This is a genomic window from Noviherbaspirillum album, assembly GCF_035916955.1.
Taxonomy (GTDB): Bacteria; Pseudomonadota; Gammaproteobacteria; order Burkholderiales; family Burkholderiaceae_D; genus Noviherbaspirillum; species Noviherbaspirillum album.
The window spans coordinates 57,672-115,342 of sequence record NZ_JAWIIV010000011.1 but is presented as its reverse complement, the minus strand read 5'-3'; the positions used below and the strand labels follow the sequence as shown (position 1 = coordinate 115,342).

Annotated in this window: 55 protein-coding genes (1 of these 55 only partly in view); 12 read left to right on the top strand and 43 right to left on the bottom strand. The window is 53.2% G+C overall.

Annotation, left to right across the window (positions count from 1 at the left end):
* Window positions 1–129: 129 nt before the first annotated feature.
* The 5 genes from RY831_RS14905 to RY831_RS14890 form a co-directional block, all read right to left on the bottom strand.
* Window positions 130–2,121, bottom strand: coding sequence for a methyl-accepting chemotaxis protein (locus tag RY831_RS14905; protein WP_437126276.1), 1,992 nt, complete (start codon window positions 2,119–2,121; stop codon window positions 130–132).
* Window positions 2,122–2,481: 360 nt separating this feature from the next.
* Entirely contained in the window at window positions 2,482–2,760 is a 279-nt protein-coding gene (locus tag RY831_RS33410; RefSeq protein WP_437126273.1) for a hypothetical protein, read from the bottom strand.
* A gap of 241 nt (window positions 2,761–3,001) precedes the next feature.
* Window positions 3,002–3,499 carry a hypothetical protein gene (locus tag RY831_RS14900; protein ID WP_326507156.1) on the bottom strand — a complete coding sequence of 166 codons (498 nt, stop codon included), beginning with the start codon at window positions 3,497–3,499 and terminating at the stop codon, window positions 3,002–3,004.
* Between the two features lie 191 nt (window positions 3,500–3,690).
* The gene (locus RY831_RS14895; RefSeq protein ID WP_326507155.1) at window positions 3,691–5,499 is read right to left on the bottom strand and encodes a phosphoadenosine phosphosulfate sulfotransferase; all 1,809 of its coding nucleotides are present in this window, start codon (window positions 5,497–5,499) and stop codon (window positions 3,691–3,693) included.
* A 248-nt stretch (window positions 5,500–5,747) separates the two neighbouring features.
* Window positions 5,748–6,500 carry a hypothetical protein gene (locus tag RY831_RS14890; RefSeq protein WP_326507154.1) on the bottom strand — a complete coding sequence of 251 codons (753 nt, stop codon included), beginning with the start codon at window positions 6,498–6,500 and terminating at the stop codon, window positions 5,748–5,750.
* Window positions 6,501–6,796: 296 nt separating this feature from the next.
* Here RY831_RS14890 and RY831_RS14885 point away from each other — a divergent pair, with 296 nt between their 5' ends.
* The 7 genes from RY831_RS14885 (at window position 6,797) to RY831_RS14855 (ending at window position 12,788) form a co-directional block, all read left to right on the top strand.
* Window positions 6,797–8,476 carry a PRTRC system ParB family protein gene (locus RY831_RS14885; RefSeq protein WP_326507153.1) on the top strand — a complete coding sequence of 560 codons (1,680 nt, stop codon included), beginning with the start codon at window positions 6,797–6,799 and terminating at the stop codon, window positions 8,474–8,476.
* 58 nt (window positions 8,477–8,534) lie between these two features.
* The gene (locus RY831_RS14880; protein WP_326507152.1) at window positions 8,535–9,005 is read left to right on the top strand and encodes a PRTRC system protein E; all 471 of its coding nucleotides are present in this window, start codon (window positions 8,535–8,537) and stop codon (window positions 9,003–9,005) included.
* A 12-nt stretch (window positions 9,006–9,017) separates the two neighbouring features.
* Window positions 9,018–9,227 (top strand): PRTRC system protein C, encoded by a 210-nt coding sequence (locus tag RY831_RS14875; RefSeq protein ID WP_326507151.1) that lies wholly within the window; start codon window positions 9,018–9,020, stop codon window positions 9,225–9,227.
* A 113-nt stretch (window positions 9,228–9,340) separates the two neighbouring features.
* Window positions 9,341–10,435, top strand: coding sequence for a PRTRC system protein F (locus RY831_RS14870; RefSeq protein WP_326507150.1), 1,095 nt, complete (start codon window positions 9,341–9,343; stop codon window positions 10,433–10,435).
* 231 nt (window positions 10,436–10,666) lie between these two features.
* A complete protein-coding gene (locus RY831_RS14865) occupies window positions 10,667–11,374 on the top strand; it encodes a PRTRC system protein B (RefSeq protein ID WP_326507149.1) in 708 nt (235 codons plus the stop codon).
* A 17-nt stretch (window positions 11,375–11,391) separates the two neighbouring features.
* On the top strand, window positions 11,392–11,991 hold the full coding sequence (locus RY831_RS14860) for a PRTRC system protein A (protein ID WP_326507148.1): 600 nt from the start codon (window positions 11,392–11,394) through the stop codon (window positions 11,989–11,991).
* On the top strand, window positions 11,988–12,788 hold the full coding sequence (locus RY831_RS14855) for a PRTRC system ThiF family protein (RefSeq protein WP_326507147.1): 801 nt from the start codon (window positions 11,988–11,990) through the stop codon (window positions 12,786–12,788). The genes RY831_RS14860 and RY831_RS14855 overlap by 4 nt, the downstream gene beginning before the upstream one ends.
* Window positions 12,789–12,935: 147 nt before the next feature.
* On the opposite strand, the gene RY831_RS14850 is transcribed toward RY831_RS14855, so the two are convergent.
* The 12 genes from RY831_RS14850 to RY831_RS14795 all read right to left on the bottom strand — a co-directional run bounded on the left by RY831_RS14850 (window position 12,936) and on the right by RY831_RS14795 (window position 23,502).
* On the bottom strand, window positions 12,936–14,252 hold the full coding sequence (locus RY831_RS14850; protein ID WP_326507146.1) for a hypothetical protein: 1,317 nt from the start codon (window positions 14,250–14,252) through the stop codon (window positions 12,936–12,938).
* Between the two features lie 283 nt (window positions 14,253–14,535).
* Window positions 14,536–15,770, bottom strand: a protein-coding gene (locus RY831_RS14845; protein ID WP_326507247.1) for an IS3 family transposase whose coding sequence is annotated in 2 segments (ribosomal slippage) — window positions 14,536–15,437 and window positions 15,437–15,770 — 1,236 coding nt in all. Because the reading frame shifts where the segments join, the coding sequence is not laid out codon by codon here.
* 1,227 nt (window positions 15,771–16,997) lie between these two features.
* On the bottom strand, window positions 16,998–17,243 hold the full coding sequence (locus RY831_RS14840; protein WP_326507145.1) for a hypothetical protein: 246 nt from the start codon (window positions 17,241–17,243) through the stop codon (window positions 16,998–17,000).
* Between the two features lie 232 nt (window positions 17,244–17,475).
* The gene (locus tag RY831_RS14835) at window positions 17,476–17,874 is read right to left on the bottom strand and encodes a hypothetical protein (protein WP_326507144.1); all 399 of its coding nucleotides are present in this window, start codon (window positions 17,872–17,874) and stop codon (window positions 17,476–17,478) included.
* A gap of 997 nt (window positions 17,875–18,871) precedes the next feature.
* Window positions 18,872–19,285 carry a hypothetical protein gene (locus RY831_RS14830; protein WP_326507143.1) on the bottom strand — a complete coding sequence of 138 codons (414 nt, stop codon included), beginning with the start codon at window positions 19,283–19,285 and terminating at the stop codon, window positions 18,872–18,874.
* 122 nt (window positions 19,286–19,407) lie between these two features.
* Window positions 19,408–19,950: a hypothetical protein gene (locus RY831_RS14825; protein WP_326507142.1), complete on the bottom strand. Its 543-nt coding sequence runs from the start codon at window positions 19,948–19,950 to the stop codon at window positions 19,408–19,410.
* Window positions 19,940–20,374, bottom strand: coding sequence for a hypothetical protein (locus tag RY831_RS14820; RefSeq protein ID WP_326507141.1), 435 nt, complete (start codon window positions 20,372–20,374; stop codon window positions 19,940–19,942). The genes RY831_RS14825 and RY831_RS14820 overlap by 11 nt, the downstream gene beginning before the upstream one ends.
* Before the next feature lie 189 nt (window positions 20,375–20,563).
* On the bottom strand, window positions 20,564–20,974 hold the full coding sequence (locus tag RY831_RS14815) for a hypothetical protein (protein ID WP_326507140.1): 411 nt from the start codon (window positions 20,972–20,974) through the stop codon (window positions 20,564–20,566).
* Window positions 20,975–21,045: 71 nt separating this feature from the next.
* Window positions 21,046–21,366 (bottom strand): hypothetical protein, encoded by a 321-nt coding sequence (locus RY831_RS14810; RefSeq protein WP_326507139.1) that lies wholly within the window; start codon window positions 21,364–21,366, stop codon window positions 21,046–21,048.
* 149 nt (window positions 21,367–21,515) lie between these two features.
* Window positions 21,516–21,758 (bottom strand): hypothetical protein, encoded by a 243-nt coding sequence (locus RY831_RS14805; RefSeq protein WP_326507138.1) that lies wholly within the window; start codon window positions 21,756–21,758, stop codon window positions 21,516–21,518.
* Between the two features lie 171 nt (window positions 21,759–21,929).
* Window positions 21,930–23,288, bottom strand: coding sequence for a phosphoadenosine phosphosulfate reductase domain-containing protein (locus tag RY831_RS14800; protein ID WP_326507137.1), 1,359 nt, complete (start codon window positions 23,286–23,288; stop codon window positions 21,930–21,932).
* Window positions 23,275–23,502 carry a hypothetical protein gene (locus RY831_RS14795; protein WP_326507136.1) on the bottom strand — a complete coding sequence of 76 codons (228 nt, stop codon included), beginning with the start codon at window positions 23,500–23,502 and terminating at the stop codon, window positions 23,275–23,277. The genes RY831_RS14800 and RY831_RS14795 overlap by 14 nt, the downstream gene beginning before the upstream one ends.
* Window positions 23,503–23,841: 339 nt before the next feature.
* Here RY831_RS14795 and RY831_RS14790 point away from each other — a divergent pair, with 339 nt between their 5' ends.
* A complete protein-coding gene (locus tag RY831_RS14790) occupies window positions 23,842–24,030 on the top strand; it encodes a hypothetical protein (protein ID WP_326507135.1) in 189 nt (62 codons plus the stop codon).
* A 570-nt stretch (window positions 24,031–24,600) separates the two neighbouring features.
* Here RY831_RS14790 and RY831_RS14785 read toward each other — a convergent pair.
* The 24 genes from RY831_RS14785 to RY831_RS14675 all read right to left on the bottom strand — a co-directional run bounded on the left by RY831_RS14785 (window position 24,601) and on the right by RY831_RS14675 (window position 48,812).
* Window positions 24,601–26,358: a DUF4942 domain-containing protein gene (locus RY831_RS14785; RefSeq protein ID WP_326507134.1), complete on the bottom strand. Its 1,758-nt coding sequence runs from the start codon at window positions 26,356–26,358 to the stop codon at window positions 24,601–24,603.
* 226 nt (window positions 26,359–26,584) lie between these two features.
* A complete protein-coding gene (locus RY831_RS14780) occupies window positions 26,585–27,085 on the bottom strand; it encodes a hypothetical protein (RefSeq protein ID WP_326507133.1) in 501 nt (166 codons plus the stop codon).
* A gap of 92 nt (window positions 27,086–27,177) precedes the next feature.
* Window positions 27,178–27,495 (bottom strand): hypothetical protein, encoded by a 318-nt coding sequence (locus RY831_RS14775; protein ID WP_326507132.1) that lies wholly within the window; start codon window positions 27,493–27,495, stop codon window positions 27,178–27,180.
* Window positions 27,496–27,776: 281 nt separating this feature from the next.
* Window positions 27,777–28,025, bottom strand: coding sequence for a hypothetical protein (locus RY831_RS14770; protein ID WP_326507131.1), 249 nt, complete (start codon window positions 28,023–28,025; stop codon window positions 27,777–27,779).
* A gap of 260 nt (window positions 28,026–28,285) precedes the next feature.
* Window positions 28,286–28,489: a hypothetical protein gene (locus RY831_RS14765; protein ID WP_326507130.1), complete on the bottom strand. Its 204-nt coding sequence runs from the start codon at window positions 28,487–28,489 to the stop codon at window positions 28,286–28,288.
* Window positions 28,490–28,496: 7 nt separating this feature from the next.
* A complete protein-coding gene (locus tag RY831_RS14760) occupies window positions 28,497–30,473 on the bottom strand; it encodes a tail fiber domain-containing protein (RefSeq protein WP_326507129.1) in 1,977 nt (658 codons plus the stop codon).
* A gap of 47 nt (window positions 30,474–30,520) precedes the next feature.
* Window positions 30,521–31,036 carry a hypothetical protein gene (locus tag RY831_RS14755; RefSeq protein ID WP_326507128.1) on the bottom strand — a complete coding sequence of 172 codons (516 nt, stop codon included), beginning with the start codon at window positions 31,034–31,036 and terminating at the stop codon, window positions 30,521–30,523.
* On the bottom strand, window positions 31,033–31,476 hold the full coding sequence (locus tag RY831_RS33245) for a bacteriohemerythrin (RefSeq protein WP_367576094.1): 444 nt from the start codon (window positions 31,474–31,476) through the stop codon (window positions 31,033–31,035). Before RY831_RS33245 ends, RY831_RS14755 begins: the two co-directional genes overlap by 4 nt.
* Window positions 31,477–31,546: 70 nt before the next feature.
* Window positions 31,547–32,206, bottom strand: coding sequence for a hypothetical protein (locus RY831_RS14750; RefSeq protein ID WP_326507127.1), 660 nt, complete (start codon window positions 32,204–32,206; stop codon window positions 31,547–31,549).
* A 158-nt stretch (window positions 32,207–32,364) separates the two neighbouring features.
* On the bottom strand, window positions 32,365–32,994 hold the full coding sequence (locus RY831_RS14745; RefSeq protein WP_326507126.1) for a hypothetical protein: 630 nt from the start codon (window positions 32,992–32,994) through the stop codon (window positions 32,365–32,367).
* A gap of 90 nt (window positions 32,995–33,084) precedes the next feature.
* Complete coding sequence (locus RY831_RS14740; RefSeq protein WP_326507125.1) at window positions 33,085–33,666, bottom strand: hypothetical protein; 582 nt, start codon at window positions 33,664–33,666, stop codon at window positions 33,085–33,087.
* A 106-nt stretch (window positions 33,667–33,772) separates the two neighbouring features.
* On the bottom strand, window positions 33,773–34,303 hold the full coding sequence (locus RY831_RS14735) for a hypothetical protein (RefSeq protein ID WP_326507124.1): 531 nt from the start codon (window positions 34,301–34,303) through the stop codon (window positions 33,773–33,775).
* 798 nt (window positions 34,304–35,101) lie between these two features.
* Window positions 35,102–35,923, bottom strand: a complete 822-nt coding sequence (locus RY831_RS14730) for a peptidyl-prolyl cis-trans isomerase (RefSeq protein WP_326507123.1) — start codon at window positions 35,921–35,923, stop codon at window positions 35,102–35,104.
* Between the two features lie 12 nt (window positions 35,924–35,935).
* Window positions 35,936–36,526 (bottom strand): hypothetical protein, encoded by a 591-nt coding sequence (locus tag RY831_RS14725; protein ID WP_326507122.1) that lies wholly within the window; start codon window positions 36,524–36,526, stop codon window positions 35,936–35,938.
* An 11-nt stretch (window positions 36,527–36,537) separates the two neighbouring features.
* A complete protein-coding gene (locus RY831_RS14720) occupies window positions 36,538–37,413 on the bottom strand; it encodes a hypothetical protein (protein ID WP_326507121.1) in 876 nt (291 codons plus the stop codon).
* A 14-nt stretch (window positions 37,414–37,427) separates the two neighbouring features.
* On the bottom strand, window positions 37,428–38,678 hold the full coding sequence (locus RY831_RS14715; protein ID WP_326507120.1) for a type II secretion system F family protein: 1,251 nt from the start codon (window positions 38,676–38,678) through the stop codon (window positions 37,428–37,430).
* A gap of 1 nt (window position 38,679) precedes the next feature.
* On the bottom strand, window positions 38,680–40,332 hold the full coding sequence (locus tag RY831_RS14710; protein ID WP_326507119.1) for a GspE/PulE family protein: 1,653 nt from the start codon (window positions 40,330–40,332) through the stop codon (window positions 38,680–38,682).
* Window positions 40,333–40,401: 69 nt separating this feature from the next.
* Window positions 40,402–41,241, bottom strand: a complete 840-nt coding sequence (locus RY831_RS14705) for a hypothetical protein (RefSeq protein ID WP_326507118.1) — start codon at window positions 41,239–41,241, stop codon at window positions 40,402–40,404.
* A complete protein-coding gene (locus tag RY831_RS14700; RefSeq protein WP_326507117.1) occupies window positions 41,238–42,824 on the bottom strand; it encodes a type II secretion system protein GspD in 1,587 nt (528 codons plus the stop codon). The genes RY831_RS14705 and RY831_RS14700 overlap by 4 nt, the downstream gene beginning before the upstream one ends.
* A 328-nt stretch (window positions 42,825–43,152) precedes the next feature.
* Entirely contained in the window at window positions 43,153–43,563 is a 411-nt protein-coding gene (locus tag RY831_RS14695; RefSeq protein ID WP_326507116.1) for a hypothetical protein, read from the bottom strand.
* Window positions 43,564–43,654: 91 nt separating this feature from the next.
* Window positions 43,655–44,038: a hypothetical protein gene (locus tag RY831_RS14690; protein ID WP_326507115.1), complete on the bottom strand. Its 384-nt coding sequence runs from the start codon at window positions 44,036–44,038 to the stop codon at window positions 43,655–43,657.
* A gap of 767 nt (window positions 44,039–44,805) precedes the next feature.
* On the bottom strand, window positions 44,806–45,114 hold the full coding sequence (locus tag RY831_RS14685) for a hypothetical protein (RefSeq protein WP_326507114.1): 309 nt from the start codon (window positions 45,112–45,114) through the stop codon (window positions 44,806–44,808).
* 12 nt (window positions 45,115–45,126) lie between these two features.
* Window positions 45,127–46,866 carry a UvrD-helicase domain-containing protein gene (locus RY831_RS14680; protein ID WP_326507113.1) on the bottom strand — a complete coding sequence of 580 codons (1,740 nt, stop codon included), beginning with the start codon at window positions 46,864–46,866 and terminating at the stop codon, window positions 45,127–45,129.
* A 1,358-nt stretch (window positions 46,867–48,224) separates the two neighbouring features.
* A complete protein-coding gene (locus RY831_RS14675; protein ID WP_326507112.1) occupies window positions 48,225–48,812 on the bottom strand; it encodes a hypothetical protein in 588 nt (195 codons plus the stop codon).
* A 377-nt stretch (window positions 48,813–49,189) separates the two neighbouring features.
* Here RY831_RS14675 and RY831_RS14670 point away from each other — a divergent pair, with 377 nt between their 5' ends.
* The 4 genes from RY831_RS14670 to RY831_RS14655 all read left to right on the top strand — a co-directional run bounded on the left by RY831_RS14670 (window position 49,190) and on the right by RY831_RS14655 (window position 52,443).
* On the top strand, window positions 49,190–50,209 hold the full coding sequence (locus tag RY831_RS14670) for a ParM/StbA family protein (protein ID WP_326507111.1): 1,020 nt from the start codon (window positions 49,190–49,192) through the stop codon (window positions 50,207–50,209).
* Window positions 50,202–50,771 (top strand): hypothetical protein, encoded by a 570-nt coding sequence (locus RY831_RS14665; protein ID WP_326507110.1) that lies wholly within the window; start codon window positions 50,202–50,204, stop codon window positions 50,769–50,771. The genes RY831_RS14670 and RY831_RS14665 overlap by 8 nt, the downstream gene beginning before the upstream one ends.
* Window positions 50,768–51,190 carry an RDD family protein gene (locus RY831_RS14660; RefSeq protein WP_326507109.1) on the top strand — a complete coding sequence of 141 codons (423 nt, stop codon included), beginning with the start codon at window positions 50,768–50,770 and terminating at the stop codon, window positions 51,188–51,190. Before RY831_RS14665 ends, RY831_RS14660 begins: the two co-directional genes overlap by 4 nt.
* Before the next feature lie 287 nt (window positions 51,191–51,477).
* Window positions 51,478–52,443, top strand: a complete 966-nt coding sequence (locus tag RY831_RS14655; protein ID WP_326507108.1) for a YqaJ viral recombinase family nuclease — start codon at window positions 51,478–51,480, stop codon at window positions 52,441–52,443.
* A 109-nt stretch (window positions 52,444–52,552) separates the two neighbouring features.
* Here the strand turns inward: RY831_RS14655 and RY831_RS14650 are convergent, their stop codons facing one another.
* Both RY831_RS14650 and RY831_RS14645 read right to left on the bottom strand, forming a co-directional pair.
* Window positions 52,553–54,475, bottom strand: coding sequence for an ATP-binding response regulator (locus RY831_RS14650; RefSeq protein ID WP_326507107.1), 1,923 nt, complete (start codon window positions 54,473–54,475; stop codon window positions 52,553–52,555).
* Window positions 54,476–54,636: 161 nt separating this feature from the next.
* On the bottom strand, window positions 54,637–57,671 hold the 3' portion of the coding sequence (locus RY831_RS14645; RefSeq protein WP_326507106.1) for an EAL domain-containing protein. It continues 1,420 nt past the right edge of the window; 3,035 of the gene's 4,455 nt are visible here — the last part of the coding sequence; the start codon falls outside the window, past its right edge — the gene reads right to left on this strand; the stop codon is at window positions 54,637–54,639.

Genomic DNA, 57,671 nt, shown 5'->3' with positions numbered 1-57,671 from the left:
CTAGAGATGACTTCGCTTGTATTCTGGTCGGCATGAAAAAGCCCGCCGGTGCTGCTTCAGCGGGCTTGTGTATCGATGGATCTCACGGCGGCTGTCAGCCCGCCGGATCATCATGCAAGTAGGGCCTGCTTAGAACTCCTCCCAGCTATCAGCATCAGAAGTCGGCTTTGCCTGCCTTGGAGACGAGACACGCGCCCTGCTCACAGTTAACGGTGCATTACGAGGTGCCGGGATAGTATGGCGTTCCGGAGCTGCTGGAACCAGGAATACTTGAGCCTGAATTCCTTGTGCAACGACGGACTCATCCAGCTTGAACACACCTACGATTCGCTCAAGATTGACTGTCTGATCCTGAAGTGACTTGGCCGCTGCAGCAGCTTCCTCCACCAGGGCGGCATTCTGTTGGGTTACTGTGTCCATCTGGGTGATGGCAAGATTGACTTGCCCTATTCCGTCGCTCTGCTCATTGCTTGCCGTGGCAATCTCGCTCATGATGGATGTTACGCGCTTGACTGAATCGACGATTTCACCCATTGTCATGCCGGCCTCGTCCACCAGCACGCTACCAGCTTCAACCTTGCTCACCGAATCGTCGATGAGTGCTTTGATCTCCTTGGCGGCCGTCGCACTACGTTGCGCCAGGCTTCTCACCTCAGAGGCCACTACAGCGAAGCCGCGGCCCTGCTCTCCTGCGCGGGCCGCTTCCACTGCCGCATTGAGCGCAAGAATATTGGTCTGGAATGCGATGCCGTCGATGACACCGATGATGTCGACAATCTTGCGCGAGCCTTCCCTGATGGAGCCCATCGTTTCTACAACTTGGCTAACCACATTGCCACCCTTGACGGCTTGATCGGATGCAGCAATCGCCAGTTGATTCGACTGTGCGGCACTTTCGGCATTCTGTTTCACCGTGGAGGTAAGTTCCTCCATCGCAGAGGCTGTCTCTTGAAGACTGGAGGCCTGCATCTCCGTGCGGGATGACAGATCGAGGTTGCCGGTGGCGATCTCCCGCGTTGCAGCCGCAATCGTGACGGTACTTGCCTTCACATCTCCGATTGTACGGTTGAGCGAAGTGACGAATCGATTAAAGGCAGTTGCGAGTTTGCCCACCTCATCTTCGGTTTCGACGGGCATGCGCCGTGTCAGATCGCCATTTCCGTCAGCGATTTCGCCGAGCATTTTCGCGGCTCGCGCCACTGGCGCCGCGATCGCACGGCTAATCATGAAAATCACCAGCAAGCCAATGCCGCCGCCGATGACGGCGCCGACCAGAGCCGAAATGAGAGCGGACTGGGCTACATTGCCCAGAACCTCTGCCTCTGGCACTTCAGCCACGACATAGGCATTCAACTCGGGCACAAATGAGGCCGCAACCATCTGCTTGCCGAGTTCTGAATCGTAAGTGGCATTGACGAACTTCTGACCACTCAGCAGCTTCGCGCTCAGTCCTGCATCAAAGCCCTGGGCGTCTTTGAGGTACTTCTTGCCGTTGACTAGCGACGCGTCACGATGGATTAGATAACTTCCGTCCGCACGGAGCAGATAAACGTATCCCGACTCGCCCACACGGTAGGAACGAATGGTAGTCGCCAATGCATCCACGGAAAGGCCCAGTCCAGTGACGACCTGCTTGTCAGCTGCAGCTTCTCCGCGCATGTTTATGAACAGCATATACTTGTCAGCGCCAGCATCCTTGTCGATATCAAGCGTGTACGGCTTGTTGCTCGATAGGAAGGAGTACAACCACTGGTCCCCTGCGGCCTGCTTGTCCAGCGTGCGGTTTAGCCCCGACTCAGTGAAATATTTGCCGGTCGAAGCTGACACCCAGAAAACCGATGCCGCTCCTGTCTTTTCTTTCAGATTCTTCGCATACTTTTGCCACGCGGCGGCGCCCTCTTCAGGCAGTCCACCAGCTTCCCAGTCAAGCAGATAAGTGTTGTTCGCAATGGATCGGGAAATCGCGAGCGGGTCGCTAATCTGGCGAAGGATGTCGTTTCGGATTTCACCGACGACGGCGGGCAGCTCGGTAGCAACAACGCGCTCTTTGATGCCGTTAGCGGTAAGCATCACGCTCAATGTGGATGAGACTGCCATAAAAAGCAAAAGGCAGAACCCCATGCTCAACAACAGCTTTTGTTTGATCGACAACTTCCATACCAGCTTCAAGATTGACTCCGTGCGTGTGAGACAAGGACAAACAAGGCCGACGCATTGCGAAGCGCCAGCACAAGCGATTATGGTTCTTATGGGAGACTACACGGGAGATATTGACAAATGGAAAGGATGTCCAAAAGTGCTGCGTGGGAATTACAGGTATATGCGAACGCTTATATTCAAGAGGCGCACCATTGCGGTGCGCTTATATCAGGCGGTGTCTCAGATTGGTGAGTGGCAGGATGTTGACTGACCAGGCAACAGGTAGGAAATGCGGAACCGCCGCAAGGTGCGTTGCGCGGTATCGTGTTTAGTAGGAGCAGGTTAGTAACGGTACGGGTTCCGGGGCCGCCGGTCATACCGATTAGGCACACCATCGCGGTCAAAATCTCGACGGCCATGGTACCCACGCGAAGGACCATGGTAATGGCCATACGGGTACGGTGCGCGATAAACCGGCCCATAGGAGTATGGGTAGGGATGGCGATAGACCGGCTCAGACATAACGGTTCCAGAAATGTGGACCGACGGTTCTCCGACGGGGACCGCAACACAACCTGCCAAGCCGAGACATGCAACTGACAGAACAAGAAGAGATTTCATAGTTTCCTTAGAAGACGTAATAAGTGCAGCATGACATGAATAGTCTTAATGTAGGTGCAAGCCTCTTCTGAGCCAAGTTCAACTTGGTTACAAGTTGTATGTATCGCAATGTATAACGCACTTGACCGTCTAGGCCGGCTACCTCGGCATGGTGGTAGACCATCAAGCAGTAATCGACGCCCGTTCGCAAGAATAAATACCCCGCTCACGAGGAGCGGGGTATAAACCGAAATTCGCGCATTCAATGAAGCGCATCTGGTTGAAAAGTGACCAGCACCAGCGAAAGTTGGTCACGTGCTGCCAGTTTTCCCCATTGCTGCTCTGTTATCTGCCGCACTCGAAATAGCGTAGGCAGTACGGCGTTGTCCCATACTTCGGTGATCAAGTCCACCTTCGTCGAAAAGAAGCCGAGGTAGTTGTGCTGACCCTCTGTATGGGAGATCTCCAGCTGGCCGGGTAACAACGCATACCAACCTAAACCTGCGCCAGCCTCACGGATCCGGTAGCCGGCGAGCCAAACCAGCATTTCGCGATGCGTCTCAGGCGAGCCGTTGTTAGGCAACACCGGCAGTTCATAGAAATGCCAGTCACCTAACTCGGGGCTGTAAAGTACGCTCTGATCGGGTAACACCTGAGTGACATTGATATCGGTTCCGGGCGCCAGATATCGGGATTGCTCGGCTTCCAAGGTCATGAATGGCTGCACCAATTTGTAGCTGCCAGTTTTTTCAATACGCATAATTCCCTCCATGAGTGGTTAGTCCTCGTGAAAGGGAAATGAGGCACATGCGAATGGATATCGCTATCCATACTCAGCGGAAAACGACAGGCGTAAAAAAGCCCGGCGATGAGACCGGGCTTGGGAGGTAGTACGTTTAATTCGGCAGGTAGTTATGCCGGTTCGAGCGACGCTCCTGATCCTATCGCCAATCAAGCCGCAATCAAGTTGTCTTCCTCAAGGAAGGAAAGCTGAGCAGAATCCGTGGTCGCCTTGTGGGCCCACGCCTTGCGGGCTTCGTCTGGCAACTGGTTGAAGCTGATCGACCGTTTGAGCAGCGCATCGATGTCGTACTCTAGCGTAAGGCCATGCCGGTCCTTGAAGGCTGTCCGCCTCAAGAACTCATCATGCTCTGACACTTGACCATGACTGAGCTGCAAGGCACCGTACTGCAGATACCATTTATAGGCTGCCGTGATCCCACCAGGCCACCATTTTCGCTCCGCTTGCTTGATGAGGTTTTCGGACTCGAACTCGAAGATCATGAAAGCTGACTCCGGATCGACGGTAAAGGACTGGTTCGTAGGTATGTCCCAAACCGCATGGCCATTCTTGAGTTCACGAATCTCCGGCATGCATCCACTGCCCTCAGTCAGCGCCTCGAACAGCGGATCGCGCAAGCCGTTCCATCCAGCGTGCTCGTCCGTTGTATCCCACTCTTTTCCAACATAAAGGTACTTTGCATCAGGGATAGGAGACGGGGGAACAGCCGGCACCTCAGGGATGTCGTACCGCACGCCACGGAAGTGGATATCGCGATAGTCCGCCCATATTGCGAACGGCGTACATATGCCATTGAGACTTTGAAGTGCGTCTACCGTAATCATCATCTCAAGCGGCAATAGGGTGAACTTCCTCGGCTCACGTGCGGCCTTGGACCGAACGTACTCATCAAAGTCTAGCTGTAGCATGTAGCGGGTCAGCTCACGCACCATCCTTGGGTGATAAGTATCAGGTTGCACGGTGATGTAGCCTTCTCGAATCGTTCGGCCTACCCAGTGCCGCCGCGACCAGTCATACTGTGTATTGCGAAGGAACTTGTTGAAGCGAATAAGTCCCCGCGCGTAAGCATAGTCATCGGAATACTCCACCATCTGCTGCAGGGATTTGTCCTCGCTTCGCAAACAGGTATGGCAACCTGTCCTGGTGCCGCAGCCGCCGGTACGCTTCTTCTGGCCGCCTTCCCTAAGCGCATCTGCCACGATGACGCAGGATGTGCCAGATGAATGGCTATAGATGCGCTTCATCTCCTCAAAGTCGGAATAGCTGTCGATCAAACCTGACGAGGCATACCCTATATACGTCCAGACATCCTCATCCGACCACCAGCAGATGGGCGACAATACCCATTCCTTGTCCTTGTTTTGCACGGGTTCCTCTGCGCGCTCCGATCGTGCCTGCATCTTAGCCGCACGAATAGTGCTTTCGAGGTATCTTGTACCGAGACACGTGACCGCAGGCGGCAGCCCGTTGTTCTTGATCTCCCTGAAGAACTTTCCTCGGAAACTTCTTTGTCCCTGTATCTTCAGGTCGCCTGTGCAATCTGACGAGCTTCCAGCGAAGGAAGGCAGACCTCGCCCACTTAACGTCTTCACCTGGAAAGTGGACAGCAGATGCGGATACACAATCTTCGTTGTCAGGTCGATGCCATGCTTTTTCGCATAGACTTCCATCTTGTGTAGCTCCTTCCTGACGTTAGCAGCTACCTCCGGATTTTCGACCAATGTGTCCGAGCTGGTCACAAGTACTACGGCATGCCCGCCGTTTGCGACATATTTCTTGGCGGCCGAAAGTACCAAGTTAGCCACCGTCGAGCTGTCTTTTCCCGAACTGAACGCCACCAGCACGGGCACGTTGTTGGCAAAGAGGCGGAAGATCGACTGCTCTGCCATAGCGATAAGGTCTTCCAGAGGCAGTCCGATATCTTCAGAGCGGAAAAGCTCCAATGTTTTCACGTCCATGTTTTCACCATTCTAGAAATCCGGTCGCTGCGATCGCGATCCGGCGTTGTGAGGGGTCAGACGGGCGAGTGCCTGTCCGATGAGTCGATTTGGGTCCGGGAAGCCGGGATACCCTGATGTGTACGAGATGGCTAACATGGGGCGCGAAGGACGCCAGTTGCCACAGAGGGGCCAGAAAAGGAAAAGGCTCCCCTCAATGAGGAAAGCCTTTGTATGACCGATCAAACGGAAGGATCGGGGGAGTTGGATCAGATAGCGGTCGGCGGCACTGGTGTTACTGGATGCAGGTCCTTATGCGTCTCCATGTCAGCACTGAGGACATACATCGGCAGTATGGATCCAGCAAGGGATGCCTCATAAAAGACGCCGCTTAGCCATGCCAGACGCCGCATGCAATGGTCGCTGCCATATTTCATGTCGCATGAGTGAAAACCGATACTGAGCGCTTTGCGCAGTACATCCTTGATCCGGTCATCACACTCTTCTATTTCAACGAGTTTGGGATCGAATTCTGGGTGACCACTACCGTCGCTTGCGTTTCTTGACCGGGCGATAATCTCGTCGCCCTCCACATACCGCAGGACCGCCTCATTACTGTCATAGCGAAATGCCGAAAGGATTATGTCGGCAGTGCGGGACACATCAGTCTGACCAGAATACATATAGGCCGCTGTCTGCTGGGAGATGCCGAGTGGACGCTTTCCGCTGTGCAGTTCGATGAAGTTTAGTGTCTCGGTAATGAAACGGGATGGGAAGGGTTCAAGGCTATCAGCATTGTTACGGTGGTACTCCGCAGCGCGGGAGTGCCGCGGTCCGTTGCGACCGTCTTCGTAGCTCACTTCAGCCCTGACATTGGGCACGAAAACGGACACCGCTACATAGATTCCGTTGACGATCGCAGTGAAGGTGTTTGTCGTACCCCGGCGCTGGAGGATAACAGCGCCATCAGCGAGCAGCACACCGGGAGTGTTGTTCTGTGCAAGGACATCAATTTTTTGCATTTTTATTATTCCTGAGAGGGTTAGTGGCATCACGCATTGCGAGCGGGATGTTGGGAATGCCCGGACTAAAGGGTTCTTGACCGTGCCTCTGGTGATGCCCAACAGGCTCTTGCAATCACCACCTGTACGTCCTCTGCGCGAGTGTCCTTACGTCCTCATGTTGCCCATTACGGAATGCGAGGTTTAGAAGTGGCCTTGCCATTTATGCAACCTCAAGTTACCAATCCATCAACCACTCTCCGGCGCCAGCGCTTCACATCCGCACTGGCCTTTAGTGATCACTCAAGGAAATCAACATGAATCAACCGACATTAGCTCTTAGCCTTATCGTCAAGGGCCGCAATCCGCGCGGACACATGGATGTAGCTGAAATGCAGGAGTTGACATCGTCTATACGTGTCAAGGGCGTGTTACAGCCGGTTCTGGTTCGTCCTCTTGAAAATGGAACCTTCCGGCTCATCGCCGGCGGCCGCCGTTTTCAAGCGGCACGGGAGGCGTTCGGCGACGACTACCAAATTCCGGTTCATATCAGGGAGATGACCGACGCTGAAGAAGACGAACTGGCGCTCATCGAGAATGTGCAGCGCGCCCAGATGTCACCCACTGAGGAAGCCGACGCTGCAGCACGCGTACTCGGCTCATGCGGTGGCGATCATGACGAGGCGGCCCGCCGCCTTGGTTGGTCCAAAACCACGCTGATCAAGCGTCTCGCGCTCACAAACTGTTCCGATGCTGTAAAGCAGGCCTTGAACGAGCGGAAGATCCAACTTGGCCATGCCGAGTTGCTTGCCGCAACGGAAAAGGCTAAGCAGGACAAAGCCATTGAGATGATCATCAAAAATGGCATTTCGGTTGCTGACCTCAAGCAGACCCTGAATCAGATCTCCAAGAACATGGCCTCTGCCATCTTCGACAAGACTGATTGCACCGGATGTCCTCACAACTCGGACAACCAGGCGGCGCTCTTCAGCGAGGCGGTCAACACAGGCGCATGCACCAACGGCACCTGTTATGACCAGAAGACCGAAGCGGAGCTGGAAAAGCGTCGCGACGGATTGAAGGACGAGTTTCAGAAGGTAGAAATTGTTCGCCCCGGCGACAAGTACACCATCGTGAAGATTCGACCCGACGGCGACAGAGGTGTAGGCGAGGAACAGGCACAGGCCTGCCGCGGCTGCGCCAAATTCGGAGCTGCGGTCTCGGCCATTCCCGATGCCATGGGAGCCGTGTACAAAAACCATTGCTTCGATGTCGCTTGCCATAACGTCAAGGTGGCAGATCGCATAAAGGCAGAGAAAGCGGCTCAAGCACCAGCTCCCGCTACCACGGCGAATGCATCTTCCAAACCGGCATCAGGCACCCCTGCTACCAGTACGACGCAAACAACGGCTAAGCCGACCACCAGTATCCAGGATTCAACGCGAATCAAGGAATACAGGGTCAAGGTATGGCGCACCGCCACCAAGAAGGTCTTGCTCGCACAGCCAGAACAGAACCATATCGTTCTTCTGGCGCTGGCTGCCGCCGGAGAAATCTCCTGCGTCAGCAGCAGCAAAGTTGGTGAGGGCGTCGGCAAGCTAGCCAATCTCACGACAACCAGCTTCATGGGCGGTTTCATGAACAAGGCGTTGGATGCAATCGCCGGCCTCGAACAGGACAAGCGGGATTTCCTGACACTCGGGGCCACAGCCTCTGCGATGGAATCCATTGTGGAGTGCCGTCTGATCGACATCATGAAGTTCCTGAAAATCGACCTCCAGAACCACTGGAAGCTCTGTACCGAGTTCCTCGACCTGCTGACCAAGACCGAGATCGAAGTCCTCTGCGAGGAAATAGGCCTCAAGAAGAAACTCGGTGACAAGTTCTCCAAGGTGATGGGTCAGAAAAAAGACGAAATCATCAAGAGTCTCCTCAACGTGCCTGGCTTTACGTATGAAGGCGTCGTGCCCCGTTCCATGCGGTTCGACAAAGCCTGATCGTCCGTCCCCTTACCCACACAACATAACCACGTGCAACCGCACTGAAGGAAAACCAATGACTACATTTGCATCTCTCATGCCTTTGCTGACGCAAAGCCAAGCTGTAACCGTAATCCTCTCTGCTAACGGCGACCAGGTCACCGCAACAGTGATGCCCAAGCCTAAGGCCGATCGCGATAACGTTCTGTCCCAGCCTCTCCAATTGACCGGAACAGCGGCTGAACTCGATGAGGGTTTTGCGACAGCAGTAACAAGCTGGTCGGGAAAACGCCTATCGTTGGTTGAGCAGGTCGAAGCAGCCAATGCGATTCTGGATGCAAACAAATCCTCAATAGCAAACAAGGCTGCAGGTGGAAAGAAGATACCGGCTACCAAGCCACCTCTTCCAGCATCGAACCAAAGCACTTCCACCGATGACGACGACGAAGGCGCCGACTCAGGCTCCGGCTCTGAACCATCGCCTTCGGACAGCGGCAACACTGTCAACAACAGCGGTAACGCTGCCCTGGCTGATCTTTTCCAATAAGGAGGCAATAACATGGCACTACAGACTACCGCTGCATTACGCAGTTTTAGCTACAACGGAGCAGAGCTGCCTGATCCCAATCCTTCCCTCTCATTGGAGGAAGTCAAGGGCATCTTCAGTGCTGCTTATCCGGAGCTGACCAACGCAACCATCGACGGTCCAAACGTCAAAGGCGATCGCCTGCAGTACACATTCGTGCGTACCGCAGGAGCGAAGGGATAAATCAACATGCCAAACATCGACCAGTGGGTCAGCGACCAGCTTGACAAACCCGGTGATGGCAAAGAGGGGCTCGCAAAGCCCCTCTTTTCTTTTGACCACAAGGAAATGGCAACATGTTCAAAGGCTACGAGAGCGATTTTCACTCACAAATCCGGGGAGTTTCTCCAACCCAATCAACAGAATCTTCCACCCTTCTTCTAGCACTGCCGACCATTGACGGATCGGTTCCGGCAAGTTACGTCCAGTCTGCTCACCCATCCATCGCCCTGCTCGCAAGGTACCTTGGCCGCCTCGGTTTGGTTAGGGATGATGACATCACTCCTATGCAATCCATCGACGGACTGATCTCCAAAGTATTCTCGCGCGAGCTTTCTGCTGCGATGGGAGACTTCCTAACCGTCGAGTTCGAAATATGCGTAGCTGACGGCGCCGTTGAAGAATATGCGGCCGTCTGCGATGAACATCGTGGTCCGTCCGAACTGACTCGCTTCAAATTCGGAATCGAGTCCGGTGGCGTGCCTACGATCCATGTCGGCAAGGTCCTGGAACGGCTTGAAGCAATCGCAGAGGGCCTTGGAGAGACGGTGTACGCTGTACTGGTCAATGCCGGATGGGGGAGCATGAATCTGTTCACCTTCGACCATGTGTTCACCCAACTCGAATGGCTTTATCGCTTCGACGAACGCAGAATGGAAAAAGAGGACAATCCAGACGATGTACCTGGCTCTGACGGTGACGAGTATGAAGGTTTGCCAACAGAGGAGGAGCTGCTTGAAGGCGTCCCCAAATGGGCAGTGAACTCTCAACTGCGCTACACCCCTGAGCAGCTTCAAAGCATCATTGATGAACCTTCCACTCCAGATTGGGCTAAAGGCATCCTTTCAAATTGCATTGGTATCGCAAGTGATTTCAAGGCAGGAAAGTATGCGCTGGGTAAGATGGAATACGGCGACGAGCATCCTGTGTACACCATGGCTTATGTCCGGTTTCATGAGAACGACCGACTCCAACAGGCTATGGACGATTACATAGAAATGGCCAATAACTGCTCTGACAACTACACGACAATGTCTCACTTGGAGATCGTTCAATTGACTTCAGAGAGCGATTTCAGAGGCTGGTGGGACAAAATGCTAGCGGGTTTCAAACTCGCCGGCGCCATCGATTCGCTGCTGTACCTACTTTCCGATGAAAGGGACTATGCCTGAGGATAGATCGACTTCCGACGGCATTCCAAAACTTTGCTCCAACCCCAAAGCCCTCTGATTCCTCAGAGGGCTTTTTCTTTTTCACGTGGGGATATGTAGTCTGGCCATGGCTCTGAGCCCCCTCGCCGCGCACTCCGCTTTCTTATCCGTTCACGTTTTTCATCACAACCGTACACAGACAAAGCCGCAGACCGGCGTCGAAATCTTGTCAACCATTCAATAGAGGAAGCCATGAACGTATCGGTTCACCAAACAAACCCATCTTACAAAGCTCAAGCCGCACTTCTTTTGTACGGTTCCAATCCCGGACAGATAGACCTCGTCACGGTCAATCCTGTCGTGTTGAGCGAACGCGGCCTTGTCATCAAGGAAGGCCATCCCGCCACAAAGCAGGGAATTCTGGAGATGCTGGGAGACCTGTCCGAAAGAGTCCGGGTAGCACCTCGACTCTTTGGGGAGAATATCCTTGCTTCCTCCGACGATTTCTTGATGTGGTGGGAGCCAGCCGCCAGAAGGCACGTGGCCTTCAACTGCACGGAACTCGGAAAGCGTGCAGCTGAGACACCGCAGCCGCCATTGCTCTTTGCGGTGGCCCGTAGCACTTGGTACGTCTTTGCGCTACCCGAGAACGCCCGTCCTGAGAGCAATACAAAACTGCTGAAAGCCCCCTACTTTAATGTTTGGGGTGGCGGCAACATCTGTGCAGGAACGACGAAAATCCCTACGAAGAACAAAAGTCATTCTCCTGCCGCATGGACGGAAGCCTTCTTTAGCTCGGCCTTTACCCATCCCAACCAGTACGGCCAGGACGCTCTCGTGAAATACGAACACGGATGCTACGCATTCTGGCGTGACATGCTCGATCAGAAATTCGCCACGTTCCCCACCGAGGTCCTTGTACCTGAGGAGAGAACAGTCGCGAGCCTTCTTAAACTCTAACTAGATTGGACACCACAATGCTTCATCCTATCGATATTGCACTTCAAACCGCTGTACCAACCATCATGGTTCCTCTTCACGGCGAATTTACAGAATTAGCCAACCATGGACATCGCTTCCTTGCCTCGTCTAACGGCCTCTGGCTGGAAGCACGGCGAGCCTGGCTCTACCTTCGCTGGCCGCTGGTTCAACAGAGCGCGGTCGCAATGCCCTATGGGACCGTTCAGAAGGCAATCCAGATCGCACGAGCACCACGCGAACTGGTGTCCGAGTTCATCAGCCATGCACGGGACGTCTGTCCGCTGGAATGTGCTGCATGGATCGTATGGAATGCCGAAACGGATACGTGGAAGCTGGTTCCAATTACACCAACGACCGCTACACCGCAGTCCGTGAGCTTCCAACGTCCGCGGCTTGGAGACAACGAACATCTCGTCGTGGATCTCCACAGTCATGGTCGAATCAATGCGTTCTTTTCGCAAGAGGACGATACCGATGACCGCGGCGAATACAAGGTTGCCGGTGTGTTCGGGTGTCTTGACGGCGAGTTGGAGGCAAGATTCCGGCTTTGCGCGAACGGCCTCTTCATTGACCTCGGTAATAAATGGGAGCAATGATGGACGTTCACTTCATTCATCCGCAACTTCTCACGCAACAGGTCAAGGTCCATGTCATTGGCGCCGGCGGCACAGGTTCCCAAATGGTCAATAACTTGGCGCGTTTGCACCTGGCGCTACTCGCATTGGGTCATCCGAGCGGGTTGCATGTAACACTTTGGGACGATGATGTTGTCAGTGAGGCCAACGTTGGACGGCAAGCGTTCTATCCATGCGACATAGGGCAGCACAAAGCACCAACGCTGATCCACAGAATCAACATTGCGTTCGGCCTGCAGTGGAAAAGCGAGGTAATCAGGGTTAAGGCAACTAGCGACCTGAAAAGCCATCTGGTGATCGGCTGTGTTGACAACCGACAGGCCCGGGCCGCCATTTTGGCGGGAGCTAGGGAAAGCAAGGTCAACTACTGGCTCGACTGCGGTAACCGACTGTCTGATTCTCAAGTCATCCTGGGCGAGGTTGACCCTACGATACCGCAGAAACGGAAGACGGTACGTCTGCCACATGCAGCGGATCTCCTGCCGGAACTGATCAATCCAAAGCTCGATGAAAAGGATGATGTGCCAAGCTGCAGTCTGGCCGACGCACTCGAAAAGCAGTCCCTTTTCATCAACAGCAGCGTGGCGCTCTATGCATGCAATCTCCTCTCAGAGCTATTCCGTCATGGCCAGATTACCTACCATGGTGGCTTCATCAACCTGAAATCAGGTCGGACATCGCCGTTGCAGATCGGCGAAGAAACCTGGAAACGCTTCGGATACGCTCCCAAAAGACGTATCCGTCCAAAGAAGAAATAAGTGCAGTTCGACCCTCTATAGCATCGCTATAGAGGGTTTTTGTTTTCGTCGAGGCTAAGAAGATCTACGAATCATTCAAACCCGTCCTCCACCTTCTCAGCATTGATACAGAATGGTGGATGGCCTTATAGAGTGAACGGGGAGTCCTTAACCAGTACAAAGGATCGGCCGATTTGGGACAAGGCGAACACTCTCCCTTCGTTGGGGCGTTACATCCCAGAACACCACTGCAGTCAACTGAGGATTTGCGGCTCCGAACCACCATTCACGGGGCGCTAGCGTATCCCTCATAGTTGCGGTCCAGGTCATACGATTGCTTCCTTGCGAAGGTGGGTCGACTTTAACCTCCCAGCGAGCACCACTGAGCCCTATTCCAAGTCCACCGCCACTTAGATTACCGCTCCCGTCCGCCTTAATAGAGCCGATATCTACCGCAACTGCATCTGGATCAACAACACCAGTCACCTCACCTGATGCGGTCACCTCAACGATACCAGTGGGGGCAGTACGCCCTAAATCGAATGAGTGGCTTTGCGTTGCATGATCTCTAAAAGTACATGTCACAGAGTTGACGGTCAGGATAGGACGGCTCGCTGGTGGTGCCGGAGGTGCTGTACCGCAATTCTCAGGAAACGTCCTAGCAATATTCGGTGGTAGGTCAATCTGAAGGCTGATCTCCTTTTCTAGAAAAGCTTTCATATTGAAAAGGCTTCTCAACAGAAGATCCGCGCCAGCAGCGTAAGCCGGACTCCCACTGATCTTGACACACAGTGGCTGTAGATCAACACCCACATCGAACTTACCGCCAAACGAAACAAATACCCCTTCCGATCCCACTATTGTTTCGTCATCACCTAATATCCATTGGAGACCAAACCGCGGCCGAGTACTCTGCACAAGTGTTGGACCGCCTTTAAGACCAATGAATGCATCCTCAAACCGCACAGATGGAGTCAAATTCTCAACCTGCGCGAAGAGAAATTGAAACGCTCCCGTAGGTGACTTGATTCCGTCTTTATAAGGGAGTGTGCCGTTGAACCCAACCTCTTGTCCAAAGATAGGTAAATTCACGTCGAGTGCAATTGGGAAGTCTAATCGCACTAATCCTAAGGTGTACCAAATTGGTGCCGCAACCCTGGCAATCGGAATCGGCTTCCGTATTAGCGGACTCCCAACGCCGCGGACGTTGGAATTACTGTTCGCGGCCGCAAGTGATACGCCTCCTGTCATATTGAATTCCGTTGAGGAGTTTCCGACATTGGTTCCACGAGCAAAATTAATATTGCTCATCTTCAGATCTGTTATACCTACCGTGCCTTGAAAACTAATCCCCTCGATTGGCGTATTCAGGGAGAAGCGGCAACTTACACCTGTGAGGTTTCTTGGGATAAATGTCCCAGTGAATCCGCATTCTGATCCAAGCCTCATCTCGGTGCGGGCAAGTGTTCTTGGTAGACCATTCATTGGGGTACTCGCAAGTCGGGGGGGCTCAACACTTGCGGCTAATGAAATTGCAGGATCCTTCTCAACTAAAGTCCGGGTAGCATCCAAATGATTTAGTGAAACGGTACCACTTACGCGAAGATCAAGTAGTACCTCTCCACTTTCTGCCGGCCGAACTGTTACTAATGTTCTGCCCGTCGCTTGCGGTGTTACAGTCACCGCCGCCCACGGCTCGTCACGGTAAGTAAAGACCGTACCATTTAATAGTTCTTGGTCTCGCCCCTGTATTTCCGGACCGTCGGTATTAGTTAGCTAAGGCCTGTCTCTTCTCCCTGAACAAGCGAGGAGACAGGTACTTCAAGGCACTGTGCGGATGCTTCGTATTGTAGTGCTCAAACCAGTTTCCCAATTGCTGCATCACTGTGCTGGCATCCGGACGTAGCGCAAGACTGGCGTAGTCACGCTTGATGGTCTTCACCAGCGACTCCGACATACCATTGCTTTGCGGGCTTCGTACCGGCGTGGTAACGGGCTTCAGGCCCAGCATGCGCGCAAACGACCGGGTTTCTGCAGCCGTATAGCAGGAACCATTATCGGACAGCCACTCAATCTCGGTCGGTGCAGTTCTGCTGGCGCCAAATCGATACTCCACCGCTTGCATCATCAAATCACCTACCATGCTGGCATCGATGCCTTTGGTCGTGGCCACCCAACTCATGACTTCACGGTCACAGCAGTCCAGTGCAAACGCCACGCGTACCCGTTCGCCGTTGTCACAGCCGATTTCGAAGCCGTCGGAGCACCATCGGGTATTGCTGGCGTCAACAGCTATCCTGCCATCATGCCGGCGCGTGTCAATCGGCCGTTGCCCATGTCGATACAGCAGCAAACCATGGTCACGCATGACTCGGTAGACTGTCTTGTGATTCGGTGTCGGCCTGCTCGCATCGACCGGTTGATGCCTCAAGACGCCCCATACACGTCGGTAGCCATAGGTGCCGAGGTCACGAACCACCTGACGGATATCTTCCAGTAGAGCAGAGTCGTCCTTGCTGTGTCGTGCTGTTCTGCGGTCTACCCAGTCGGCAGGCCGGTCCAGTAATGCCGCAATATGGCTGCGCGCCACGCCAAGAGAGGCGCATACCAGTCTCACTGGTCGTCCCCGGGCAATAACGGCGAGCGCGCAATCCACTTTTTTGCTTTGGCGTAGTCCACGGCTTCCTTGAGGATATCGTTCTCCAGCGTTTTGCGACCGAGTGCGGCTTCCAGTTGCTTGATCCGCTTCATGGCCTCCTGCAGCTCAGAAGCTGGCACCACCGGTTCGTTGGCACCTACCGCCACCAAAGAGCCCTCGGTATAGGCTTTACGCCACTGGAACAGCTGGCTAGCTGTTATGCCAGCTTGCCTGGCTACCAGGGAAACTGACATGCCCGGTTCCATCGTCTTCCTGACCCATTCCAGCTTCTCTTGCGGCGTCCAGCGTCTACGCCGCTGAACCCCGGTAATGACTTCCACTTCGCTCTTTCTTCCCAGAGGCATAGGCAAATCCATAGGTGTATTCCTGGTCGTTATTGTAAGGAATACCGCTGGTCCGGGAATCTACGGGGCTACTTCAGTTCTACCGGCGCCGCCGCGAAGTCCATCAGCGAATCGCTAAGATACGTAACGTCAGCCGTATCGCTGATTAGAAGAACGCCTGGCTTGAACACTTTTACAACGGTTAGGCCATTGTCGGACGTGGAAACATCCATCCCACTCGGCGGAACAACAATAGTACTCCAGGGAGCATTGCTAAAGGCAGTCGGATTTCCCGGAATTACTGATCCAGGCGCGGCTGCTGAAGAGTTAGACCCAACTGGCGTAGTACTTTCCGCCCCAACTTGCCGCAACGAATCCTCTCGTCCACCGTCATTACACCCTGATAAACCTATGAGAAGTAGGAAAGAAGCTAACGCTAACGTAGAGCGGCAAGATCGTCTAGGCACATGGAGAAACATATAAGCCTCCAAAGTGTGGCATTGAAGGTTTCGCTAACTGATAACAAGCGTCAGTTCATCTGGGCATCGCGCTAGTGGTGCAATACACCGGTGACAACAATGATCGTAGTGCTGAAGACATCAGCCTCTACGCACTTAACTTCCTTTGTGTTTGAAAGTGCATTGGCCAAGGAGTTAAGCGGTAGGCAGCAGAATTCTGTATGTAGCGTCATTCGCCTTGCCACCTTTAACGAACGCATCGTCTTGGAAGCCCAATCCACTACCCTGCATAAGCCAATCTCACGGCTAGCAAAGGGACGGATAGAGGGTATATTTGCCGGCAACGTAAGCATAACTTCTTCTCCACACCATCGCACGGATATAGCTGCGCTGTCATTGAGTGTGTACCCTTTTAGGTTGAAATGTAATTGCCCGTTACTCCGTTCGCCCATGCGTTTGACTTGGCTCAAACTGCGTGCCCGACCTGCACAAATGAAGTTGTTGCATGCTAGTGGCGTAACTACAATCACCACCTCAGATTACATTACAAAGGCCCGCAAATCCTTACGTGACGCCGTGCGGCTCCTTATGTCACGGAGGCATTAGCAGCCGGATTGAGGTCCTCCTACCGCCATGACTAACAAGCCTACCGAGTGCCTACATCTACCTGCCACTCTGATGCGTTTGATACGATGCTTCAATGCATCGTAGTACCAGCCATAGAATCTCCCATACCGATCTACCTAGTCTTGTCGCTGGCGCATAATGCGCCACGCCTAGTCCATGTACTTTACGCTTGCATCACGTCTGGATCGGCGAAGTACCAAGCGGGCGTATGCATACCTGCCGCCCTGCCGAAGGTGAGATTCATAATCAGAGACGTAACATGTTGTGTTGGTTTAATACCCAGATTTGCCATCATCGGATTGGCCAGGACAATCCGAATATGACATTGGCTGTTGCGGACGAAACCGCCAAACGAAGCTGCCAACGCCGGACGTTCCATTGGTCCGGCCGCCAAAATGTCCAGTAACATTCCTCGCACAGCTCCCTGAAACTCAACCGTCTCGAACCCGGACCTGAAGTATCGTTTCCATTCCCGATCATGCATAGAACGTCCCCGATGCAAAGAGAACTACTAGGGTAGCGTTGTTCACGCATATATGCTTGAGCAACCGCACGCAGTGCGCCAGCCCGACCGCAATCCAAAGATCGTATAAAACGACAAAGCCGGAAATCCTTCTAGAGAAGGAAATCCGGCTTGAATACTAGTTATGACTGAGATGGCGCCGCTGGCGGCGACACCGCAAGGCATGCAAGACCGCTTCCCGCGCGCCGCCAATCCGAGCTATTGCTTCGTTTCCCATCCAGTACGATCCTGTTGTCATCATACCGGCCAGCAGATCCTCTGCTTCCTGAAAGGACAGACAGCATCCCGTTCGCAGTTCCTCCAGCAGTCGCGGGTAATGGCGGGCGATCTCCTCTCGGTTCATGAACAGACGGCAATCTTTCATTTGCTTGCGTTGCAGAATTCCTCTCTGGTCGTTGGACGGCCCCCGGCGTAACAGGACATCATTGCCTTCGGTATCGATGACTTGCCAGAAAACGTGCCGGAACACGATGGTCCGACCTTTTAGGGATGCTACTGGAGTATGTATAAGCCTCATGACGTTCTCTCTTTTGAGTGGTAGGCAGCCCACGTTGGAATGCCTGGTATCAGAGAGATGAACAACAAGCGCTTAGAGAAAGGCATGTCGGATTCGACAATAGCTGCAACTTCACTACCTGATAATTAGGACTCGTCCTAAGCTTCTGTGGGTTTGTGCAACGCCAGCTATGCCATTGAGGGTGACTTACACGGTAAGAGTGGGAATCTCAGAGGAATCGGGCGGCTCTCAGAGGACTTCGTAGCCAACATCGATATGCCAGGGCCATTCACTATTTGGCCACATTGCCAGAGTCCGCTTTATACCAACTATCCATTCATAAGATTGTTGGCGTATTCTCGGTGAGTGATTTGGACGACCTCACAACTACGCGCGTCATCCAGTTTTGCTCGATCTTCCCTATTGAACAAAACACCTCCTGTAATCGAACGGATCGTAGTTCGACAAACAATTGTTCCTGAGCCTTCTAAGCGCTCGCAGGTTGATTCCAATGAACCAACGGCACTAGGCACCACATAACATCCTTCAGCCACTTTTATCATCTGCATAATTTCCCCTTACTGAATCACACGGTGACGTGAACTCACTATCGAGCGATCCACAGTCATTTCAGGATCGAACACTTATTTGCACGTTGCAGATGCAACCTATTTCGCCTTATTACGATAAAGGATCACACTCTCTAGACCGAGAATATCTAATATCTTTTTACCTGGTTCACGTCGCCCATTCATTACATCGCTGAGATACGCGGTCGACACCTTGTGTTCGAAACACCACGCTGCTTGACTACCGCTATCCACAACAGACTTTTGCAACAAGGATCGAACCGCATTGAGATCGAGAAGTTTGTGTGATTCTACTGTCATATACGCAGATTAGCGAATCAGCGTATGAACGTCAAGGTGCAGACTTGGTCTATGCTGTCTCCGTTGAATGGCAGCTGCTACGGGAATGAAAAACCCCGGAACGACGTCCGGGGGTAATGAAGTTCATGTCAAAGAAGTGGCTGAGGCGGCTGTACAGTTGCGCCGATGCGTGATGCGGCGCCCTCGAAAGGCGATGTACCGTTCAGTATGGACGGGTTCTTCGCACGGATACGACTGGGCGTAAACCGTCCGGACCATATGTATCCCCGTTCTTGCACTTCCCGCCGAACTCGCAGCTTGTTGGACTCCTTGCCTTTCTCCTGATGCAGACGGCAATGCGTCTTCTCCACTTCGAGCAAGAAGCAGATATCGGCCTGCGCCATTTGTAGCTTTTCTTCCAGCCGACGGCGCAACCCTATCTGCCTTCCTAGAATTGCTGCCGACACGGCCGCGATCGACGTGGCGATCACCGCACCTAATGCTTGGATAAGGGCGGCCTGGACAGCTGGGTCGGTCCACTGCACCGAATCAAATACGAACATATGTCATTCCTTTCGCTCTGGTGCCGGGTCATTCCGGCGTTACCGTGTCTCCAGATATGTGCGACAGGCGCCGGTAATCGCGAAAGGCAAAGCCCCCGGTCATCGACCGAGGGCTCCATACTTCAGATTTTGGGTGGCACGACTCGAAGGCGTGCCTTTCTTACTCTTTGGGACAGATTTGCGTCAGCGTATCGCCGTATAAAGGCAGATGCTCCTCCGACCTCGCCGTCTTTTGCGGCCGCGCCCTTTGGCTTATTTGCGGCATATAGAGCGAGGACTTCGGATAGCCAGGCCATATAAGGCTCATTGCTTTTGAGTTCTGCAGGATTCTCGACAGTATCCAGAAATGCCTGATAACGAGGGTTTTCTACGATGCCGGCAACAAAGTCGTCATGCATCCGCTTCCGCATGGCTTGCAACTCTTGCATGCATACTTCGGCTGCAGCTGAATGCTCCTTTTTAGCCGCCTCCAATTCCGCCCACCATTCCATTGCCCATTCGACGGCGTCGCTGCGCCCGTATTCTGCCGCGACGATACGTCGTGCGAACATTTCGTACCGAAAGGCCGTCATCGCCGGCGCCATTTTTTTCAAGTCCGCAAATAGCGCGGCTGATATGTCTTCCGATATTCCCTCCGTGGGGACTTCCGCCAGTTCAGCTGTCATGACGTCGTGCTCCGGCCGTCGCCATTATTGGTGAGTAAAATTCACTTGCCGAGCGCCAGACTAATGCGGCGATTTTGATGTCACGACGTGCCGCCGCAATTGCTTCGACCTGGGTGCAGGTCGGATCGATCATGCCTTCGCCAACAAGCACGCGAATAAATCTGGCCTTCTGCCGTAAGATGGCGAGCCCTTCAGAGAGGCGGTGTTGGACGGTAGGAGAGGTGAGGACCATAAGCTCCATATCGATGCGGTCAGAAAAAGTCATCCGGTGAAACAGTTCCGGAATGGCCGCATCATCTGCCGACGTATCGTCTTGCTTTGCCGTTGTTACCTCGAACGCGTCGCTCCTCCAATCCACCTTGATACCGATGCAATTATGGTCTTGTGGAGCTGAACGAGCAGCGTTTTCAATAAGGTGCTTCATATGGGTATTTTCCGTGTAATGCCCTCTATCGACAACCCTTGACGGATCATCCGAGGTCGTTGTTTGTAACCAAATGCCAGAAACGGCACTGTCCTTGTGTCGTTGATATGACGAACACTGGACAACAAGAAAAAAACGTCCTCCGGTGTAGAGGACGTCTGAGCACACATTCAGATGCGGGCGAGTTGATCAGAGAAAGACCGGTGCGTCAACGGTCCCTGCGCAGAGAAATCTTGCGTTGAACATTGCAAGGGAGTATGCATCCCATAGCCGCAACCCGTATCCCTTATCAAGACGCTGACTTTGATCGGCATCGGGCATCGGGTTAACGACCGTTGTACCGTTGAATTGGAAAACAACGGCATCAACGCCTTCACGGTGCATGATTGACCACTCATACCGTGGGTACCGGGACACCATCGTAGTTAAAATGCTGACCGCAGCAGTTGGCGGGGCTTCCTGGACCTGCAGTGCTGTTCGCTGCGGTCTCGCGCCGGCCATTGAAATAGCCAAAACAATAGCGATAGAAGTGATGAGCAATCCGCATGCTACAAGCATAGGGTCAAAACCGGCTCGCGCAGCTTCGTATAGTGTGTACATCTGTGGTCCTTACAATAGATAGGGTTGATCTAGAACGTTCCGTCTCGGGGAGACCGGGTAATGACTGCAACTCAGACAAGAGCGCAAGCAGCTTCAAGCAGGTTCCTTTTCATGGCCACGTGATCGCCGTTCATACGCATGGCCTGGAAGCGACCGCCACTACCCATCACCTCCCCAACTCGCTTGGGAAATGGTTGATGTTCAACAGACCTAATCACCCATCGAGCATTCGCTACATCCTCCGCATAGAGGTTGGGGGCAATCTTTCTACCGGCAAAAATGCCGCAGATGGTTACACCTTCTTCTTCGGTGTCATGGATGCCATTGGCATCTACTGCGGCGCCTGGGGCTGCCTTACCTACGTTGAGTACATCCGTCGTTTGGGGTTTCATGGGCTTTCCTGTTGAATGAATGGGGGTGGAATGAGCCGGCCTTTGTTAGGAAGGCGGTCTTGTCGGAAATGAGATGGCCCACACAGAAAAAGAAAAATCCCGCTGGTCAAAGACGCAGCGGGATTTGAGAGAGTTATACCGAGTACCTGTCAGTGACGGGTGACACGGCAGCCTTCATGACGGATCGTGGTATAGATCTCAGCCATGAGGGAAATGTTTTTCTGACCTGTGATAAGGCACGTTGATTCTTCGGTCCAGACGCAAAGTGCGCCGTCTTGGATAGCCTCCTCCTTCATACCTTTCAGATGGGAGAGGGTTGCCTTGGTGCCGCCGGTAACGACGCCGTAGCAAATTGCCTGCGGTACTGCTGCGAAAACCTGAGTAGTCGACATGGTGTTCTCCTGAGAAGGGAAGCGGAAGAAGCCGCCTTGAGAAAAAAATCGTCCATTGCGGTAGACGTTGACTTTGTAATATCGGTATGGCGAACACGGTTTTATAAACAGCGCCATGGAGAGAATGGGCCACCAGTTGCGATAGCCTTCATGTCGGCGTTTCTGGCACTGCTATAGATGGCACATTGGACAAGGCAGGAGAGCGAGCTCCTCTGCCTCTGAAACCACAGGTTCCTCTTCGGATGCTGTGTACCATTGTGAAACCGCTACATGCCCTACTTCGTGCTTGATCTTGGTCAAGCCGTTGCGGCTGCCCTCAACCCATTCCTCCTGGACGGTGCACGGCCGCGCTCGTTTCGACGCCTCTTGACGCATCCCTTCAGCATGCAGAGCACGTGTTGCATAGCTAACGATATGCTGCACCTGCCGATATGAACTGCCTTGTTGCCAGGTATATCCTTTTTCCTTTGGCGGCTCGGGATCGAAGACCTCGTCAGACAGCTCAATGTAGTAGATGGCGAAGCGCACTTTGGACCTGACTTCCTCCGGTGACAGGCCATAAACCTCCCCGGTCGACAGGAGATGACGATATCGATCATCCAATTGCTGAGAGATGCCGGCCAGCGTTGGAGAGTAGGAGACAACACGTTGATGCCATATGAATTCGTCGTTCGATAGCCATCCATCCATGAAGAACTCAGCGCCAACGAAAATTCCCTTCTCACCGAATAGAGAAGGCATCGCCTTTTTTGGACGCCGGCCAGTTATCTGGCCTGAAGCTGGCATCGGCAGGGTGAGCCAGTTAGAACTAATGCCAGAATCCGCATGGAGCGGAATGGCAGTCGGATGGCGGCTGGCGTCAGCCGGCGCAAGCTTCTCGTACTTCATGCCTTTGACGAATTCAACTGGCTTTTCCTGCAGCATTCCAACAATCTCGCTGCGCCGTTGAAACGGACATACCGTGCAGCCAGAACGCGATCTGACCCGATATAGCTTCGGGATGCCGATCGTGCGGTCCAGTACCGAGAAAATATCCTCCCGGCGCATGCCCATATCGATGAAGGGCATGACAGTCTCCACCTCGTCGATCGTAAAGGCTAGCCTACCCGACTCATCTGCCCTGATTCCGACGAACATCCATTTTTGACGCCCTTCATACTGTTTGATCCATTTTGAGAATGTGACCAATTTCAACTCCCTCGTGCACCACCTTGCTTGAGGGCTCGGTAAATAACCGTTGTAGTGGTCTATCAGCTCAAATAGCCCCCTATCGGGCGCGACACGCGTAATTTCCCTGCCAAGGTACCGTTCCAGCTTATTGAGCGTCTCATAGATCGAGGGGTCATCAGCCAATGTGTCTGTGAAGACCATTTCGAACCGGTGATTCGGGAACAATGCGTGCATCAAGATGGCAAGTGCGCTTGAATCGGCACCACCGGAAACTGGCAGCAGATAGACATCGGCGGAAGGATCACCAGGTAGGTCGTAGAGCGCACCCTTATGAAATGACAATACCTCACTCATGTCCATGGATGGCCTCCACAAAAACTGCCTTGCCGACAGGTACTGCTTCCTTTACGTCATAGCATGCGGCAGGTTCTGTATACCACTTGCCGTCGACGAGCAATGTGATGCTCACGTCACCGGAGGTGAATGGTATGGCAAGTGGAACCGGGAGACCTGCTTGGATCAAACGCCTGTTGATAGTGACATTGCGGCGAGAAACCGCAAATTGTTGGGACATAGCTTTTCCTCCGTTTAGTTGACGGCATCAGTTAGCCGATGCTTTGCAGAAGGAAATGACTAACATTTGCGAGGAAGGGAAAACAAAAGGCCTCAGGGCTACTTAGGCGCAAGGTTGCAGGAGAAGGGCATAGGCAGACCCGCACCGTTGGCGTACGGTCAACACCAGAGGCGTGGCACAACATCGCCCGATTTGGAACGACGAACTCCACACTTGATCTCAATAGGTACGGGTTCGGCCAGATGGATCAAACAAGAATACTGCGTGCGTTTTGGAACTGTGAAATATCCGGATGCGGCTGAGTCATCCTAGCTAGTACAACCTTGATGGAAGGAAACCATGAATTCAGATAGAAACGAGAAGGCCAAAACAGGCTACGACCCAACAGAGTCCGGTGTTCCAGACGAAATCGGCAAATCACACCAATTTGATCCTGCAAAACGAGCCCTAAGCCCTGACGAAAAGCGGCGCGCCGATGATGTCTTAGGACGATTTGAGAAGGGCAACGACGAACAGCAAGATAAGTAAGGGCGCGTGCGGATTCGTACACGGAACAATGTTGACCCTTATTGCTTGCAGCGTGCCAACCAAGGGGGTAAAGAAAATGCCCGGCGCCTCCTAGAGTGGCGCCGGGCAAGGCAGCTTTGTATTACGTTTTTGGCAAGTACTTTCTCCTGACCGCTACGTCGTCCGTCGATACGAACCAGCTATCAACGAACCACTGCGGGATTTCAGACGGCGTGAGTGCAATGCCGAAGGCTTTGAGCTGTAACCACGCCTGCGAACCAAGGCCCCTCTTCTCCCCATAGTGTCGGCAGGCCTCCTCGTCGCATGCAGCAGCATATCTTGCTCTGTCACGTGCGTATGCAAGCCGTAGCGGCACTGTTAGGTTGAACCAAAGCTGTAGCTTTGCCCAGCAAATTATCCGTGCCTCTCTTATCCGTACGATCAGACCTTTGTGCTTCTCATGTGCATCGTGTAACAAGAATACTCCTCTCGAAAAAATGGTCGACGAGCCCGCAAAGCAGGTCTATACATCAAAAGAAGCCCACCTCAAAGAGGTGGGCTGACCGATTCATTCCGACACTGCTACCTAAATCACAGTGAGGCAGCCTCTAACAGAAGCGTCGTTTGCATTGGCGGATTGTGGCCGATGAGTGAATCGACCTCAATGCCATTTCGCTTTAACACTGCAACGCAGGCCTCGCCGACCAGTTCCATGGCGCTCTGTACCTGCACATCATCATGATGATTTGGCCTTGCGATATAGTCGAGCGGATCCGAGTGGACGTTCCCGAAGTTCCGACCACGAGCTCTCACTGCCACCTCTTTGCGAAGTTCCTTATCGAATCGCTCCGCCTGGTCAAATTGAAGCCAAAAGCTTTCGCTCACCCGGGTAGACTCAGGCGGCAACCATTGGCGCTGCCGTCCGACCAAACGGTTAAGGCGGTCAATCAATTCCTTACTCTTCGGGTAGAAGTGAATGGTACCGGCGCCAGCATAGAACCGCACATCAAAGTAAGAGCTCGATGCCCTGCCCCCACTACGAAGGAAATGGAAATCTCGACGAAAGACAGTTGTAAGGCCAACTTCTGGCTCTACTTTTCCATCAAGCATCGCGAATACCTTGTCAAAGTCCTGCAGCAGGCGTTCAGACTCCCCAGACAGACTGTTGTGATAGCTCTCCCTTCCGTGGCCTGGAAGAATAACCCGTGTGGTTTTCAAACGCATGCCACAAGTCCGATGTCTGTCATTTGACCTCCAGCCCTTATAAAATACCGCATTGTCGCTATGGTAACGAGTGAATAAGTCGAAGATATCGCAGACCATTTCCATCTGTATTTCACCGCGTTTCTCAACGAGGCCACAAAGGAAACCGTAGACATTTCGAAGGGAGAACTCCAACTTCTTGATCTCGTCGAATTCACTTTCCAGTCGCTTCTGAGCAGCAGAAGACAGACGCGTGGTCACGTTCGTAGACCGCAGCAAGCCAGCCCAAGCCCTATCCTTCAACTTTGAATAGCGCTTGGCAACCTCTGTCTGTACCCATTCAACCGAGGTGTCCTTCGCCGTACAACCACCGGCCTCACGTACCGCTAAGGTCTCACCAAGCATGGTTGTGTAGTAAGAAGATCTGGCTTCAGCAAAAACACAGTCTTGCATAGCCTTGACCGCTGCATTGAACGTTAACACCATATTCTCCAGCGTGGATTCTGGCAACGCAGGCAACGCATCCTGCCGATACCCTTCTGCCAACCTAGCATCAGTAGTGCTGTCCTGCCGTAACTCCTCAATGAGAGTACCAAAGACATCGGCCTTCACGTTGGCACACTTGCGAAGGTAAACCAGCGCTATTTCGACCTCTGCTTCCCTTACAACGTCAGGCCCGATGAATGCATCTTCGATGAACTCCACTTCTCCGCACTCCTCGATCAACCGCGCTAACCGCTTTCGCTCGGCGGAGAACGGGTTGCGTATCGTTTCCGCATTTATGATGGCCACGATCTCCCCGTCCCAGAGCACATCCCACGCCTTGCAGACGTGTTTCGCTCCCTCTGCAAATGGCGGGTTCATGATGCAATGGGAATATATTGCACCACTACCGAACTCAAGGAAATCGACGCCCACAACATTGAGGTCCTTCTCCCGAAGCACCGGATGCTTCGTCGCATCAAGTTCGCAGCAATCGATAGTTGGCCGCCGGCGGTGGTAGTAGTCCGCAAGTGACTCTACCGCCACTGCTAACTCGCCTGTCCCAGCTTGCGGCTCTAGGACCCGCACGAAGTTACGGTTCTTAAATTTCTGCCAAGCTCGCAGGGCAAGAGCAGCAGGGGTCGGATAGTATTGAAAGTCCATGTCATTTCTCTCCTCTTAGTCCTATGTGGCCTTCCAGATCAATCTGGTGTGCCGACAACGACGATATTGATCAATGAGCCAATGAAAGGCCCGATGTTGAATCCGGATCAGGTCCGGGAATCATTGCGAGAGGAGATGAAACACATGAGCAATGATTCTGCTCGCCACTATGCAGGTAAGGAAAATGCCCCGGACATCGTCCGAGGCACATTACGTTAGAAAAGCCCTACGCGAGCGCGTACTTTTTGGCGATCGCCTGTTGTTCTGTTGCGAACTCGGCGAAGTCGATCTTTCCCGAGTTTAGCCTTGTGATAAGGTCTGACGACTCGATGCCGGCCGCCCATTGACGCGTTTCGGAAAGCCGATCCAATGCACCGATGTCCTTAACTCGGTAGCCACTCCGGACCATATCCTCCACTGCGGCTACGAGGTCATTGTGAGTAAAGTGGCCAGAAAACCCTCGCGAATCAAAATATTGCACCCGGAATCGGCCTGGTTCACTGGCGTCGGGAAGCACAAAAGCCCAGCGTTCGCCGTCAGACTGTCGGAACTCAATCCCGACTGGGTTTCCGGCATATTCCCCCATGATCTGACTAAAAGGGTTATCGCAGGATTCAGCCGTCTCATACAGATGGCGGACAAAAGGATCTGGATCCTCCTTACCGAGCGGGTAGCGATCGATCAGATGCAGCATGTGTTTCGTGTGATATGTGGCCTGTTCATTCATACCGTTCTCCTTGTTTGTGGGAAATGACCGACCCTTGCGTAAGCCTGTCGTATCGGTATGAAGAACATCTGTTCAGATTTAAGCCGCTGCTGTCACCTATTGAAACAGTATTTGAGGTTCCCGTGCTCGTCCGGCTCTCCGCAACCTGGTGCAGCGACTGGCAAGAACAGCCCGCTCCCGAGGCTGGACTGGGTGAGCGCCCTTTCTCCTTCGGCTTTCGCTGACTCGAGCGTACGAACTGCATCTTTGGCTGCTTGGATTGATCCTGCACCCGTTGAAAGCATCGTATTTGCACCTGATATCACTTGCTGAATGAACCCGACTTCCGGTTTTTCGTTTGTTGGCACGTCATCTGAAGAGAAGTATTGAAAACCCACATAACCGGCCAATAGCATTAGTATTAATTTCATGATTAGTCTCTTTGAGTCGATACAGTGCGATCTAGCAATGGGAACGGCAAATTATCATTAAATGTTCATCATTTCTCAGGTCCTTATGAAAATCGCTGTTGCAACTTTCAGAGATTTGCTGTTTAATAAAGCCATCGAGTGATCATTCACTCAAACAGTTTCCTGTCTCCTGAGAAGAGGGAAAAGGTGCTGCGGTTCGAAAGGATTCAGCACCGACATTGCGACCACGAAGCCCACCTCCGGTGGGCTTTTTGGTATCTGCGGTACGAATTAATCAGCTGTTATGCGACCCGATACAGCAATCTTTTTTTCTCCATCATCTGTTGGGTCGACGTGATATCGACAGGATCGCCCTTTTCCAAACCTAGAGCCTGTTCAAGACGATCGACATCCCGCTGCATGGACCGCAGTTGAAGTTCATATGCAAGAAGAATCTCGCTTCCTGATGCCGTAGCATGTGCAAGCAGATTCGCTGCGGTATCCCGTGCGCGGATCGCCTGAGCCAATTGAAGCTGTAGGTCGGTTTCCATGTTCACAGAACTCCGAAGTCAGGTTAATGGATGCGACGCACACGCCGGTCCAAAAGATGATCGCTTTCTTCAAGCCCCAGCGAGCCGGCCAATCGCAAATAAAGATGGAACAAGCCGTCAATGCGTACTACGGCATCAGCAACACTGCCTCACCCATTCGAGGTAGCTTGCGGTCCAGCGCATCTAAGGATCGAACGTAGCTTTTGCATGTGGCAATAGTACCACACGTTAAGGTACTGGATACGTATCGTTTAGATACTCTATATATCTTTCGTGTATAGAAGACCTGGATCAAGGTACGCCTCGTTGCTTGACAGGCCCATGTTTTCTTTCTTGCGATCGACTTGAGTAGCTAGTCCGCGATACTCGTATCGCTGCCCGAGAATCAGCACATAATCATATATTGGACGGTCAAGATAAAAGCCGATGACACGCCCCTTATGAAAGCCGTCGAGATCGTCCATTACGCAGTCAGCTCACGCGCATCCAAACCGCATTTACCTGCTTATCGAGAGTGGTAAACCCTACCGCACTGCCGTTTGAAAGAATCGAAATGCCATTCGCACGAACGATCGACACAACGACTTTGCGTCGGATAACCGCCACAGTGGCATAAGCGCTGGAGCCCCCATCACCCATGATGGTGACAATATACTGGCCATCATCAGAGGCCGAGAACAGAGATCGGAAATCACCATTTCCACCATCTGTTGTCTTGCTCCCAGAGTTAATCACATCGCCGCGAATAGATCCCGCTTCAATTGAGCCTGCGGTAAGTTTGCTCACTCGCGCATTCTCCGCTTCAAGGGAAGCCACTTTGGCTTCATGAGCTTCTATACGCCTCGCGATGACTTCATTTGCTTGAAAGGTCTTGATATCGACTGTTAGCACGCTCGGATCACGGAGGTGGAGGTGCTTGAGCAGGCCCTGCTGTTCCTTTATTCCTTCTACAAGCAGAGGAACAACCTGGGAATATTGCACCATCTTGTAACCTTCCGCGTCCGTCCTAACCACCTCTGGAAGGATGCCCTCAATTTGCTGTGCAATGAATCCTATCTGCCGGCCAGCCTCGAAGTTTTTATGAGCATACTTTACGCGGTCGAACTCGTAATAAACTCCCTCCATCGCCAAGATCTTACCAAGCGCGTTATTGACCCCTGACACATTTGTCTTGTAACGCGCATCCGACGCATTCGCAAACGCGGATGTGCCGCCGGAGGTTCCAGCGACGAACAATTTGTAGCTTGGATGGGCTGTTGCCTGACCAATCACGACTGAGTCTTCAGGCCTGCCAAGGACCACCGTATTGACAGAGCTGACCGTCGCACCGGCGCCTAAGGCAGTCATAAAGGCTGATGGGGTCGCAAAGCTGAGGCCCGATGCCTTCGTGTTCGCGCCAACCAAAGTGATTGCGCCCGAGTTCGCCGTTGCAATCTCCGCAGCTGGCGCAGCGTTGTAGCCAACAAATACCGAGTTGGAAAACGCAGCACCTCCGCTCACGCCAGCGAATCCGGCGTATGCGCCGATCGCCGTGTTATTCGTTCCTTCGCGAAGGCCACCGAGGGTGTACATGCCAAGTCCTGCGTTATAGCCGCCAGATCGAAGGTTTCCGGCCGCACCCCAGCCGACCGCAGTATCGCCGACTGAATCAATTTGATCTCTCAGAGACAGCACGCCGACCGCGGTTGTCCGAGTCCCATTCGCACCGGGCCGACCACTTTCGAAGATGCCGATGTTGTCCACGCCAGATTGAAAAAATGGTGCTGAGACATTGCGCCACTCCCCTGACGAACTGGACCAGCGCCATAAGGAATTGTCGCTTCCTACAAGCCTGATTTCGCCATCCTTTGCACCTTCCGGACTAAGAGCGCCTAACGCCTCAATGTCGCCAACCGGGTCGCCCCAATAGATTGTTCCGCCTACGCCTTGGCGGATCTGCGCAGAATTGAAAACGACCGCGAAGTCGTCACCCTTCGGAACTGCAGTACCGGCGAGATCCGCGCAGGTAGTCTGGTACTGACCGTCCAGACCTGACGACAGGACGGCGATCACCGGTTTGCTAAGGGAATTTGTGCCCGCTATCCGACCGACACTTACGACTTGATTGCCATTATCCCAAGAGCAATACCCCAGTTTTGTACGATATCCGTCAGACTTCGGCGCCATGCTGGAATCAGGGATGGTTCCCCCGCCAAGAGGGCCTCCCTGTCCTACCACCATAGCTGGCGCTTCCGGATACCCATCCCCGTCTTCATCGCGGGTTTCAGCTACCAGGCTTGCTAATGCCTGCTTCACTGATAATTCCTGCGTCGATCGACGAGAAAGGTCGGCGGCCGTCTTGAGAGCACCAATACTGCTGCCATTAGTCACAGCATGTGAAACAGGCATAGCAATGGCCATTACACCCACGAACGCCACCAGGACAGCTGGAAATTTGATAGAGGACATTGAGATGTAGTTGTTATCTTGTTATCGTTAATTACTTGCCAGCGTCTCTAGCTTGCTATCGCTATAGTCAGGGTGGCGCCATTGACTGAAGCTTGTGCGCCGATTCGTTCTGCTACCAGAACAAGTAGGTCACGGTGAAGCTGCGAGGTGTCTGTAACCGCTGCTATCTGCAGACGCGCACTTACTGAATCGTTGACGAAATGCCACTCAGTGAAGCCGGGGATTGGTCCAGGCTGTAGAACCCTGTTTTCACCCGACCATAGAGAAGCGCTTGCCGCCTCACCAGGGCAATGCAGCTCAGATAGTGAAGTTGGCGCGGTCGCAGCTGGATATTGAATACGATATCCGGTGCCGTTATCCCCATTGGGAAACATTACCCTACAGGCAATTAAGCGACCTACGATGTCATCTTTCTGTGCAAGTATGGCATCCTTGCTTTCTTGAAAATACTGAACGTCGCCGGCAGATCGAGCGATATGCCATGCAGCTGCTGAAGCGGCTGTCAATACTGCGATGAAGAATAAGGCGACTCCCGTACCAAAGCCGCGCTGATAGCGCTTCATATGGCCGTCAAAGGCGAGTGGGTCACCATGTACGGGCGATATAATGCGTCAACCCCTTGTATGTGCTGAATCAGCCAAGATGTTACCTCTGCATGGATTCTCCTTGCAGTACGTATCAAATGGGCATGGTTGTGGCCAGCACCGAGGGACCGCTTCCAAGCATGTACGTATGACCTTACCTGATCGTGAATGGTAATGTGGCATTCAAGTTCAGGATAATCACAGGCTCCTAGCAATTTTTCCTCTACGTCTAGCGCATGCGATAGCGTTGAGAATAATTGGCTGAACTGTCCGACAATACTCTCAGCATCATCCCGATGCACAGTGCTCTCTATGACCGCCAGAAGATCGAACACGTCTTTGTTGAGGCCATCAAGAGCGGGATGACCCACCGATATCTCAGAGCTCCATGGCAGCGAAGTTAGGTCAGTGCTTAGCATAGCGCCTCATAGGTGAATGCGGCATGTTCCCTAAAGGGAACTGCTTGTACGCAATAATAGACTGTTCCATTTACAGATAGGTGAAGTAAAAGTTTGGACCAGATCCATCCGTGGACCTCATACATCCTTCGCGCCATGCGAACGGTTTAGAAGATGTAAAAGTACCAGATCGAATCTGTCCGACGTTCTCACCTACTATGGGGATAACGATACTCCCCACCCTTTTAAGGGAGATTGGTATTTCAGCTTCGCTGCCATATGCATAATATGCATGGACGAAATCAGGTAATGCACCATGAAGCAGAAAGTTTATGAGCGCACACCCAGAATCGGTGATATTTACTGCCATTGCGATCGCAACACGCTCTCCCCTTGCAGTGACCCGCACATTGCCGCTGACAGTCCAACTCTGCAGCACGGTACCTTTCAGCAATTCCTTGGGGGCGTACTGCGCCAAAGCGTAATTATCAGGAGTACTGAAAAATGTGTCGTCCGGCAGCACTTTCCCATCGGCCGAGAAGCAGTGATATCCGTTCTTTAGGCTTACCCCCTGCTTGAGTAGAATCCCAACGAGAGCGCGTGCCTGTTCTGGAGAGGCATCCTGAGTGGAACCTCTTACTATATAAGTAAGCGCGCTACCGATCCCGACCATCAACAGAATAACAAATAGGACCGCCACCCCCCCAAACCCAGCCTGCCGTGGATTAACAGATATCGCTCGCAGTATCATGAGCTCGCCCCGCCTTGTAAGAAGTCGGCGGCATCAAAGTCATGCTCCATACCGTTGTTCATTCCTTTGAATGAGGCGAGGTAAGAGCCGCACTGGGACCTTGGAAAAGTCCAGTGCATTAGCTGCGACCTCACCTCTTCGATACATCAGTTACCGCATCAAGCTTCGTTCAACGCAACAAAGTAGAAGAACTTCGAATCAGTCGTCTTGTAGCAGCCAGCGGCCCAGTTGCCAACACCAGGGGTAACAACAGAACCGCCAGTTGCCAGCGCAGATGCTGCGAGACCGGACGCTGGGATGGATGCTGCAGTGCTATATGTCGATCCGTAGGCTGTTTGGTTGACGCTGATGCATGCGGCTTCAGTAATGCCTGCCACCATAGCCACGCCGTCACCAGCAGCCGTTCCTACAGCTGGCAGGCTAAGGTTCTTGTTCCATGTCCAGACGCCGTCTGCACCACCCGCCATCACCGCACCTGGTGCCTTTTGCTGAAGCGCATATTTCTTGGACGGTTCAAACAGACCTGTCCCAGCAGTGGAGTCGAAAGTCATCGTGTCAACAGAACCGCCGTTTGCCGCATAGAGGTTGTAGCCAAGACGCATATCGGCACCTTGCTTATGGAGTACGCCAGCAAACGCCTTAGCAGTCTCAGCTGCCGAATTACCAGATGTATCGCGATTTGCATATACAAGTGCGCTGCCGATGCCGACGATCAGCGCAATCATAAACAGTGCAGCAGTTGCGCCAAAACCCTTCTGACGGTTACGAGCGTGGAGTTGCTTTTTCATTCTACTTCCTTCTTTGATTAAGTTATGTTGGCCCAAAACTCTTTCGGGCAGCGGGGTAAGACAACTGCAGAAACCCTAGACCTGCAAGGTCTAAGCTTCCTCAAGTACTGCGAAAAAAACGTTCAGCGTGTCCGCCATCTTGATGCATCCAATATCCCATCCACTTTTACCTGGAGTAACAGCTTGGCCTCCTGCATCCATGAACATGGTCCACATATCGGCGGTTGGTATTGATGCCGTCGTACCAAATCCGGCACCATGCAGAGTCGTGTTAATGGCAACGCACGCGCTATCAGTTAGTTGTTCGACCCAAAGGACCTTGTCGCCGGCAGAGGTACCTATACCGGGCATGTTGATCCCATAGTGATTGAATCGCCACGATGTGCTTCCCCATAATGCGAGCGATGGATGAGGGGGATTCACCTTACTAGCCCACATCTTCATGAATAAAGTTGGGTCACCGCCACCACTAACGAAGCGTGTGAAATACGAACGAAAGTCACTTGCCTGCTTCAGGAAAACCCCGACATAGCCCTTCGTAGTTTCCCGACTCGCATTTCCTGCGGAGTCTCGATTGGCGTACATTACCGCTGCGCCAATTCCCACCACAAGTGCGATCATAAACAGCGCCGCAGTTGCGCCAAAGCCTCTCTGCTTACTATGTACGTCCATTACTTCGAATATCTCCCTTCTTACTCGCGTCAGAGGCCAGGATGAGAACCTTGGTTGGTTATTCACGCGGCCTGCTTACCTAAGGAAACCAGATTGCCTTACGCGACTAGTTATCCTGTACTACGGCATAGAAAACATATGCGTTGTCGGTCGACTCTAAACAGCCGATGTCCCATCCGCTGACGCCCGGTGTAATCGTCTGTCCCTGTCTACCGAAATCCCAGACTCCGATTCCCGCCGCGGGGGTAGATGCAGCCGTCTTGTATGCTTGCCCGTGAAGCATCGTATTGATTGTTGTGCAGGCGTCCTCTGTGAGGTTCTCAAAGAATACAGCCCTTTCTCCAGCGCTTGTGCCAATACCAGGAAGAACCAAGGGATGGTAGGTAAACTGCCATTCTGCCCATCCGTTGGTTGTTAGCGCCTTGTGTGGCGTGGCCATGTTTGGGCCGAAATCACTCAAGAACTCCTCCGGTTCCCCGCCATTAGCGATAAACCTCAGATATCGTGAGCGAAGGTCGCCTGCCTGTTTCAATGTCGCGCCAACGTATGCTTTCGTTGCCTCCTTAGATGCATTGCCCGATACGTCCCTGTTTGCGTAAACAAGCGCACTTCCGATTCCGACTATTAGGGCAACCATGAATAGCGCCGCAGTCGCTCCGAACCCACCTACTCTTCGTAACCGCATTCCCATATTTCCCATCTCTGACCTCCCTTTCTTTTTGATTCTTAGCTTCGCCTTAGTGCCGCTTGAGCATCATTGGCGATCGTTAGGCACTGTGAAGCACAACGTAGAAAACGTTTCTGGAATCAGTGGTCCTTACGCACCCGATATCCCATCCATTCACATCCGGCGTTATCGCTTCGGGAGACAGATGAAAGGCAACCCATGCTTTCCCCGCTGTAGGAATGGAATTGATAGTGGCGTAGGAAGAGCCATGGGCACTACTATTTGCTGCGGCGCACGCGCTATCAGTGAGGTCAGATACGAATGCAATCTGATCTGCCGCCGTCGTTGCAACGCCGGGTATAACCATGGCACTGTTATAGTGCCACTCAGCTGTGCCCAACTTAACGAGAGTACCTGGCGCCTTCTGTATTACTGCATACTGCTTTGCAGGTGCGAATAGCCCAGTGGCGGCATTATCGTCCCATGTCATGCCCTCAAGGCTTGCTTGACCATTTGCAAAAAGGTACCTGTTAGCCGCTGACCGGAGATCACTTGCTTGCCTCATGAGAACGCCAACTAATGCGCGTTCTGCCTCAATTTTCGCATTCCCTGAAGTATCCCGATTCGCATACACAAGCGCGCTTCCGATCCCTACCACCAATGCGATCATAAACAGCGCTGCGGTTGCACCAAAGCCCCTCTGCCTGTTATTCCCTGTCAAGTGCATGTGTATTCCCTGTCGATGTTATATGTGCTGCAATGGCAGCTTCAGGATTGGCTGATTTCCACTCGTACTTCTGACCTACGTTGCTTCAACTCTTCACTCAGCCGTCTGGATACGAGAATCGTCCTGATCTCTTCTCTTACCGATTCAAGAGGCGGCCGGTGCACCGCTTTTACATCTTCTACATATATGACCACTACGCCTTCGCGAGTCACCAGAGGAGGGAGCAGTTGACCAGATTGGAGGCCCGCCAGCTTTGCGCCCAATCCGTAAGGCACTTGGTCCGCTTTTATGTAACGGCGACCATCTCGCTCTACGACCTCATAGCGTGCGAGATGGTGCTTCTCCTTGCGAACAGCGCCCTCGTAGGCTTCCTGTGCTTCTCTTGCGTCCTGGGTGATGAAGAATTTCAACCGGTACTCTGTGAAATCGTCGTCCATCACGCGGGCGTCATAGAACTGCTTTATCTCCTCCTCGGTGATCGCACGGGAGAGTTCTGTCGATCTTCCTTTGATGAAGACTGATGCCAGCACATCGGCTTTTACGTTAGCAAGCGCAGACAATGCTTGCTCCGTGTACATTGCCTCAGCCAAGCTGGCTGCGACCGCCCTGTTGATTGCGCGATCGACGGCCACAGCGCGATCCACGCCGGCCGAGAGAAAGGGACTAAGGTCGGTTTCCACTATCTCCTGACCATCGACAACTGCCACGACATTACGTTTTTGCGGGAGGCGTAGAAGCTCTGCACTGGTTGCGTCCGCAACGCTCTTCGTCAGCACGCCAGCAAATGCATAGGCTGAACATGCAACTATGATCCCAGCTGAGCAGGCTAACGCTACTTTCCGGTTCCTTATCCATTCAGTCATTGCGTCGCTCACTTACTCTGACCGGCTCTGTGGTTGCGTCGATGACCCATCGAGTCTGATGCGCTGCGTATACCCCTTTATCTCAATGGAAGCTACGGCGTTCGCTTGTTCACACTTTTTAAGACATATTTTTGCGGCCGACCAGGCGACGCCCTTCCCCGTTGAATTCAATGTCGAGACGGCATAGGTCCACTCTGGGAGCAGTGTCGCGTTGTCAATCCAGATCTGAATGACGTTGCGGCCGTTCGGAAGGTCAATATGCACTGCCGTATTTAGCCTCCGTAAGACCTCCGCGACACCGGTCAGCTCAGATTGTGAAAGCGGGATCTGCTCAATAAGGGGACCGCGGCGTTCCAGTTCACGGGTCTTGACTTGCTCTGTCAGCGCAGAAATCAGCTCGCTCGTTCTGCCGAATGCCATCAACACGACAATAATTCCGACCACGAGAAGAACGGGCGCGGCCGGCGCGAAGAACCTGTACGCCTGCATCAGGAACGGAACAACATGGTTGCTTGGCTGCGCAATAGCACCACCTAAGCGCATCTGGACAAAAGATGCACGAGTTCGCTCCAGCGCCAGATTTTCATCCTTGTCGATCTTCATGTGTTGCTCCCCTATGCGCCCGTACCGCTTTTCTTGATGGCGGCCTTTCTGATTTGAATGAGGTTCTCATCTACTCTGTCGGACGTTACGCCGGGCCCCAGTGCTTCGATGTAATCTTTCGTCACCCAAGCTGGCATCGATAGTACGAACTGCTCCTTCCCATCCTTGACGTCGTATTCATCAATCCATCCGCCTGCACGAACCACCACGGCAGACACCTTCTGCAGTTGAGCCATCTGTGTCGACAGTGGCGACACAAAGTCGATTTGGGACACGGCGTCGTTCAGTGAAAGTAGGTGCGCCTGACTGGATTTGTCGGCACGTGCATTAACGTACGAAAGAGATACCGAAGCAGCGAAGTAGACGGTGAGTCCAGCAGCAATCGACCATGCGCTATATTTCGATACCTTGTTAGATATTCCGTCGGCAAGCCGGCGATATGCCCCGGTTATTGACTCCATCTTGTATGGTAGGAAGGCGCTGACGTCGTGTATGGCCTTGCCGGCCTCTGCACGTAGCCATTCCTCCATAATGTCATGGTCGTTTGACAATAGTCTCAGTTCCCCGACCTTCATCTCCACCGCAACGGTGATATTTGGGAGCTTCAAAACATAGATGCCTTCGCCCTTGTGGTCCGGATGGGATGGCAACACAGCTGCTAAGGCCGTGGAGAATTCTGGAAGGGAGGCAAATGCCTTAGACGGTGCAGCAAAATAGTAGACAAGCCCGTTCTTCGCATCCACGCAGGTTAGAAGGTGAACGTTGTCAGTTCCAAGCGTACCTTGCACGGACAGCAATACTGACTTATCAACATTGCCGCTGTGCAGAGGAATACTGCCGGCCATCATGACGCCGTACACGCGCTCAACATGTGTGAGATTAAACACGTAGCTCTCCGCCCCTATGAAGATGTCAGGGATGTCATCATCCCTTTGTTTTGTACGATAGCCACGAACAGGGCGATCATGACCGCCACTGCTGCATATGCCATGGTTCCGATGAGACTGATGACCTGAATACGCTTGGCGGCACGTTCTGCGAAGTCGGAGCGTCTTTCCACCACCGTCTCCAGTGCCTCTGCGAGATCTTCCCTGCTATGTACCGCCTTGATGATTGTGGTTTCAGAAGGGTCCAACGGCGCGTTTACCATCGCAATGGACAGAGAATCGCCATCGTCAAGCCGACGGCCCGCGCCGCGCCAGAAGTCGACGATCCTTGGAATCCAGGACGCTTTCTCTGTGATCGCCAATGCGGGTTTGAGCGGCACGCCGCCGCGTATAAGCGAAACCGCCACGCGTGCGGAATTTGCTAATCCGCTATGCAACATCAGATCGCTTACGTGGGGAATCTTCAAGACGATGTCATCGATCTTCTTCTTGAAATGTTCATTTCCGCTTACGTAGACTGCGACGCATCCCATCACGGCCGCAATACCGACAAGCGAGACGAAAAGCATAGTGTCATTGACTGCGTATGCCAGATTGAGGCCGTCTTTGACGGCCTGTGTCTTATCGCCGGACTGCATCTCTTCCATCTGCTTTTCGATCATTGGCAGAACAGTGCTTCTATTACCGATCAGAGAAAGAATGGAGAAAATTACTTCTACCGCGGTCCATGTGGCCGTAGTCAAAATCACCTTCAGGGTAGATGCTCTGGCCTTGTAATACTGGACCGCCGTGTTGATTGCTTCGGCCATTTTTCCGGTGCGTTCACCGGCTTCCATAATGGCGAGTGTCGTACGGTCGAAGAAGCCGAGTGCTTGCATGGCCTCCAGGAAGCTGCCGCCGCTATCGAGGAGGCTGTACGCCAGATTCAGGCGCTGGCGCAGTGGGCCAGTCTCCCCATCTACGACATGGCGTAGTGCCACGCTGGCACTCATGCCGCCCTTGACGTTCGTGTAGATGGCGCGTAGGTATTGTTGCTTCTGATCTCTAGAAACCGGATTGAGAAAAGAAAGGCCAGGTCGAATCACCTTGAGATCCAAGGGAATGCCGCCGCGGCGTTGTACCTCTTCTACGACTTGCCGTTCGGTACTTGCGACGATAATGGCCCTGTGTCTGAAGTATTTTGACGCGACCTTGTCCCTTACTGCCTCGTGGTCCGACGCAAATGGGAGAAGATACGATGCTTCATAATTTCGCAAGCCACTCATGTCAACGCTCCGCCTTTACTTCCTGAATGACGGTTTCTCCGTCCATGACGTGACATTCCAGCAGCCGTGCCATCACTTCTTGGCGGGTGATATGGGTGACGCCATTCAGCTCATACACCTCTCCGAAGCGATGTGCACCGTCGGCAACCAGCCTGCCGATCGCTGAGCGCAGAGAGCTTTCTTTCGGAATAATTACAGTCTCGTGCAATGCAATGCGTCCACGATAGCCGGTATGGTTACATGCCGGGCACTCTCCTCTTTCCTTAAAGACTTTCCTGCCATGGAAACGAAATCCATATTCCGCACTCAACCTCGGCGCTGATACGCTCTCATGCTCCGTCGCACATGCACATAGGCGTCTGGCCAGACGCTGGTTGACGACGACGCGGAGCTGATTCGCGAGATCGAACAAGGCCTCGTCTCGGGTAGGTCCGCTACAAAGCTGCAGGACGCGCTCCACCGTTTCTGAGACGGAGCCGGCGTGCAAGGTGGAGATGACCAGATGACCCGTCTTTGCAAATCGCAGCGCCACCTCCAAGGTATCCTTATCGCGAATCTCACCGATGATGATGACGTCTGGATCCTGTCGGAGCAACGATCGCTCGAAGTCAACAAAGCTCTCCTTGAGAAGTGCATTGCGTTGAATCTGGGCACCGAAGGGGAGTTCATATTCCACCGGATCTTCGATCGTCATGAGATTGATCTCGTCCCGCTTGAAGAGCTTTGCCAAAGCATTCAGCGTTGTTGATTTTCCGCCTCCAGTGGGTCCGGAAATCAGAACCAACCCGCCAACCTTTCCGGTCACATTAGCTAAGTCTTTGAAAAGCTCATTCATCCTGAGCTGGAATGGGAAGAGCGCTTGGAGATCAACGACGCTATCCATATTGAGGACGCGTATGGCCAAACGCTCGCCACCGACGATCGGCTGCGATCCAACCCGGAACTCCATCCGATTCCCGCCTTCGTCGAGGAACAACTTGCCATCCTGCGGCGTACGAGAGTCCGAAATGTCCATGCCGGCCTCGTTCTTTATCCTCGCAAAGATTGCACCCATGATGCGTTCGGGTACCAAGTGCGTTGGCCGCAATTTGCCGTCGATCCGGAAGTTCACCCACGCTCCCGGGTCCGGAAGTTTCAGCATATGTACGTCAGATGCGCGTTGCGCGACGGCTTCGAAGAGAATTGCGTCGACGGCCTGCTTCAGCAGGAGTCCGTTGATTTCTTCATTTTTCAGGCGCAAAAGTGTGGATTCGAATGAATGCTTGTCATGCATTACCGAATTGAGCAGGCGTGCAATATCGGGCAGGTCAGTCGGGATGACCTTCAACTCAGTTGCCGGTACTTCGCTGGCATCAAGAATCGCCAAGCGAGCGGCCGGCGCCAGTGAACGCGCTGCTTTGACATGCAGGGTGACGCCTTCCACCCTCAAGGGGAAGACATCGTGTAGGCGACAAACGTTATACGGCAGAAGCAGCTGGAACATGCCAGTGGTACCACCTCCAGCCACTCGGCTCACAGCAAACGAAACCTGCTCCTTGCTGGCAAACTTGTTGCGGACGAGTAATTCGCCAATGAAAACGTGACGACCAGCTTCTGCTGATGCTCTCTGTTGCCGAAGCGTAAGCTCCAGCTGCTGAGGCGTGATGGCGCCCATGCGGACGAGCACCTCGCCCGTTCGATTCCGTTTGACCCCAGCTTGGATGTGAGTATCGCTCGTCATAGACTATTGGCCGTAATTTGACTGGCTTGGCGATTGCGTCCCCATATCCGGAGAATTGCCGTTTGGACCATTGCCCTGAGTGCTGGCCCCTGCCGATGCGTTGCTTTTCACCTGAACGGTAAGTCGGCGGGTATAGTTCGCATCAGGCTTTTCAAGTTTCGCCCTGTCGGGCATAACATGGGCCGAACCAGATCCCGAGGCGTCCACCGAACCTTTGAAGAGCAACACTGGCAAGGCGGGTTTCTTCCCGGCCGCCGCTTTGTCCTGCACCAGATACAAAGCCACCTCGTGAGGCGTCACCCTTGGCAGGATCACTAAGCCATCGCCTACGATCTGGATAGGCTGCGAATCTGTAACATGCATCACTTCCGGCCGGGCGACCGAAGCTTGCGGAATCAGTTGACCGTTTGCCCCCACGGCTTGAGCGCCAACTTGGCCGGCGGCGGAGCCAGAAGCAGTGACCTTGCGCAGCACAGCATCTCGCCCAATGATTGCAGTGACGGAGAATCCCGTGAAGCGATCCGAAACATCACGCGTTGGCGTCCGTGCCTCGATGCCGCGCTCCCGCTCGAATGTAGGGTACTGCGCTGTTTGGCGAGATACCGGCACGCCAGACGCAATTGGCGTGCTGAGCGAGGGTACGCCAGCCTTATGCGAATCCTGACTACTGAGCGGTTGAACAGATTTCGGACGGATCAACGGATTTGCTATGCCAATCTGCTGTGCCTTTACGTTGACAGCAGAGAAAGCAGCGAGAAGAACCGCGGAAAGCACTACCGGCTTTGCGGCACGTGCAATTGCGGGCGAACGAAAGTAGGCTGACCGAGCTACCATATGTTTCATTCTTTGCAAGACGTTGTCACGCACAGGGCCGTATTGCGAAGAGTCGCGAGTGGGGTATGTAACGTGTGCCTGGCAAGATAATCGGTAAAAGCGGAATTACCAGCCTGGCGAAATGGCGGCGTCTTACCCACGATTTGATCGGGCGTCTGCAATTGCTGGGCTTTACCGACGACTTCAGCAGCGGGTTGCTTGACGCCGGCAGCGCTTTCAGCACTCTTGAAGTTAATGACCTTGGTCTTCAGCGTAATGACCAGCTCGCTACGAACCAATTCTTTGCTTGTTCCCGTACCGGTGATCCCGCGTGAGCCTTCCTCATTGACCCGATCAATCGTAATGCCGCCTAGAACGAACATATCACCAGGCCGCTGCCGGACAATCGAGTTCAATTCGCGAGTGGCCGTAGTTGGCAGGGTAAAATCGGTTCCGAGTGCCCTGACCGCCTTTTCTCTTATCAACTCGGAGATATCCAGCGCCAGCCGCGTGTAGACGGTGTTATCGCTGTAATCGCCATAGAGAGCAAAGTTGACACCGGTGCGTATATCGCGTGTTTCCGTTGTGGTCTGGTTGAGCGATGTCGAGAAATTCGTGCCGACCTTTGAGAGGATAGTGCTTACCTGTCCAACGCTGAGTGAGCCTTTTGATCCGGACATCACGGCCAGACGGGGCCTTGACAGTGCCTTCACGGTGCCTTGAGTCTCAAGAAAGTCAATCAACATATCCACGGTAAAACGCGATCCGGACAGGATCATGCCCATACCGGTTGCCGTGCTGGTCAGGTTGGCGGTCTTGCCCCGTATTGTGGAGACAGCACCAGATCCGCCTTCACTAACCGTCACCGGACGACTGGACCAATCCAGCGCATTCCACCGAATCCCAGTGTTTGCGTTGTCTCGCAAATCGACCTGGAAAATGTTGAAGTCATAAACGATGAGCGATCTCGTATCCCGGATCTTCTTGAGATATCCCTCAATCTTTTGGAGACCCTTTTTGTTTGCTGTAAGGACTAACGACCGGCTCAAGCGATCGATATAGGTATCTTTCGCGCCAAGGAAGGCCAGCGTGTTCGTGAGGGTCGCCGCATAGTCGTCGTCCAGGGCGGGCGGCAACTCAATCACAAATTGCTGTTCGGGATAGATATAGAGTGTGTTTCTTCTGACCGAGTAGAAGAAGCCAAGCGACTCGGACAGATCATCGAGTACCTGTTTGAGGCTTCCGCGCAGATTGGCAACCGTCACGGCGCCGAACCGGTTACTCCCTGTGATGCCGCCCTCAATCGAGACTGATAGCCCGGCTGAACGGGCGAGACTCGTAATGGCGTCGTAGATCCCGGCTTCCGATACCGTCAGCGATGGCACAGTAAATGCAGGGACTTCACCACTTTCGGCGACAGGCCTCAGCATAAAGATGTCTTCGCGGTTGAAGCCAGCATCAATATCCAACGTCGGTTCACTGGAGGGCTCGACAGCGAGCGCAGCTGCATCCAACTCCTTTGGCATCTGTACAGCCGCGCGCGGAAACGCGCAGCCGGAGAGGACCGTCGCGAGAAGCGCGCAAATAACTGTCTTTTTCAGAGGAGTATGCATTTGAGCAGATACCGACCTAGCTTTATTGAACGTGGGAACTATACATCACACATCTTTATAACGCAACAGTATCGCTTGTACGCTTATATGTATTCTTTACGGCCCTACGAATTTTCTCTGGCCTAGCTTGCTTGATCCAGAATGGCGGTCAGCGCAAATAGTGGGTTCTTCATCCACCAGGTGGTAATCGGAGACAAATGCTTTCGAAGGGGACCGTGCGTATCGGCTCGGCCGGCAGTGGTCGTTGCGTCGGTGCAGCGACTATGTGCAGTAAAGCAGAATGAGACAACTCAAGTAGGACCTAGTCGCCTCGGCAGATAGTCAAGCGCTAAATGAGCTTGACCCACGCAGTTTTGGGCAGAAGATCGCTATCGCCGCTGAGGGGGCGCCAGTTTGGGGAACGGTACTTCCGTGCTACGGCATCCCACTCGAACTCAATCAAATCCCATGTATCAGCTACACAGGCCCCGATGGGCTGTAAAGCATCGAACTGGAAGCTGCTCGGGTAATGTTCTATCCACGTAACTACTTCGGGATCGGATACCCAACCGTTTTCGATCAGACCACGAAGAACGTCGGTGGCCACCATATCAGCTGCGTTCGTGATGCTCGTTCCCTGATTGCAGGGCAATTCGTGCAGGACCACAATCAGTCTCTGGACGTAAAGAAAGACCTCTACGCCGTAGACATTCTGATGGCGTCCGAAGCGTTCGGGCAAGAGCATGGTGTGATACTTCATGGGACCTGAGCTGGTGGCTACGATTTCAGAATCGTGGACTTAATTGACGACTAGCCGGGACTGGACCCCGCGCAACATCTGCGGCTGACAGTTATACACCGTACAGCGCGCTTCGCGCTTCCCCGATGGCGGAATATGCATCCTCACGGGTGACATGAAGGTCGCCGGATTGATTTGCGTATGTGTAGAGCGCCTCGTATACCAAGGCAGGTAGTCGACTACGATAAGCCCTTACACGATTTCCATACTCCCAAGACCAGGCTTCATAAATACTGCTGTTCCACTGATGGAGTTGAGCGACTTCTACCAGTCTACGCACCGACACCATCCGTCCGTCGATGATCGCGAGCACCCTGCTGGCTGAACTCAGAAGATCTTCCTCGCTCGTGGGTAGGACACAAGCTCGCACGAACTGGCCCAGTTGGGACACATACACATTCCAGTCAATCTCAAAATTTTCATGAACGTGCATCATGGCAGCTTCGAGCCGTCGTACTTTACGTCATCGCGGGGATAGATGAGGCCTAACGCAAAGGCAAAAATTACACACATGACTGGACCAAGGAACCCAAGGTACCCGCCAAAGTTTGTGGGATTGTCAGTCATGGCCATTGTATAAGTCATATCTGCAGTGACATATAGACCGGCCGCCAGACAGAGAAGCAACGTCGTTCGTAACATAAATTGCGAGCTCCTGGGCAAGATGGAATGGTGAACGGCACTTCAGCGTTACATCAAACTTCCGGCCGCATAATTCTCGCAGTATATATTACGATTCTTTCATAGTACATAATGGCGTAACCCGAGCGACGCTACGGTCACCACATTGCATGATGGTTTTAACTTCGGAAAGTGGATTGTGCAATCCAGGCAGGGCGGGGTTCGTCAACCCGAACACGGGGCTTGTGGCTTGCCCCCGGTAGTCGGCGCTACCGGCAGGGGCATGCTACGTCCTGGACCGGGTTGGCGCCAGGCGAAACGAAGGAGCAGCTTACATATCCTCGCGAGTGTCGTTACTTATAAAGATCGTCATGGATTGAGTTCGGGCCATGCGGTCTGCCCCGCTCTTCTAGCCATTCCTTTGCGTAGTTCCGGTGTTTATATCCGTCTTCTGAAGACTTGGTACCAGTTGCCTTCTCCTTATGACCTTTCTTCCTGAAACGGCCTATCAATACGCACAGTCCATACGTTCCAAACACAAATGCAGCAGCTCCAAGGGGATATAGCAGGTCCAGCATAATTTCACCTCGATTTAGTTTTTCTTTGTTCGGCCTGTGTCACTACAAGCCCGGCCGCGACTAGCTCTTTGATGCGACCGAAGACTCGGCGCGCTACAAGCCTCGACGCACCGATGCCTTCGAAACTGGCTTCCTCGCGATCGGATTCGATTTCCATAGCCCATGTCTTCAGGGTTATATCCGCAGCTACGTCTCCTCCGCTGACCATGCTGAATATTTCGTAAAGGTCCGGATCAATGGAAACCGACGTCCGCTTCTTACGGCCGTCGACCTGTTTTGTGTAATACACCCGCCTGAAGTCGTCTCTCGCCATTTTCGTGATCCCTTACATTGCCATTTCCGGAGAACGGTAGCCCTGTGCCTTCAACTTTGCCTGCACCAATCCATCAGCGACAAAGTACAGCGAGGAGAGATCACCATTGCTGATCATGCGCACGACCTCGGCAGCTACGGTTTCCTCGGACAAGTCCATTCTTTCTCCCATTGCCTGGCAAGACAGCGGACCGATGCGAAGAATCATCTTGCCGATCTTCTCTGCAAGTGACAGACCGACCGCGTGCGATGAGGCTGCGCTCGCTGTCTGGGTCGCCACCTTCTCATTTTTGCCAGTCTTCGAAGATGCACCAATGGGGTCCACGTCGCCTGCCCTGACAGCTGCAGCGAAGTCATTGAATTGCGTGTTGAGTTCTATCGCACGCTGCGCACGTGTCATGGCCACATAAAGCAGATTAACTTCCTGCTGAAACTTCTCGAAGTCCCCGATATTGAGTTTTCCGGTACCGTCGACCAGATCGTCAAAATCGTCATTCAGTACAACTTGGCGGAATTGCAATCCCTTTGACCGGTGAGCCGTCGTAAGAATGACGTCGGCATCCTCAAGCTTCTCGCAGGCCGCAGCTTTAACCTGCGCTATGAGTGCCGGCAAGTCGGACTTGAACTCTCTGGCTACAGAAATCAGCGACAGGATTTCCTTTTCGTCTGTCTCCCGCGCATAAGCTTCCAGGGCCTCGCAGTCAGCAAATTCCCGATAGAAAGCATCCTTCACCCTCGACTTTTCGCCATTCCACATGTGAAACACGTCTTCGAGTTTTCCCAAAGGATAGCTCTCGACCCCACCGACGAAATGGACTTTCTTTTCACCCAGCAACCTGACAGCGTGACCGAAAACCTTTGCATTTGTGCGGCAGATGACAGTATAGGGCTGGGAGCGGTCCACCTTGTTCGGTAAAGCATCCATCTGGCCAAGCCCAATCACAGCCCGACTCTCACCTTTCAGGAAGCGAAGCAAGAGCGTTGCAGGCTCGGCCACCGCGGCGCCGAAGCGCATGGACTGGGTCAGGTAATGGGACTCAGCATTTTTGAGCATCTCCATCGCATTTACGCATCCGCGGAAAGCATAAATGGACTGGTGCTTGTCGCCCACGATGACTTTGCCGCAGGACTGACGAAAGACGATATCCATAGTGACGGGGTTCGTATCCTGAGCTTCGTCGAGCAAAATCACATCATATCGGTTTGACAATACCGGCTTAGACAACTGGAATAGTTTCAGATAGCCGTCGTGTGTCATTGGCATAGTGCTCTTCGCATCAACCATATCATTCCAGAGGTACTGCGCACCTTTGGCTATATGGGACCTAGATGCGGCGGGCACCTCCTGAGGCACATGAGAGTCCCTGATGGCCAAGTCCGCAGAATACATAAACGCCTCAACGGTCTTGACCAGGTAATGCGCCGTCAACACGGTAACGCCCTTTTCCTTGTAAGAATTGGCGACGACGTTCGGACGGAGTTGCGCCAATTTGTGTTTGTACTGCTTTCCTACAGCGGTGAAGGCAAGTGAGTGCATCGTCCGGCATTCAACATTTCTTGGAAAGCTAGCCGCCGCCTCGTCTGCAGTCACCTTATTGAACGCCACATACAGCATAGAGGACATCGGGCGAGCAACGGCGTATGCGCGAAGCGTCGTTGTTTTGCCAGAGCCAGCAAAGGCGTTGATCACAAGATTCAATGCATTGCTATCTCTCGGACCTGCCTGCTCAGTAGTCAATTCAATCTGATTCATATTCTCACTCCCGTGTGCCGAACCTAGTGCGCCCGAATGCATAACGATTTATGCATATAGTACCGCATCGATCCGATACTGGCAACATAAATATTTATGCGTGTTATGAATTCCTAGTATCCCGTGCATTGACTTGCCCACATAACGATTTATGCGTCCTTGCGCGCCTTAGGAAAGGGTTTTCATAAACATTTATGCGGCGACAACCGCGATTGGCGGTGCCCGCCCCTGTCGTGATTCCATCGACAGACGCAGATCGCGTACCGCAATGGCGCCCTTCGCACGATGGTTGAGAGCGTCGGCCAGCCCCGAAACACGGGAAAGCGCTCCTTGCAGCCTAACTAACCCCGAGCTCTTGCGGTCGACAGTCGGGCATTCAGTGACCACAAGCCTGGCCGAACCCTACTGCAAAAGCGAGACAAACCGACCTATCAGAAAGAAGCCTCAATGCAGACCCGACGCCAAGGGCTCACTCACGCCACCACCCGACAAGCTGCCAGGACGACCAGCCATCCAGCCTCTGCAGCCCGATGCCCTACCCTTGCCTCTGCCGGCCTCAATGCTTCTGCTACCCGTACATGCAACCTTGCGCTCTGCCGCCACATTCCCACCAGGCCCCTGCCGCAGTACTCGTACCGCCTTTTCCTTCCGCCTTCCGCTGTATATGCACTACCGTCGCATTCCTCAAGGCTCCCCAGACGTGAAGCTTCTGCTACTGGTTAGATCTACCTCGCGCAGGGAGAAGACCTGGAGCCCAACCATACTCAGAACTTTTGCCGCCGGAAGAATTACCAAACCCATGGCGGGAAACAAGTTGAACGCGAGGCGAGAGTGACTCTGCCACAGGGAGAAGCAACCAAGGCCATGACCTCAAGGCGGGTCAAACCTAATGTCTCTGCGACAGGTACAAACGACCAGCCGCGGTCTGGTGGCTCCAGACCCCATGGACTCTGCCACTGGTCTTCCGGCCGGGGTCGAAGATGAGCAGACCCGCCCCTGTGTGCAGCCCAACAAAGCCGGGTTGTTCCGCTGGCAAAGGCAACGCGCCCTCCCGTTCCCGCGCAAGAAGACGAAGAGGACCAAGTAAGGCAAGGAAAGCCATTGTGCCCCGCCAACGCCGAGCGAACCCATCACCAAGGTCCGGTCAAAGTGACTCGCCAAGAAGAGGCAGGACCGGACCCGGCCATTCTTGTCGGTCCAGCACAAGACAGGCCAGATGCTATGTCGAGCCAGGGGAGAGAGATAGCTCACAGGCAGAACAGGGGCCGCTCTGCTACGGGTAGGCCGGTCAGGCATCGGGGAGAAGCGCCGGGCCGACCAGGGGGAAAAGATCTTTGGGACGGGTCAGATTGACCGGGCTATTCGTCTGCCTGCATTTCCTCTGCTGGTTCAGATTGCGCCGACAGTTTCCTGCCCTTGCTAACCCAAGTAGTTGGATCCAAGCCGTAGGTTTTGAACACGTCACCGACCAACCATTCGATCTCGCCGAAGCTGCTCTCATTCGCCTCACCCAAGTTTTCGGTCGTCAACTTAAACTTGTTGATTGATTCGATAGCTCTACCCCGAATGTTCAGCAACCACTGAACCTGGATCAACAACCCTCTCATCCAATCCGCATTCTCATTGAACGCCCCTGTCTTCCTTGCCCTTCGCGGCAGATTGGCTAACGGCAGCTCCTTATAGCGATACCTCACCTCCGGGCCTTTCAACCGCGTCCACACGACAGGCATTGGCCGGACTCTCCCTCTCTTATCTTTGGCCCATTCAATGCGGATTTTTCCGGACAAGGGAGGCTGAGCTATGTTCAAAATGTAGTCCATCTGAAGCAGCAGGGTATCGATTCGCTGCAGCAAATCGGCCGTATTTTGCAGTGCTGAAAAGAGAGTTTCATCAAGCGCGCGCTGCACTTCGACGTAGAGTTGATTCTTACCGATCTTTTTGTTCATTCAACAGGTTTTCAAAAACGATCTTGGGGGGGGTGCCCATGCAATACTGTTAAGGGCATCTCGGGGGGGGTTGCCCATGCAATATGCGTTTGTGCTGACCGTAATAATACCGCGTCCATCCGTTTACTTGTTGTGAATCTTTCCGTACACTTATCAGCGAATGAAACAGAAACAGAAACAGAATCGGTTTCCTAAACTGTTTCTGTTTCTGTTTCTGTTTCTGTTTCTGTTTCTGAAGCCAATCCGCGGCCGTCATCCGGTTGTTTGCAAGATTCGGACACCGCAACTTTCAGTACGACAGAAGGAATAACAGATGGCCGCGCGGTCATCCGCTCATCACTTGCAGTCTCAATACACCTTAATTTTGAGAGGACGATATGAATCAACGGACGGTAATCGGTTTGGACATTGGTCGCAGCGCAGTCAAGGCAGTTGCATACGCCGAGGGAAAGAAGTATCCGTTGAGCTTCGCATCAGCCGTGTCATTGGCAATTCCTATTACGCTTGAACAAGCGGCAGTTGCCGCAGAACTGGAAACAGTCACTGTGAACGGAAAAGACTATTTCACAGGAGAGACAGCACGCCTCCAGGGCGGAGCGACGATGTCTGCAGGGCTCTCGGATGACTGGATCAGGGGTGACGAGTACAAAGCCCTCGTTATGTCGGCCATGAAGCGACTAGGCGTACTGTGCGTACCCGGACTTGCTGATCCATACGTTGTAGTGGGTACGCCGGCAGCACTCTTCGCTCACCAACGAGAGGAACTCGAGAAGGTCACCCAGTCGATCGTCAAAGGCGAAGTTAAGGCGCTGAGCCAGCCACTTGGCGCCTATCTTTCGTTTCTTCTCGATGCTGACGGCCTTCCGCTCAAGGACAATATCCGCAGCGCCAACGGGCGCACGAAGTCTTGGGCCGTCATTGATGTCGGCCATTTCACAACGGATTTCCTCCTGATGCGGGAAAACACGTACATCGAGAGCAAGGCGGCCAGTTGCGAAGGAATGAATGTGGCAACAGACCACCTCATGAAGACTCTGACTGGAAAGGGATACAAGGTTTCTCTTTTGGATTGTGAACAAGCGCTGCAGACTAGAACCATCTTCCACTTTGGAGAGAAAGATATCAGTGCAGAGGTGGAAGCCGCCCTTAGCCATGTGGCCGCGAGAATCACCGCAAAGGCGACCGCGCTCTTAGCTAGTGATGCCGCTTCCTTGGACGGTATTCTGTTGGCTGGAGGAGGCGCCATGATTATGAAGGACAGACTGCATGCGGACTGGCAGAACGTCAAAATGGTAGAAAGGCCACGAATGGCAGTGGCAGAAGGTTATTGCCGCTACGGGAAGAGCGTACAGTTGAAGCGTTCGATGGCCGAATCAAAGGAACCGGCCCATGTCTAGTCTCATGAAGGTGTTTGATCCGAACACGACCAGACGCCCTGTATCAGTGGTCTACACTGAAGAGGCTTGCCCGGGGTTACTTGAGTTCTTTAGCTCCCTCCCCTATCGGACTGAATCAACCCTTATCCGTACGGTTATTTATGATTGGTTCGTAAGCCACAAGGAATCGGGCACCCTCGACGCGGCGGTTTCTGAAATACTGGGCCAAGGACCGAGTCCAGTAAAACGTATTGCAAAACGGGCTGTACCTAAGGCGGTACAGCCGACAAAGCGTAGCCTTCGGCCGGCGCCAACTGCACCTGCTGCATCCGGAAACCAACTCGGTGAGCACCAGCATGACGGTTCGATGGATGGAACAGAGAGGAGTGAGCACAGTCTCCACTCGGCAAGCAATCCTAACGCCCCTATGCACTCCGAGATGGCAAATACCGGTGCTGTCGGGCAGCCCGATTTGGAAACTAAGCATAATCCAAGCGCTGCCAATCGGTCCCTCGATACCGGCCAGTCACAGAATCGCTCGGAGATCCTGGCGAGCTTGTCGTTCCTGGATAACCTGCCATGAGTAGGTCGGAGAATATGCCAGTTGAGTCGTATGCTGGCTTTTGGCCGAGACTTGGAGCAGCAACCCTAGATATGATCCTTGTCTTTGGAATTGCGACAGTTTCCTTTTTTTGTACCACGGTCCTGTTTGGTGAATTTGGGGTGATCCTTGGCTTGGTGATCTATATCCTTGGCGCTTGGCTATACTTTGCCGCAATGGAGTCATCTCCCATGCAGGCAACGTTAGGTAAGAAGGCATTCGGAATTGCGGTCATCGGTGATCAGGGTGCAAGAATCTCCTTCAACCGTGCATCTCTGCGATTCGGTGCGAAAGTCGGATGCTGCTTTATCTTCGGAATCGGGTTTATTCTGGCGGCCTTCTCGAAACAGAAGAGAGCACTTCATGACAGAGTGGCAAATACCTATACGATTCGGCTGTAACGTTTACATGGACCGCATAGGATGGCAGAAGCTGCTCCATGACTGACAACAATGCCCGCCCAACTGGCGGGCTTTTTTCTTTCTGACTCGGCTCAGTATTCGAGGTTGAATGCAGAGTCCGTGATCTGTGCCGCCAGTCGATGTTCGTCACTCGACTAAGACATCTTGTCCGGATAGTAAGTGCGAAGCGTCAAGGTCTTTTCATTTCGCCTGTTTTTCATTGCTGTAGGTCAGGCTTTCGCTCGCTTGGCGCCTTCACCGGCACAACCAATCAGGAGAAACACACAATGGCTATGAAAATCATTTCCGGGCCCGCAGCCGTACAGGGGTCACAGGAATGGCTGGAATGGCGACTTCAGGGCATCGGTTCCTCAGATGCTCCGGTTATCATGGGGGTCTCCCCTCTTTCCACGCCTTACGCACTCTATCTGCAGAAACGCAGGCTCATGTCGCCACCGCCGGACAACCCGGCAATGGCACGTGGGCGGAAGCTAGAACCCATCGCTCGCGCATGCTATGAAAAGGAGACTGGTAACATTATGGTTCCTCTCATCGCAGAATGTACAACGCACCCGTTCATGCGGGCGTCATACGACGGCGTTGCCCCCACGTTCGATCTGGTACTCGAAGTCAAATGTCCAGGCGAAAAAGCTCATCAGATGGCATTGGCCGGCATAGTCCCTCCCTTTTACATGGATCAGGTACAACAACAGATCCACGTTGCAGGAATCGATCTGGCACACTATTACTCTTTCGATGGCCAGCACGGTAAGCTTCTCGAAGTTCGCCGTGACCAGGCCAAGATTGACCGACTGCTCGAGACTGCTGCCCTCTTCTGGGAAAAGGTCTGTAATGGTCGATGGGAAACCGACGAGTGGGCTACGGCCGCTGCATTCTGGTTGAAAGCCAACCAGGCACTAGAGGTAGCCAAGGCACAAGAAGAAGCTGCGCGAGCGAATCTTGTAGCCTGCTTAGATCCGGGCGAACCAAGAAAGGATGGCGCAGGCGTCTCCGTAGTGCGCGTTACCCGCAAGGGAGCGGTCGACTATGATGCATTGCTTGCCGCCAAAGGCCAACAGATGACTGAAGCGGAAATTGAATCGTTTCGGAAAAAGGGATCTGAAGTCATTCGGGTAACAGCAACGCAACAGGAAGACATCAGCCCTGCACTGTTCCAGCTCGCAAAACCGCCCATTCACATGCCTGCAGCATCCCCAACGGTCTTCGATGCGAATTTCGTGCTAACTATGTAGTTTGGTGCCCTTGACTTCGGTCAAGGGCATTTTTACGAACTCAACTTCGGCCGGGCGCCGGCTTCAGATTACGATACAGCCTGATCTTCTCGTCACTGACCTGGCTTGGCTAGACCACGTCAGATACCGCCCTCTTTGTCCCTTGCGCTGCGCGGATGACTTCCCTCAGTGTCGCATGGAGCGGCGCATATCTGACTGGCTTCACAAGATAACCGTCAAAAACCTGTCGCTTCTCAGGAGTGCTTAAATGGTCCGCCTGCGCCGTGATTGCGACGATAGGGGCATATTTGTTCGGCCCGTCGGAATCCCTCACCTGCTGCGCGACCCCGAAGCCATCCAGATCAGGCATCTGAATGTCCAGAAGGATTGCGTCATACGAGCGATTCGCCATCTTCTTCAAGGCATCGTAGGCGCCGTCAGAAAGCTCACAGTCATAGTCCATGCTTTCGAGTAGGTCCTTGACCGACTTCCGTATATCGGCCCGATCGTCGACAAGCAGTATTCGTCTCTTCCCCGGTATTACATTCGCGCCACGTCCGCCAAGCGTCGCCGCCGCTCCATAGGGGGCAGGCTGTGTATGTTGGAATGACCCAAACTTGGCTGCCTCGACGTTTGAATCGGCATCTTCTGCCACAATCTGTACGGGCACCCTGACTTCGAAGCGGCCGCCCTGCCCTGGTTGCGCGACTGCCTTGATCGACCCACCCATCAACTCGACCAACCGTTTCACGATCGCCAAGCCCATCCCTGCCCCTTCCTGCCTACGCGTATTCGATTGGTCAATCTGGGTAAATGGCTCAAAAAGCGTTTCTGCCTGCTGCTGGGTAAAGCCTGATCCCTGATCTTCAACCGTCAGTCGCATCATGACCGGACCGTTTTCTTGATCGACAAAGAGCAAGCGAACAGTTACCTCACCCTCGCCGCCATATTTCACAGCATTTGAAATGAGGTTCGTCGCGATCTGCTGGAATCGGTAGGCGTCCGAATGGATCTTCACATTGCCGTGTCGGAAGTCCGTGATAAAGCGCTGATTCTTCTGCTTTGCCGCCGTCTGGAAATTGGAAACCAGTTTCCGAAGCAAATCTGTTGGGTTGAAATCACCAGGACGTAATTGCATCTTTCCCGCATCAAGGCGCGCATAATCCGTCAGATCTTTCATTTGCGCTTCGAGCTGGCCCGCCGCAACTTCAAGGCGCTCAATCGCCTCCCGATCCTTGTCATTACGTGCACGAACCGCGAGCGCATCAATAGAAGCTGTGATCGCCTGTAGCGGCGACCGGAGTTCATGGCTAATCGTGGCAAAGAACATATTTTTCGCCATGATGGCTGCTTCAGCTTTACGAATACGCTCCTCGTAGAGCTGCGTCACCTTGTCATCAGACCGTTGCGCATCCTGTGGCTCAGGCCTGGGCTCATTGCGTGCCTTTGCCGAACGCATAAGGTGATAAGCAATGGAAAGCATTAACGACCACCACAGCAATTGAACTGCAACGAGTTCAACCTGTTGACGCATCGATATATGTTCAATCAAAGAATGATCTTTGCTACCGGAAGCACGTATTTTTTCCGCGACTGCATCAATCTTTTGATGCACTTCCTCAAACCGAACCAGAAGCGTTTCATCCATGTCAGGCGAAGGATTCGCACGGATTTCCCTAACGAGGTGATCCATGACGGCGCCAAGTTGGACGAGTTGGTATTTCACATCGTCCGACACATAGGACACAGCCCCCAACGCTTTGGGACTCGTCAGTTCAGTATAGGCAGAACGCAGTTCCCGGATGCAGCGATCAATAGCTGCCTTTGCCACCGTGGGATCACTACCGCTGCGATAGAGCGCAGTACCAAGTTGTTCGATGGCCAGCTGATATTGGGTAGCGCTAACAATCGCACGGCTCCTCGCTGTATGAAAATCGAAATCTGCACAGGGAGTGGAGAGCAACACATAGCTCACACAGCTGCCGGCAACCGCCACACCTGCCAAGCTCAATGCACCGACCAGTCCACTACGAGTTTTGAAGACGTTTTTCATACTGAAGCCACTTACGAAGATTTCAGGACATTACCTAGCACCAACAGAAGTTACCTTAAGGAAACATTATCACACATTGGCACCCGCTTTATTCCATATGAGCATTTATTCTATGGAGAATCGCTTATAGTTATTCAATGCTCAATTGGCAAAGAGGCAATTCACGCCCTTACGCTATTCTTTTCAACCACGGTGGTATAAAACACCTCGGGACTCATTGGACGCCCGAAAAGGTAGCCTTGAATGACCTCGCAGCCAATCCCCTTCAAAAAGTCCAGTTGGACATCCGTTTCTACTCCTTCCGCTACTACCTCTAGCCTCAAGGTATGCGCCAACGACACGATTGTTTTCACAATCGAAGCGTCGTCCTGCTCGTGTGGAACGTCGCGAATGAACGATCGGTCGATTTTCAGAGCGTTGATGGGAAAGTTCTTCAAGTAACTCAGTGATGAGTATCCGGTGCCAAAATCATCGATACTTAGTTTCACCCCGCGTTGCTTTATATTAACCAATAGTTCCCGCACTGCGTCCTGATGTTCGATGAGCATGCTTTCTGTGATCTCCAGCTCAAGGAGATCCGGCGCCAGCCCAGAGTCGATCAGGGCAGCATCCAATACCTGAAGAAAATCGGCGTGCAGCACTTGTCGAGCTGAAAGGTTCACTGACACCGGAAGTGGCTCCATTCCCAGGTTGATCCAATCCTTTATCTGATTGCACGCTGCACGCAATAATTGTTCACCCAATGCATAGATGAGCCCCGTTTCTTCTGCGAGCGGGATGAATTCCGCAGGTGACACCGCGCCCCGTACGGGATGGTGCCAGCGTGCCAGTGCCTCCATACCTATAACTTCGCCAGTACTGACACGTACCTTTGGCTGGTACCACAATGTAATTGCTTTGTGGTCAATCGCTTGGCGCAGATCGCTCTCCATCCTTACCTGTTCAGAGATGGAATGCTCCATGCCTTTCTCGAAGAACTGGAAGGTGGTTCCGTTTTTCTTTGCCAAGTACATTGCAGTCTCTGCCCGTCTCAAGAGTTCCCCGGCCTGCTGGCCATCGCCCGGGTAAATTGCGATACCAGCACTTGCCGTTACATAGAGGTCTTCCCCGTCGAGTTGATTCACCTGCGAGATGGCAGCGCAAAGCTGCTGCGCTCGCTGTGCAACGTTGGAAAGGTCGTCGCTATCTGAAAGGACGACGGTGAACTCATCACCTCCTAATCGAGCGACACAATCCGTGCCAAGAACAGTGCGCCTCATACGATTTGCGACGGCAGTGAGCACCTGGTCGCCGGCCTCATGGCCCATTGTGTCATTAATGTACTTGAACCGGTCCAGGTCCAAATATATGACCGCAAATCGTTCGGAATGCTTGCGCGCATGGTCTATTCGCATACCAAGCTGCTCAAAGAAAATCGCACGGTTGGGAAGGCCGGTCAGATGATCATTCGATGCCAACTCTTTGACTGCCTGTTCCGCTTGGTTTGCCTCAAAAATACGTCGAATACGCTGGGCGAGTACCGCAAAATGGATCGGCTTTGGAATGAAGTCGCTTGCTCCTGCGGCCAACGCACGCTCAACTGCGGCGGGGTCTTCTAAACTGGTCACCATCAGCACAGGCGTCGCCCGGCCTACAGCCGTTTCCTGAAGCTTTGCACAAGCGGTGAAGCCATCCATCACAGGCATAATCCCATCCATCAGGATGACATCAGGTTTGACCTGCTTAAGCATACTCAGTGCTTTTTCACCATCCTCAGCTTCAACGACGAAGAAACCTTCATGCTCCAAAGTCACACGTAACGCATTTCGTGTACTACGATCATCGTCTACGACTAGGACGTTTATACTCGGCCGCTGCGCCTGCGCGGCTTTGGACTCATTGCTGAAAGTTTCCGCTTGCAATGCTTCGGCCGCCATCTCGAAAGCAGTACGCAACTGAGGGATAATCACGGCAATCTCTGTCGCGCGGTCAATTCCGATTAGGTGCTCTACCTGCCTCGCCATTTGCCCAAGCTGTTTCAGCCCTAGATGGCCGCTACTACCTTTGATGGAATGAGCACATGACTGAACTGTCTCGAGCGCTTGCTGCGCGTATGCAGTCTCAAGTTGCTTCAGATAAACGGGAGTGTCTTCGATGAAGTGCTCGATCGAGTTGCGTAGGGCTGGCCCAAGTAATGTCCTTACCCGGCCAAATACCTCGCGGTCAATAACCGATGTATCACCCGCTTGATCCATATCGGCACCCAAAGCCTCATCCGAATAAGACGTTCCATTGGTCTTGCCCAGATACCTGTCCAGCGTAGCCTTCAATGATTCCAGCGTCATCGGCTTTGCAAGATGATCGTCCATACCAACAGACCGACATCTCTCCACATCCGAGGGACTAGCGTTTGCCGTCATCGCGACGATTGGAATTCTTCGGCCGGATTCGTATTCATTAGAACGAATATGTGTCGTTGCCTCATACCCATCCATATCCGGCATGCTGCAGTCCATCAGGACGAGATCAAAATGACGATCAATAACCGCATTCACCGCTGCGCGACCGGTCACTGCTATTTCATAATCCCAACCAAGGGCCTCCAACATACCTGCGGCCACTACCTGGTTCGTTCTGTTGTCCTCGGCTACCAATATGCGCCTAGCTGTTGGCAACCAGCTGCCATTCGTTGTGACGCCGCCGCCAACAGAATGTGCAGCGGAACTATGCAACTCTGTGATTGCATCGAGCAGCCGCTCGGTCGTTAGCGGTCGTCCTATGAACGCCTCGTTATGCTGATTCTGCCCCAGCATCTTTTGATGCCGGCTCATCATCATGATCTTCAAACTTGAAAACAGGTCGTCGCTACGGATCCGCAGGACCAGATCGGTTGCATATTCGTACACCGTGTCCAGATCGACGATCAACATCTCATAGGGCACTTCACTGCCGATCGCGCGTTTCAGATCAAGGACCGCCTGGTCATGACTGCCTACAACGTCACAGGCAATTCCTTTTGCCATCAGGGTCTGCGAAACGAATGCCCTAATTGCATCGTCGTTTCCTACTACCAGAACGCGTTGCGGGAGCAACTCATCTTGTTCCGTCCGTAACTGAGTAAGAACGCCCTTACAGCGTACCGTGAACCAGAAAGTGCTACCAGAACCTTCCTGGCTGTCGACCCCGATATCGCCTTGCATGAGGTGAACAAGTTGCT

Excerpts from the sequence above, each read along its gene's own strand:
- RY831_RS14905 (WP_437126276.1), bottom strand. The coding sequence starts at position 2,121 with ATGGGGTTCTGCCTTTTGCTTTTTATGGCAGTCTCATCCACATTGAGC.
- RY831_RS33410 (WP_437126273.1), bottom strand. The coding sequence starts at position 2,760 with ATGAAATCTCTTCTTGTTCTGTCAGTTGCATGTCTCGGCTTGGCAGGT.
- RY831_RS14900 (WP_326507156.1), bottom strand. The coding sequence starts at position 3,499 with ATGCGTATTGAAAAAACTGGCAGCTACAAATTGGTGCAGCCATTCATG.
- RY831_RS14895 (WP_326507155.1), bottom strand. The coding sequence starts at position 5,499 with ATGGACGTGAAAACATTGGAGCTTTTCCGCTCTGAAGATATCGGACTG.
- RY831_RS14890 (WP_326507154.1), bottom strand. The coding sequence starts at position 6,500 with ATGCAAAAAATTGATGTCCTTGCACAGAACAACACTCCCGGTGTGCTG.
- RY831_RS14885 (WP_326507153.1), top strand. The coding sequence starts at position 6,797 with ATGAATCAACCGACATTAGCTCTTAGCCTTATCGTCAAGGGCCGCAAT.
- RY831_RS14880 (WP_326507152.1), top strand. The coding sequence starts at position 8,535 with ATGACTACATTTGCATCTCTCATGCCTTTGCTGACGCAAAGCCAAGCT.
- RY831_RS14875 (WP_326507151.1), top strand. The coding sequence starts at position 9,018 with ATGGCACTACAGACTACCGCTGCATTACGCAGTTTTAGCTACAACGGA.
- RY831_RS14870 (WP_326507150.1), top strand. The coding sequence starts at position 9,341 with ATGTTCAAAGGCTACGAGAGCGATTTTCACTCACAAATCCGGGGAGTT.
- RY831_RS14865 (WP_326507149.1), top strand. The coding sequence starts at position 10,667 with ATGAACGTATCGGTTCACCAAACAAACCCATCTTACAAAGCTCAAGCC.
- RY831_RS14860 (WP_326507148.1), top strand. The coding sequence starts at position 11,392 with ATGCTTCATCCTATCGATATTGCACTTCAAACCGCTGTACCAACCATC.
- RY831_RS14855 (WP_326507147.1), top strand. The coding sequence starts at position 11,988 with ATGATGGACGTTCACTTCATTCATCCGCAACTTCTCACGCAACAGGTC.
- RY831_RS14850 (WP_326507146.1), bottom strand. The coding sequence starts at position 14,252 with ATGAATGGTCTACCAAGAACACTTGCCCGCACCGAGATGAGGCTTGGA.
- RY831_RS14840 (WP_326507145.1), bottom strand. The coding sequence starts at position 17,243 with ATGTTACTGGACATTTTGGCGGCCGGACCAATGGAACGTCCGGCGTTG.
- RY831_RS14835 (WP_326507144.1), bottom strand. The coding sequence starts at position 17,874 with ATGAGGCTTATACATACTCCAGTAGCATCCCTAAAAGGTCGGACCATC.
- RY831_RS14830 (WP_326507143.1), bottom strand. The coding sequence starts at position 19,285 with ATGTTCGTATTTGATTCGGTGCAGTGGACCGACCCAGCTGTCCAGGCC.
- RY831_RS14825 (WP_326507142.1), bottom strand. The coding sequence starts at position 19,950 with ATGACAGCTGAACTGGCGGAAGTCCCCACGGAGGGAATATCGGAAGAC.
- RY831_RS14820 (WP_326507141.1), bottom strand. The coding sequence starts at position 20,374 with ATGAAGCACCTTATTGAAAACGCTGCTCGTTCAGCTCCACAAGACCAT.
- RY831_RS14815 (WP_326507140.1), bottom strand. The coding sequence starts at position 20,974 with ATGTACACACTATACGAAGCTGCGCGAGCCGGTTTTGACCCTATGCTT.
- RY831_RS14810 (WP_326507139.1), bottom strand. The coding sequence starts at position 21,366 with ATGAAACCCCAAACGACGGATGTACTCAACGTAGGTAAGGCAGCCCCA.
- RY831_RS14805 (WP_326507138.1), bottom strand. The coding sequence starts at position 21,758 with ATGTCGACTACTCAGGTTTTCGCAGCAGTACCGCAGGCAATTTGCTAC.
- RY831_RS14800 (WP_326507137.1), bottom strand. The coding sequence starts at position 23,288 with ATGGACATGAGTGAGGTATTGTCATTTCATAAGGGTGCGCTCTACGAC.
- RY831_RS14795 (WP_326507136.1), bottom strand. The coding sequence starts at position 23,502 with ATGTCCCAACAATTTGCGGTTTCTCGCCGCAATGTCACTATCAACAGG.
- RY831_RS14790 (WP_326507135.1), top strand. The coding sequence starts at position 23,842 with ATGAATTCAGATAGAAACGAGAAGGCCAAAACAGGCTACGACCCAACA.
- RY831_RS14785 (WP_326507134.1), bottom strand. The coding sequence starts at position 26,358 with ATGGACTTTCAATACTATCCGACCCCTGCTGCTCTTGCCCTGCGAGCT.
- RY831_RS14780 (WP_326507133.1), bottom strand. The coding sequence starts at position 27,085 with ATGAATGAACAGGCCACATATCACACGAAACACATGCTGCATCTGATC.
- RY831_RS14775 (WP_326507132.1), bottom strand. The coding sequence starts at position 27,495 with ATGAAATTAATACTAATGCTATTGGCCGGTTATGTGGGTTTTCAATAC.
- RY831_RS14770 (WP_326507131.1), bottom strand. The coding sequence starts at position 28,025 with ATGGAAACCGACCTACAGCTTCAATTGGCTCAGGCGATCCGCGCACGG.
- RY831_RS14765 (WP_326507130.1), bottom strand. The coding sequence starts at position 28,489 with ATGGACGATCTCGACGGCTTTCATAAGGGGCGTGTCATCGGCTTTTAT.
- RY831_RS14760 (WP_326507129.1), bottom strand. The coding sequence starts at position 30,473 with ATGTCCTCTATCAAATTTCCAGCTGTCCTGGTGGCGTTCGTGGGTGTA.
- RY831_RS14755 (WP_326507128.1), bottom strand. The coding sequence starts at position 31,036 with ATGAAGCGCTATCAGCGCGGCTTTGGTACGGGAGTCGCCTTATTCTTC.
- RY831_RS33245 (WP_367576094.1), bottom strand. The coding sequence starts at position 31,476 with ATGCTAAGCACTGACCTAACTTCGCTGCCATGGAGCTCTGAGATATCG.
- RY831_RS14750 (WP_326507127.1), bottom strand. The coding sequence starts at position 32,206 with ATGATACTGCGAGCGATATCTGTTAATCCACGGCAGGCTGGGTTTGGG.
- RY831_RS14745 (WP_326507126.1), bottom strand. The coding sequence starts at position 32,994 with ATGAAAAAGCAACTCCACGCTCGTAACCGTCAGAAGGGTTTTGGCGCA.
- RY831_RS14740 (WP_326507125.1), bottom strand. The coding sequence starts at position 33,666 with ATGGACGTACATAGTAAGCAGAGAGGCTTTGGCGCAACTGCGGCGCTG.
- RY831_RS14735 (WP_326507124.1), bottom strand. The coding sequence starts at position 34,303 with ATGGTTGCCCTAATAGTCGGAATCGGAAGTGCGCTTGTTTACGCAAAC.
- RY831_RS14730 (WP_326507123.1), bottom strand. The coding sequence starts at position 35,923 with ATGACTGAATGGATAAGGAACCGGAAAGTAGCGTTAGCCTGCTCAGCT.
- RY831_RS14725 (WP_326507122.1), bottom strand. The coding sequence starts at position 36,526 with ATGAAGATCGACAAGGATGAAAATCTGGCGCTGGAGCGAACTCGTGCA.
- RY831_RS14715 (WP_326507120.1), bottom strand. The coding sequence starts at position 38,678 with ATGAGTGGCTTGCGAAATTATGAAGCATCGTATCTTCTCCCATTTGCG.
- RY831_RS14710 (WP_326507119.1), bottom strand. The coding sequence starts at position 40,332 with ATGGGCGCCATCACGCCTCAGCAGCTGGAGCTTACGCTTCGGCAACAG.
- RY831_RS14705 (WP_326507118.1), bottom strand. The coding sequence starts at position 41,241 with ATGAAACATATGGTAGCTCGGTCAGCCTACTTTCGTTCGCCCGCAATT.
- RY831_RS14700 (WP_326507117.1), bottom strand. The coding sequence starts at position 42,824 with ATGCATACTCCTCTGAAAAAGACAGTTATTTGCGCGCTTCTCGCGACG.
- RY831_RS14695 (WP_326507116.1), bottom strand. The coding sequence starts at position 43,563 with ATGAAGTATCACACCATGCTCTTGCCCGAACGCTTCGGACGCCATCAG.
- RY831_RS14690 (WP_326507115.1), bottom strand. The coding sequence starts at position 44,038 with ATGATGCACGTTCATGAAAATTTTGAGATTGACTGGAATGTGTATGTG.
- RY831_RS14685 (WP_326507114.1), bottom strand. The coding sequence starts at position 45,114 with ATGGCGAGAGACGACTTCAGGCGGGTGTATTACACAAAACAGGTCGAC.
- RY831_RS14680 (WP_326507113.1), bottom strand. The coding sequence starts at position 46,866 with ATGAATCAGATTGAATTGACTACTGAGCAGGCAGGTCCGAGAGATAGC.
- RY831_RS14675 (WP_326507112.1), bottom strand. The coding sequence starts at position 48,812 with ATGAACAAAAAGATCGGTAAGAATCAACTCTACGTCGAAGTGCAGCGC.
- RY831_RS14670 (WP_326507111.1), top strand. The coding sequence starts at position 49,190 with ATGAATCAACGGACGGTAATCGGTTTGGACATTGGTCGCAGCGCAGTC.
- RY831_RS14665 (WP_326507110.1), top strand. The coding sequence starts at position 50,202 with ATGTCTAGTCTCATGAAGGTGTTTGATCCGAACACGACCAGACGCCCT.
- RY831_RS14660 (WP_326507109.1), top strand. The coding sequence starts at position 50,768 with ATGAGTAGGTCGGAGAATATGCCAGTTGAGTCGTATGCTGGCTTTTGG.
- RY831_RS14655 (WP_326507108.1), top strand. The coding sequence starts at position 51,478 with ATGGCTATGAAAATCATTTCCGGGCCCGCAGCCGTACAGGGGTCACAG.
- RY831_RS14650 (WP_326507107.1), bottom strand. The coding sequence starts at position 54,475 with ATGAAAAACGTCTTCAAAACTCGTAGTGGACTGGTCGGTGCATTGAGC.